Origin of the sequence: Rhodococcus sp. IEGM 1381 (genome assembly GCF_030056795.1) — a bacterium.
GTDB lineage: Bacteria > Actinomycetota > Actinomycetes > Mycobacteriales > Mycobacteriaceae > Rhodococcoides.
Map to the genome: position 1 here is coordinate 2,007,963 of NZ_JASHKQ010000001.1, position 56,431 is coordinate 2,064,393.

61 protein-coding genes and 1 tRNA gene (2 of these 62 only partly in view) are annotated in these 56,431 nt (G+C 63.9%); 40 read left to right on the forward strand and 22 right to left on the reverse strand.

Annotated features, from left to right (window positions below; all coding sequences use genetic code 11):
• The 5 genes from QM797_RS09475 to QM797_RS09495 all read left to right on the forward strand — a co-directional run.
• On the forward strand, positions 1-176 hold the 3' portion of the coding sequence (locus QM797_RS09475; RefSeq protein WP_283275094.1) for a type B 50S ribosomal protein L31. The gene continues 85 nt to the left of window position 1, outside the view; the window shows 176 of its 261 coding nt (coding positions 86-261); its start codon lies off the left edge, out of view; the stop codon is at positions 174-176.
• Positions 177-179: 3 nt separating this feature from the next.
• Positions 180-347: a 50S ribosomal protein L32 gene (rpmF, locus tag QM797_RS09480; RefSeq protein WP_283275095.1), complete on the forward strand. Its 168-nt coding sequence runs from the start codon at positions 180-182 to the stop codon at positions 345-347.
• 18 nt (positions 348-365) lie between these two features.
• Positions 366-1,430, forward strand: coding sequence for a VIT1/CCC1 transporter family protein (locus QM797_RS09485; protein ID WP_283275096.1), 1,065 nt, complete (start codon positions 366-368; stop codon positions 1,428-1,430).
• Between the two features lie 329 nt (positions 1,431-1,759).
• On the forward strand, positions 1,760-2,941 hold the full coding sequence (locus tag QM797_RS09490) for an RtcB family protein (protein ID WP_283275097.1): 1,182 nt from the start codon (positions 1,760-1,762) through the stop codon (positions 2,939-2,941).
• Positions 2,942-3,103: 162 nt separating this feature from the next.
• A complete protein-coding gene (locus tag QM797_RS09495) occupies positions 3,104-4,822 on the forward strand; it encodes a metallophosphoesterase (RefSeq protein ID WP_283275098.1) in 1,719 nt (572 codons plus the stop codon).
• A 64-nt stretch (positions 4,823-4,886) separates the two neighbouring features.
• Here the strand turns inward: QM797_RS09495 and corA are convergent, their stop codons facing one another.
• Together corA and QM797_RS09505 are read right to left on the reverse strand one after the other, a co-directional pair.
• A complete protein-coding gene (gene corA / locus QM797_RS09500) occupies positions 4,887-5,903 on the reverse strand; it encodes a magnesium/cobalt transporter CorA (protein ID WP_283275099.1) in 1,017 nt (338 codons plus the stop codon).
• 150 nt (positions 5,904-6,053) lie between these two features.
• A complete protein-coding gene (locus QM797_RS09505) occupies positions 6,054-6,335 on the reverse strand; it encodes a PASTA domain-containing protein (protein WP_283275100.1) in 282 nt (93 codons plus the stop codon).
• A gap of 114 nt (positions 6,336-6,449) precedes the next feature.
• Here QM797_RS09505 and QM797_RS09510 point away from each other — a divergent pair, with 114 nt between their 5' ends.
• From QM797_RS09510 to QM797_RS09545, 7 genes are all read left to right on the forward strand, one after another.
• Positions 6,450-7,064, forward strand: a complete 615-nt coding sequence (locus tag QM797_RS09510) for a trimeric intracellular cation channel family protein (protein ID WP_283275102.1) — start codon at positions 6,450-6,452, stop codon at positions 7,062-7,064.
• A gap of 55 nt (positions 7,065-7,119) precedes the next feature.
• Positions 7,120-7,806, forward strand: a complete 687-nt coding sequence (locus QM797_RS09515; RefSeq protein ID WP_283275103.1) for a response regulator transcription factor — start codon at positions 7,120-7,122, stop codon at positions 7,804-7,806.
• On the forward strand, positions 7,806-9,275 hold the full coding sequence (locus QM797_RS09520; RefSeq protein ID WP_283275104.1) for a HAMP domain-containing sensor histidine kinase: 1,470 nt from the start codon (positions 7,806-7,808) through the stop codon (positions 9,273-9,275). The genes QM797_RS09515 and QM797_RS09520 overlap by 1 nt, the downstream gene beginning before the upstream one ends.
• A 95-nt stretch (positions 9,276-9,370) precedes the next feature.
• On the forward strand, positions 9,371-10,930 hold the full coding sequence (locus tag QM797_RS09525; RefSeq protein WP_283275105.1) for a S1C family serine protease: 1,560 nt from the start codon (positions 9,371-9,373) through the stop codon (positions 10,928-10,930).
• Between the two features lie 89 nt (positions 10,931-11,019).
• Complete coding sequence (locus QM797_RS09530) at positions 11,020-11,517, forward strand: MogA/MoaB family molybdenum cofactor biosynthesis protein (protein WP_032377304.1); 498 nt, start codon at positions 11,020-11,022, stop codon at positions 11,515-11,517.
• A 772-nt stretch (positions 11,518-12,289) separates the two neighbouring features.
• Positions 12,290-13,063, forward strand: coding sequence for an MspA family porin (locus QM797_RS09540; protein WP_283275108.1), 774 nt, complete (start codon positions 12,290-12,292; stop codon positions 13,061-13,063).
• Between the two features lie 121 nt (positions 13,064-13,184).
• Entirely contained in the window at positions 13,185-13,634 is a 450-nt protein-coding gene (locus tag QM797_RS09545; RefSeq protein WP_283275109.1) for a hypothetical protein, read from the forward strand.
• Between the two features lie 137 nt (positions 13,635-13,771).
• Here the strand turns inward: QM797_RS09545 and QM797_RS09550 are convergent, their stop codons facing one another.
• From QM797_RS09550 to QM797_RS09570, 5 genes are all read right to left on the reverse strand, one after another.
• The gene (locus QM797_RS09550; RefSeq protein WP_283275110.1) at positions 13,772-14,269 is read right to left on the reverse strand and encodes a hypothetical protein; all 498 of its coding nucleotides are present in this window, start codon (positions 14,267-14,269) and stop codon (positions 13,772-13,774) included.
• A gap of 150 nt (positions 14,270-14,419) precedes the next feature.
• Complete coding sequence (mscL, locus tag QM797_RS09555) at positions 14,420-14,896, reverse strand: large conductance mechanosensitive channel protein MscL (protein ID WP_283275111.1); 477 nt, start codon at positions 14,894-14,896, stop codon at positions 14,420-14,422.
• 43 nt (positions 14,897-14,939) lie between these two features.
• Positions 14,940-15,602, reverse strand: a complete 663-nt coding sequence (locus QM797_RS09560) for an SAF domain-containing protein (RefSeq protein WP_283275113.1) — start codon at positions 15,600-15,602, stop codon at positions 14,940-14,942.
• Positions 15,603-15,690: 88 nt separating this feature from the next.
• The gene (locus tag QM797_RS09565; RefSeq protein ID WP_283275114.1) at positions 15,691-16,047 is read right to left on the reverse strand and encodes an FmdB family zinc ribbon protein; all 357 of its coding nucleotides are present in this window, start codon (positions 16,045-16,047) and stop codon (positions 15,691-15,693) included.
• A 144-nt stretch (positions 16,048-16,191) separates the two neighbouring features.
• Entirely contained in the window at positions 16,192-16,788 is a 597-nt protein-coding gene (locus tag QM797_RS09570) for a 5-formyltetrahydrofolate cyclo-ligase (protein ID WP_283275115.1), read from the reverse strand.
• A gap of 107 nt (positions 16,789-16,895) precedes the next feature.
• Here QM797_RS09570 and QM797_RS09575 point away from each other — a divergent pair, with 107 nt between their 5' ends.
• From QM797_RS09575 to QM797_RS09610, 8 genes are all read left to right on the forward strand, one after another.
• The gene (locus QM797_RS09575) at positions 16,896-17,849 is read left to right on the forward strand and encodes a UTP--glucose-1-phosphate uridylyltransferase (protein ID WP_283275116.1); all 954 of its coding nucleotides are present in this window, start codon (positions 16,896-16,898) and stop codon (positions 17,847-17,849) included.
• A gap of 33 nt (positions 17,850-17,882) precedes the next feature.
• Positions 17,883-19,142: a molybdotransferase-like divisome protein Glp gene (gene glp, locus QM797_RS09580; RefSeq protein WP_032377296.1), complete on the forward strand. Its 1,260-nt coding sequence runs from the start codon at positions 17,883-17,885 to the stop codon at positions 19,140-19,142.
• A 72-nt stretch (positions 19,143-19,214) separates the two neighbouring features.
• Positions 19,215-19,862 carry a GNAT family N-acetyltransferase gene (locus QM797_RS09585; RefSeq protein ID WP_283275117.1) on the forward strand — a complete coding sequence of 216 codons (648 nt, stop codon included), beginning with the start codon at positions 19,215-19,217 and terminating at the stop codon, positions 19,860-19,862.
• A 145-nt stretch (positions 19,863-20,007) separates the two neighbouring features.
• The gene (gene sepX / locus QM797_RS09590) at positions 20,008-20,877 is read left to right on the forward strand and encodes a divisome protein SepX/GlpR (protein ID WP_283275118.1); all 870 of its coding nucleotides are present in this window, start codon (positions 20,008-20,010) and stop codon (positions 20,875-20,877) included.
• Between the two features lie 55 nt (positions 20,878-20,932).
• Positions 20,933-21,005: transfer RNA gene (locus QM797_RS09595), tRNA-Ala, on the forward strand.
• A 130-nt stretch (positions 21,006-21,135) separates the two neighbouring features.
• On the forward strand, positions 21,136-22,521 hold the full coding sequence (locus QM797_RS09600; RefSeq protein WP_283275119.1) for a hypothetical protein: 1,386 nt from the start codon (positions 21,136-21,138) through the stop codon (positions 22,519-22,521).
• A complete protein-coding gene (locus QM797_RS09605) occupies positions 22,518-23,846 on the forward strand; it encodes an outer membrane protein assembly factor BamB family protein (RefSeq protein ID WP_283275120.1) in 1,329 nt (442 codons plus the stop codon). Before QM797_RS09600 ends, QM797_RS09605 begins: the two co-directional genes overlap by 4 nt.
• A 301-nt stretch (positions 23,847-24,147) precedes the next feature.
• Complete coding sequence (locus tag QM797_RS09610) at positions 24,148-25,029, forward strand: glycosyltransferase family 2 protein (RefSeq protein WP_283275126.1); 882 nt, start codon at positions 24,148-24,150, stop codon at positions 25,027-25,029.
• A 130-nt stretch (positions 25,030-25,159) separates the two neighbouring features.
• On the opposite strand, the gene QM797_RS09615 is transcribed toward QM797_RS09610, so the two are convergent.
• Entirely contained in the window at positions 25,160-26,050 is an 891-nt protein-coding gene (locus tag QM797_RS09615; RefSeq protein ID WP_283275128.1) for a LysR family transcriptional regulator, read from the reverse strand.
• 85 nt (positions 26,051-26,135) lie between these two features.
• On the opposite strand from QM797_RS09615, the gene QM797_RS09620 reads away from it, so the two are divergent.
• The 6 genes from QM797_RS09620 to QM797_RS09645 all read left to right on the forward strand — a co-directional run bounded on the left by QM797_RS09620 (position 26,136) and on the right by QM797_RS09645 (position 30,445).
• Positions 26,136-27,335, forward strand: coding sequence for an MFS transporter (locus QM797_RS09620; protein WP_283275130.1), 1,200 nt, complete (start codon positions 26,136-26,138; stop codon positions 27,333-27,335).
• A gap of 139 nt (positions 27,336-27,474) precedes the next feature.
• Complete coding sequence (locus QM797_RS09625) at positions 27,475-27,930, forward strand: GyrI-like domain-containing protein (RefSeq protein WP_283275132.1); 456 nt, start codon at positions 27,475-27,477, stop codon at positions 27,928-27,930.
• Positions 27,927-28,361, forward strand: a complete 435-nt coding sequence (locus QM797_RS09630) for an effector binding domain-containing protein (RefSeq protein WP_283275133.1) — start codon at positions 27,927-27,929, stop codon at positions 28,359-28,361. The genes QM797_RS09625 and QM797_RS09630 overlap by 4 nt, the downstream gene beginning before the upstream one ends.
• A 188-nt stretch (positions 28,362-28,549) precedes the next feature.
• On the forward strand, positions 28,550-29,224 hold the full coding sequence (locus QM797_RS09635; protein ID WP_283275135.1) for a ScbR family autoregulator-binding transcription factor: 675 nt from the start codon (positions 28,550-28,552) through the stop codon (positions 29,222-29,224).
• 100 nt (positions 29,225-29,324) lie between these two features.
• Positions 29,325-29,468, forward strand: coding sequence for a hypothetical protein (locus QM797_RS09640; RefSeq protein WP_283275136.1), 144 nt, complete (start codon positions 29,325-29,327; stop codon positions 29,466-29,468).
• 74 nt (positions 29,469-29,542) lie between these two features.
• Entirely contained in the window at positions 29,543-30,445 is a 903-nt protein-coding gene (locus tag QM797_RS09645; protein WP_283275137.1) for an SDR family oxidoreductase, read from the forward strand.
• Here the strand turns inward: QM797_RS09645 and soxR are convergent.
• Together soxR and arsC are read right to left on the reverse strand one after the other, a co-directional pair.
• Positions 30,361-30,861: a redox-sensitive transcriptional activator SoxR gene (gene soxR, locus QM797_RS09650; RefSeq protein WP_283275139.1), complete on the reverse strand. Its 501-nt coding sequence runs from the start codon at positions 30,859-30,861 to the stop codon at positions 30,361-30,363. The two genes, QM797_RS09645 and soxR, sit on opposite strands and share 85 nt — an antisense overlap.
• 86 nt (positions 30,862-30,947) lie before the next feature.
• The gene (gene arsC / locus QM797_RS09655; RefSeq protein ID WP_283275140.1) at positions 30,948-31,295 is read right to left on the reverse strand and encodes an arsenate reductase (glutaredoxin); all 348 of its coding nucleotides are present in this window, start codon (positions 31,293-31,295) and stop codon (positions 30,948-30,950) included.
• 65 nt (positions 31,296-31,360) lie between these two features.
• Here arsC and QM797_RS09660 point away from each other — a divergent pair, with 65 nt between their 5' ends.
• The 3 genes from QM797_RS09660 (at position 31,361) to QM797_RS09670 (ending at position 32,896) form a co-directional block, all read left to right on the forward strand.
• Positions 31,361-32,029, forward strand: a complete 669-nt coding sequence (locus QM797_RS09660) for an SDR family oxidoreductase (protein ID WP_283275141.1) — start codon at positions 31,361-31,363, stop codon at positions 32,027-32,029.
• A 10-nt stretch (positions 32,030-32,039) separates the two neighbouring features.
• Positions 32,040-32,408, forward strand: coding sequence for a GntR family transcriptional regulator (locus tag QM797_RS09665; RefSeq protein ID WP_283275142.1), 369 nt, complete (start codon positions 32,040-32,042; stop codon positions 32,406-32,408).
• 65 nt (positions 32,409-32,473) lie between these two features.
• Complete coding sequence (locus tag QM797_RS09670; RefSeq protein ID WP_283275143.1) at positions 32,474-32,896, forward strand: DoxX family protein; 423 nt, start codon at positions 32,474-32,476, stop codon at positions 32,894-32,896.
• Between the two features lie 4 nt (positions 32,897-32,900).
• Here QM797_RS09670 and QM797_RS09675 read toward each other — a convergent pair whose 3' ends face one another.
• Positions 32,901-34,412 (reverse strand): dolichyl-phosphate-mannose--protein mannosyltransferase, encoded by a 1,512-nt coding sequence (locus QM797_RS09675; protein ID WP_283275340.1) that lies wholly within the window; start codon positions 34,410-34,412, stop codon positions 32,901-32,903.
• A 107-nt stretch (positions 34,413-34,519) separates the two neighbouring features.
• On the opposite strand from QM797_RS09675, the gene rsmI reads away from it, so the two are divergent.
• A complete protein-coding gene (gene rsmI, locus QM797_RS09680) occupies positions 34,520-35,344 on the forward strand; it encodes a 16S rRNA (cytidine(1402)-2'-O)-methyltransferase (RefSeq protein ID WP_283275144.1) in 825 nt (274 codons plus the stop codon).
• 4 nt (positions 35,345-35,348) lie between these two features.
• Here rsmI and QM797_RS09685 read toward each other — a convergent pair whose 3' ends face one another.
• Both QM797_RS09685 and QM797_RS09690 read right to left on the reverse strand, forming a co-directional pair.
• Positions 35,349-35,777, reverse strand: a complete 429-nt coding sequence (locus QM797_RS09685; protein WP_283275145.1) for an SRPBCC family protein — start codon at positions 35,775-35,777, stop codon at positions 35,349-35,351.
• A 14-nt stretch (positions 35,778-35,791) separates the two neighbouring features.
• Positions 35,792-36,811: an alpha/beta hydrolase gene (locus QM797_RS09690; RefSeq protein WP_283275146.1), complete on the reverse strand. Its 1,020-nt coding sequence runs from the start codon at positions 36,809-36,811 to the stop codon at positions 35,792-35,794.
• Positions 36,812-36,982: 171 nt separating this feature from the next.
• Here QM797_RS09690 and QM797_RS09695 point away from each other — a divergent pair, with 171 nt between their 5' ends.
• Positions 36,983-38,362, forward strand: coding sequence for a WS/DGAT/MGAT family O-acyltransferase (locus QM797_RS09695; protein ID WP_283275147.1), 1,380 nt, complete (start codon positions 36,983-36,985; stop codon positions 38,360-38,362).
• A gap of 71 nt (positions 38,363-38,433) precedes the next feature.
• Here the strand turns inward: QM797_RS09695 and metG are convergent, their stop codons facing one another.
• Positions 38,434-39,978 (reverse strand): methionine--tRNA ligase, encoded by a 1,545-nt coding sequence (metG, locus tag QM797_RS09700; RefSeq protein WP_283275148.1) that lies wholly within the window; start codon positions 39,976-39,978, stop codon positions 38,434-38,436.
• A gap of 21 nt (positions 39,979-39,999) precedes the next feature.
• Here metG and QM797_RS09705 point away from each other — a divergent pair, with 21 nt between their 5' ends.
• The 3 genes from QM797_RS09705 to rsmA all read left to right on the forward strand — a co-directional run bounded on the left by QM797_RS09705 (position 40,000) and on the right by rsmA (position 42,984).
• Complete coding sequence (locus tag QM797_RS09705) at positions 40,000-40,827, forward strand: TatD family hydrolase (RefSeq protein ID WP_283275150.1); 828 nt, start codon at positions 40,000-40,002, stop codon at positions 40,825-40,827.
• Between the two features lie 101 nt (positions 40,828-40,928).
• Positions 40,929-42,056: a resuscitation-promoting factor gene (locus QM797_RS09710; RefSeq protein ID WP_283275152.1), complete on the forward strand. Its 1,128-nt coding sequence runs from the start codon at positions 40,929-40,931 to the stop codon at positions 42,054-42,056.
• A 52-nt stretch (positions 42,057-42,108) separates the two neighbouring features.
• Complete coding sequence (rsmA, locus tag QM797_RS09715) at positions 42,109-42,984, forward strand: 16S rRNA (adenine(1518)-N(6)/adenine(1519)-N(6))-dimethyltransferase RsmA (protein ID WP_283275154.1); 876 nt, start codon at positions 42,109-42,111, stop codon at positions 42,982-42,984.
• Between the two features lie 3 nt (positions 42,985-42,987).
• On the opposite strand, the gene QM797_RS09720 is transcribed toward rsmA, so the two are convergent.
• The 3 genes from QM797_RS09720 to QM797_RS09730 all read right to left on the reverse strand — a co-directional run bounded on the left by QM797_RS09720 (position 42,988) and on the right by QM797_RS09730 (position 45,410).
• A complete protein-coding gene (locus QM797_RS09720; RefSeq protein ID WP_283275155.1) occupies positions 42,988-43,491 on the reverse strand; it encodes a hypothetical protein in 504 nt (167 codons plus the stop codon).
• A 101-nt stretch (positions 43,492-43,592) separates the two neighbouring features.
• The gene (locus QM797_RS09725; protein WP_283275156.1) at positions 43,593-44,408 is read right to left on the reverse strand and encodes a DNA/RNA non-specific endonuclease; all 816 of its coding nucleotides are present in this window, start codon (positions 44,406-44,408) and stop codon (positions 43,593-43,595) included.
• Between the two features lie 12 nt (positions 44,409-44,420).
• Positions 44,421-45,410, reverse strand: coding sequence for a helix-turn-helix transcriptional regulator (locus QM797_RS09730; protein WP_283275157.1), 990 nt, complete (start codon positions 45,408-45,410; stop codon positions 44,421-44,423).
• 109 nt (positions 45,411-45,519) lie between these two features.
• Between QM797_RS09730 and QM797_RS09735 the strand changes: the two genes are divergently transcribed.
• From QM797_RS09735 to QM797_RS09750, 4 genes are all read left to right on the forward strand, one after another.
• Complete coding sequence (locus QM797_RS09735; RefSeq protein WP_283275159.1) at positions 45,520-46,455, forward strand: 4-(cytidine 5'-diphospho)-2-C-methyl-D-erythritol kinase; 936 nt, start codon at positions 45,520-45,522, stop codon at positions 46,453-46,455.
• Positions 46,455-48,251 carry an ABC-F family ATP-binding cassette domain-containing protein gene (locus QM797_RS09740; RefSeq protein WP_283275160.1) on the forward strand — a complete coding sequence of 599 codons (1,797 nt, stop codon included), beginning with the start codon at positions 46,455-46,457 and terminating at the stop codon, positions 48,249-48,251. The genes QM797_RS09735 and QM797_RS09740 overlap by 1 nt, the downstream gene beginning before the upstream one ends.
• A 109-nt stretch (positions 48,252-48,360) precedes the next feature.
• The gene (locus QM797_RS09745; RefSeq protein WP_283275161.1) at positions 48,361-49,044 is read left to right on the forward strand and encodes a DUF4166 domain-containing protein; all 684 of its coding nucleotides are present in this window, start codon (positions 48,361-48,363) and stop codon (positions 49,042-49,044) included.
• A 47-nt stretch (positions 49,045-49,091) separates the two neighbouring features.
• Positions 49,092-50,090: an enoyl-CoA hydratase/isomerase family protein gene (locus tag QM797_RS09750; protein ID WP_283275162.1), complete on the forward strand. Its 999-nt coding sequence runs from the start codon at positions 49,092-49,094 to the stop codon at positions 50,088-50,090.
• A 10-nt stretch (positions 50,091-50,100) separates the two neighbouring features.
• Here QM797_RS09750 and QM797_RS09755 read toward each other — a convergent pair whose 3' ends face one another.
• Positions 50,101-50,454 (reverse strand): hypothetical protein, encoded by a 354-nt coding sequence (locus QM797_RS09755; RefSeq protein ID WP_283275164.1) that lies wholly within the window; start codon positions 50,452-50,454, stop codon positions 50,101-50,103.
• A gap of 70 nt (positions 50,455-50,524) precedes the next feature.
• Here QM797_RS09755 and QM797_RS09760 point away from each other — a divergent pair, with 70 nt between their 5' ends.
• Positions 50,525-50,749 carry a hypothetical protein gene (locus QM797_RS09760; RefSeq protein WP_283275165.1) on the forward strand — a complete coding sequence of 75 codons (225 nt, stop codon included), beginning with the start codon at positions 50,525-50,527 and terminating at the stop codon, positions 50,747-50,749.
• A gap of 163 nt (positions 50,750-50,912) precedes the next feature.
• On the opposite strand, the gene pnuC is transcribed toward QM797_RS09760, so the two are convergent.
• Together pnuC and QM797_RS09770 are read right to left on the reverse strand one after the other, a co-directional pair.
• Positions 50,913-51,566 (reverse strand): nicotinamide riboside transporter PnuC, encoded by a 654-nt coding sequence (pnuC, locus tag QM797_RS09765; RefSeq protein ID WP_283275166.1) that lies wholly within the window; start codon positions 51,564-51,566, stop codon positions 50,913-50,915.
• Positions 51,567-51,573: 7 nt separating this feature from the next.
• Positions 51,574-53,208 (reverse strand): peptide chain release factor 3, encoded by a 1,635-nt coding sequence (locus QM797_RS09770; protein WP_283275341.1) that lies wholly within the window; start codon positions 53,206-53,208, stop codon positions 51,574-51,576.
• 218 nt (positions 53,209-53,426) lie between these two features.
• Here QM797_RS09770 and QM797_RS09775 point away from each other — a divergent pair, with 218 nt between their 5' ends.
• The gene (locus QM797_RS09775) at positions 53,427-55,061 is read left to right on the forward strand and encodes a fatty acyl-AMP ligase (protein WP_283275167.1); all 1,635 of its coding nucleotides are present in this window, start codon (positions 53,427-53,429) and stop codon (positions 55,059-55,061) included.
• Positions 55,062-55,160: 99 nt separating this feature from the next.
• Here the strand turns inward: QM797_RS09775 and pth are convergent, their stop codons facing one another.
• Complete coding sequence (gene pth, locus QM797_RS09780) at positions 55,161-55,748, reverse strand: aminoacyl-tRNA hydrolase (protein WP_283275168.1); 588 nt, start codon at positions 55,746-55,748, stop codon at positions 55,161-55,163.
• Positions 55,749-55,838: 90 nt separating this feature from the next.
• Positions 55,839-56,431, reverse strand: the 3' portion of a protein-coding gene (locus QM797_RS09785; RefSeq protein ID WP_283275169.1) for a 50S ribosomal protein L25/general stress protein Ctc. Its footprint extends 76 nt past the window's final position; only the last 593 of its 669 coding nucleotides appear in the window; the start codon falls outside the window, past its right edge; the stop codon is at positions 55,839-55,841.

Below are 56,431 nucleotides of genomic sequence, written 5' to 3' on the forward strand. Positions count from 1 at the left end.
TTACGTCGGTTCGCGAGACCGAGTGGGAAGACGGCAACACCTACCCGCTGGTCGTCGTCGACGTCTCGTCCGAATCGCACCCTTTCTGGACCGGAGCCGCGCGCGTGATGGACACCCAGGGACGCGTCGAGAAGTTCGAGAAGCGATACGGCCGTCGAAGCCGAAAGGACCTCTGAGCCATGGCTGTTCCGAAGAGGAAGATGTCACGCTCGAACACGCGGAGTCGTCGCGCCCAGTGGAAAGCCGTCGCGCCGGATCTGGTGACGGTGCGTTTCCAGGGCGCGGAGTTTCGGGTTCCCCGCAGACTGGTCAAAGCAGTGCAGTCCGGGGTGTACGACCCGAGCTGACCCCAGTACGTTTGTCCGATGAGTCAGATGGCACCGTCAGCGAAAGACGTGAAGCGATGGCGGCAATACCTCGCCGACGAGCGGGCCGAGGCCGCCGTCTATCGCGATCTGGCAGGCCGACGCACCGGCGAGGAGCGAGAAATATTGCTCGAGCTCGCCGATGCGGAAGGCCGCCACGAGCAGCACTGGCGAAATTTGCTGGGTGAACGGGTCGGCATGCCGCTGAAAGGCGACATCCGCACTCGAATCCTCGGTGTCCTGGCGCGTCGCTTCGGTTCGGTATTCGTACTCGCGTTGGCGCAGCGAGCCGAGACTCGCTCACCGTACGCCACGGACGCCGATGCAACAGAGGCGATGACCGCGGACGAGCAGATTCACGCCGAGGTCATCAGAGCGCTCGCCGCGCGTGGTCGCAATCGGCTGTCCGGCACGTTTCGGGCTGCAGTATTCGGTGCCAACGACGGGCTGGTGAGCAACCTGGCTCTGGTCCTTGGCATCAGCGGTTCCGGGGTGTCCAATCAGATCGTTCTGGTCACCGGGCTGGCCGGCCTGCTCGCCGGTGCGCTGTCGATGGGTGCGGGCGAATACGTCTCGGTGCGCTCGCAACGTGAACTGCTCGAGGCGTCGTCCCCGGACAGTGCGGCGCGCGATGCCGTGCAGCATCTGGACGTCGACGCCAACGAACTGGCGCTGGTGTACCGGGCCCGGGGAATGACACACGAGGAGGCCGACGCCAAAGCGTCGGAAGTGTTGCAGTCGTTGCCCACCGACGATGAGATGGCCCCCGACGTCGACGAGCACGAGTCCGTCGGAACCGGACTGGGCGCGGCCGGAGCCAGCTTCTGCTTCTTCGCCTCGGGTGCCGTCATCCCGGTGTTGCCGTACCTGTTCGGTCTCGAAGGCTATGTGGCCCTTGCCGTTGCGGCCGTCCTTGTTGGGCTGGCACTGATCTGCACCGGCCTGGTGGTGGGCCTCCTCAGCGGTGGCCCGCCCGTCAAACGTGCACTGCGACAGCTGGCCATCGGCTATGGCGCGGCGGGGGCGACGTATCTGCTGGGACTCGCATTCGGTGGGGGAGTCTAGGGACCGGCGTCTTGGGCAAGCTTGCGCACTGTTGGGCCCCATCGACGGGATCCCGCTCGCGCATGCCCATACCGTGCACTCCGTCCCGCGTCCCTTCCATCCTCGCCGTTCGACGTAAATCGCTCGCGTCGGACACGTTTCGCTCGATAGGGTCATCGCCATGCGTGCCACTTGTCTGCCCTGTGCGACTCTCGATACGAGAGCCGGACTGAGCATTGTGCTGCGCGCATATTCGCCCGAACTACGTGCTGCTCTCCGTTGCAAACAGGCACAGTTCGTGAAGCGACCCATCGAATAGCTCTCTCGTGGAGGGGGCAGAAAGGAACATCATGCCCCCGAACAAGGTGGGCTTACGGCTGCTCAATTGGGCGTCACAGGTCGAGGACAATACGCTCGAGCAGGCTCGCGAAACAGCATCGATGCCGTTCGTGCATCCGCACGTCGCTCTGATGCCCGACGCCCACAGCGGTATGGGAAGCGCCGTAGGAACAGTGATTCCTACGCTGGGCGCTGTTATTCCGGCCGCCGTCGGTGTCGATATCGGCTGCGGAATGATCGGCGTCCGAACGGAATTCACCTTCGGCGACCTCGACGGACGGAACCTGAAGGATCTTCGACTCGCAATCGAGGCCAGCATCCCCCTCTCGCCCGGCAACTACAACGTCGGTGTCGATCGTTGGGAGTTCACTGCGCCCAAGCTGGTCGAGCTCGAGGAGTTGGCGGCCAAGGACGGTGTCGAGCTGAACCACTCACCGCAGTGGCGTGAGCAACTCGGTTCGTTGGGCGGCGGAAATCACTACATCGAGTTGTGCCTCGACGAGACCGATCGGGTGTGGCTGTTTCTGCACAGTGGGTCGAGGGGTGTCGGCAACAAGATCGCCAAGAAGCACATCGCGATCGCACAGCGTCTGTGTGCGCAGTGGTGGATCCCGTTGCCCAACAAGGATCTGGCCTACCTGCCAGAGAGCTCCCATGAATTCGGACAGTACCTCCGAGAACTGAAGTGGGCTCAGCGCTTCGCGTACCTCAATCGGGCCGAGATGATGGACAGGTTCAGTGCGGTATTCGCCGAGTGGATGGGAACCGACGATCATCGCGAGGTCGAGCGGATCAATTGCCATCACAACTACACGGTGAAGGAAATTCATGCTCAGAAGGATGTGTGGCTTACGCGTAAGGGTGCGGTAGACGCACACGAGGGCGTCAAGGCGATCATCCCCGGGTCGATGGGAACTCGTTCCTACGTGGTCGTCGGTAAGGGCTCACGGGCCGGGCTGTGCTCGGCTCCTCACGGTGCCGGTCGGCAGTTCTCGAGGACCGAGGCCAGGAAGCGGTTCACCCACGAGGACCTGCAGGAGCGAATGAAGGGGATCGAGTTCCGGGACAGTGCAGACTTCATCGACGAGATTCCGGACGCCTACAAGTCCATCGATGTCGTGATGGAGGACGCCCGCGACCTGGTGAACATCGAGCACGAGCTGCGGCAGATCCTCAACGTCAAGGGGACCTGAGCATTTTCTCGTCGTGCCCGGGACTTCGTCGCGGTTACGAAGTTCCGGGCATGGCGGGATTGTCCGCGTTCGTCCCGTTGTGCATCGCTGTTCCCCGTCTGTTCACCTGAAGTGCTCCGTTCTGTTCAGCGCGCGAGGGGGCACTGCGGTCACCATCGATTCATGACGCTCAATCCCGCAGGCGAGACAGTCGCGACCGGAATCCCGGGCACGCTCGCCGAAAACATGACGATGGCCGAGCAGCACGACTGGCATCGGTCGTTCCTGCGGCGGCACCCGGTCAGTCGACGAAATTTCCTGGTGGGAGCGGCCGCGACGGCTGCCGCGGTAGGCGTCGGGAATTCGGTGTTCGCTCGCACTGCCTATGCGCAGGACGCCCCGCTGGCCGTGGCCGGACGGCACATGGGATTCGGAAACGACCCGGCGACGCAGCTGCGGTTCTCCGCTCAACTCTCGCGTAACCCGGGTCTCACCGGCGTCTTTCTCGACCACGGCCCCACACCGGCACTGGGCGCGACGACGTCCGCCGAGGTGCGCAACCTGATCAGCCAGGTGCCGCAGACCGACGGTGGGATTCTCTCGGCCGAGCAGTACTACGTGCACGTACCCGTCGACAATCTGACGCCCAAGCTGCCGCACTACTACCGCTGGCGCACCGCCGACGGCTTCGTCAGCGACATCCGGAGCGCGTCTCCGGCGCTGCCGACCGGTCGTATCGCTCCGTTCCGGTTCACAATGATGGGTGATCAGGGCGTCGACGAAACCCCATCGCAGCCGGCGGGTCTGGTGGCCGGAGACTACGACGACCTGTACTACAAGGCGGACAACGAACCATCGGTCAAGCACGCGCGCAACATCAATCGCGCGATCGAGGCCTCGCGTCCGGACTTCCATATCCTGGCCGGCGACATCGCGTACGCCGACCCATCCGGTGCCGGACTTCCTCCCCAGTTCGCGAAGCACGGACAGACACCGCCGAAGGGGTTCGACAAGTTCAACCCCTTCGTCTGGGACGGCTACTTTCAGGCGATCGAGGCGAGCGCGTCCACCGCTCCGTGGTTGTTTGCCACCGGCAATCACGACATGGAGGCGCTGTACAGCCCCGACGGCTACGGCGGCCACGCCGCGCGGCTCGATCAGCCGACCACCGGGCCCAAGGGATGTCCGTCGGCCTACTCGTTCGTCTACGGCAACACCGCCGTTCTCTCGCTCGACGCGAACGACGTGAGCTACGAGATCAAGGCCAACACCGGGTACAGCGGGGGAGCCCAGAACACCTGGGTGGAGCAGACTCTCGCGAAGTATCGGGCAGATCCGAACATCGACTTCATCGTCTGCTTCTTCCATCACTGCGCGTATTCGACGACGTCCACCCACGCGAGCGACGGTGGCGTGCGCGACGCCTGGGTTTCGCTGTTCGACAAATACGAGGTGGATGTGGTGCTCCAGGCTCACAATCACGTCTTCGAGCGCACCGATCCCATCCGTGGCAACCGCGCGACGCGGGTCGCTGGAGACAATGCGACCGTCAGTGGAAAGACCGACGGCACCGTGTATTACACCGTCGGCGGAGGCGGTCGTCCCAGGTACACGTTCCAGGACGGCGAAGGCGTCAGCTACCGAGGCAACGAGTTACCCGACACGGCAGTTCCGAACAGCTATGTATGGGCACCGGACGGCACCAAGTCGGCCGAGTCCATCACCTGGTCTCGGGTGCGATTCCTCAACTACTCGTTCGTCAGAGTCGATGTGGTGCCGGGTATTCCGGGCATCAAGGCCAGCACGATGACCATCGGTGCCATCGACGAATACGGCAACGAGTTCGATCGGCTGACGTTCGAGCGAGACATCCCGGTGGGTCCGATATTCGGCTCGTCCTAGGTCCCCATGTGCATGGAACTTCGACCCCTGCTACGAAGTTCCATGCACATGCGGCGAAGCCGCTCTACAACCACTTCTGGCGTTTGAACACCACATACAGTGCGCTGGAACAGATCACCATGGCAACCAGTGCGAGTGGGTAGCCGAACTGCCATTTCAACTCGGGCATGTCGTCGAAGTTCATGCCGTAGATGGCGGCGATGAGCGAGGGCGCGAAAAGTATTGCGCCCCATGATGAAATACGCTTGACCTGTTCGTTCTGTTCTAGGCTGACCTGGGTCATGTTGCGCATTTCTTCGTTCTGCTGCTGCGCCACCATGGTGGAGTGCACGGTCATCGCGTTCTGCAGATTGGACCGGAACGCCTCGATGCGGTCCGAGATACGGATCGCGTGGTCCAGCACGTCGCGAAGATTTCGCTGCAATTCGACGTCGACGTGATACTTGTCCGACCCACGCTTGAGCGATTCGATCATATCGACCAAAGGCTTGGCAGCACGATCGAATTCGGATACCTCACGCAACAGCGAATAGATTCGGCGCGACACGCTCGGATCGCCGGTGAACAGTTGATCCTCGATCTCGTCGATGTCGGTTTGCAAGCCCTTGATGACGGGAACGTATTCGTCGACGACTTGGTCGAGGATGCCGTACAGGATCGCTTCGGGCCCCAGTCCGAGCAGTTCGGGAGATTCCTCGAGCCGGTGCCGCACCTTGCCGAGTTCGGGCGATTCGGCGTGGCGAATGGTGACCACGAAATCTGCGCCGAGAAAAATGTGCAATTCGCCGAATTCGACCTTTTCGGTCTCGTCGATGTATCTGGCGGGGCGTAGTACGACGAAGAGCTGCTCGGCATAGCGTTCGAGCTTCGGCCGTTGATGGGCCGCAATGGCGTCCTCGACGGCCAGTCGATGCAGCCCGAATTCGGTTGCTACAGCGTTGATTTCGCTGAGCTCGGGTCGGTAGAGGCCAATCCATGCCATTCCGTGGCGATCTCGCATGCACTCGAAAGTGATATCGAGGCTTTCGGGATTCGCGGTTCGCTTCCCCTCGACGTAGACGGCGTTGTCGACGATCGGCACTTCGGGTCACCTCGGTTCGAGAAACAGATGTGCCGGACGGCACCAGATCGAGACTATCGCCTGAAACAACGTGGCGGCGCAGCAGCAAGTGCATGTCACGCACGTGCCCTGGAGCAGCGGCTGCTCGACGTCGATCCTGTTGCGGTCGAGCTAGCCGTTGCCGACGATCACCAGAATGGACGCGTTTTCGCTGACCTTGGTTCCGGCCTGGAAATTCGTTCCGATCACGGTGGCGTCGGTGCGGTCGTAGTCGGTGGTGACGTCGGTGAAACCGGCGTCCGAGAGCGCCTGCAGGGCGTCCGATTCCGAGCTGCCCGCGACAGCAGGAATCGTGGCCCGATCCGGCGCGGCCTGGGCGATGGCGCTGCCACCGAGCGAGAGGGCACCGGCTACGGCGATCGTGGCGATGGTCTTCTTGAATCCGATACGCATGATGTTCTCCTCGGTGAGGCGGAATCGCTGATGACACGACCCTGCTCGCCGATGCTGAGTCGAGCCTCGGATGTTGCTGTGAACCTGCTGTCAGTCCCGTGACATGCTGATCCGATGCTTCTCGACCTCCTCGGCTACATCGGTATCGCAGTCTTCGCGGCGTCGGGTGCTCTGGTCGGAGTGCACCGCCGGTTGGATCTGTTCGGGGTCTGCGTCGTCGGCATCACGACGGGCATCGGCGGTGGGATCATTCGTGATCTGCTTCTCGGAATCCACCCTCCGACGTCGTTGGACACGTGGCCGAACATCACCGTCGGCTTCTGTGCGTCGCTGGCCGTCTTCGGTGCTCATCGACAGATGGGCAAGGTGCGACGCGGCGTTCTCGTGCTCGACGCGTTCGGGATGGGACTGTTCGCGTCGACCGGTGCGACGATCGCGTTGGCGTCCGGCGGGAGCGCCCTGTCAGGAGCTCTCATCGGCACCACGACGGCGGTGGCCGGCGGCGTGATCCGAGACGTGCTGGTCAACGAAGTACCCCTTTTGCTACATCGAGACCTGTATGCCCTGCCGGCGTTGCTCGGCGCGTCGACCGTCGTGTTGGCCGATGTTCTGGCACTGCCGGAGAACGTGGGACTCGTGGTGGGAACAGTGCTCGCGACGGGGTTGCGTCTGCTTGCGCTGTGGCGGAAGTGGAACCTTCCGCTCGCACGGAACCTTCCCGTGCCCTAGGTGGAGTAGGTACCCCTCTCAGACAGATCTCAGTCGACCAGGACAAACTGTACGAATGCGGATATTGGTGGTCGACGACGATCGAGCGGTGCGTGAGTCGTTGCGCAGGTCGCTGACGTTCAACGGTTACACCGTGGACCTGGCGGTCGACGGGCTCGACGCGCTCGAGCAGGTAGCGGCGGGGCGGCCGGATGCGTTGGTACTCGACGTGATGATGCCTCGGCTCGACGGCCTCGAAGTGTGCAGGCGTTTGCGCAGCGTGGGCGACGACCTGCCGATTCTCGTGCTGACGGCTCGGGATTCTGTGTCCGAGCGCGTCGCCGGTCTCGATGCGGGTGCCGACGATTACCTGCCGAAGCCGTTCGCGCTCGAAGAACTACTGGCCCGGCTGCGGGCATTGCTACGGCGCACCGCGATGGAGGCGGGCATCGACTCGGAGACCATGACGTTCGCGGACCTGTCGATGGACCCGGTCACCCGGGAGGTCTCGCGTGCCGAACGCTCCATCAGCCTCACCCGAACCGAATTCTCGTTGCTCGAGATGCTGATGGCCAATCCGCGTCGAGTCCTCACCAGAAGTCGAATCCTCGAAGAAGTCTGGGGCTACGACTTCCCGACGTCGGGCAACGCGCTCGAGGTGTATGTCGGGTACCTGCGACGCAAGACCGAGGCGGAGGGGGAGTCGCGGCTGATCCACACCGTTCGCGGTGTCGGGTACGTCCTACGCGAAACGCCCCCGTGATGGTCGCTCCGTTCGGACGTAAGACGGCCGACGTCGGCGGAAGCTCGCCTACCGCGACGAGACCTCCTGCAGCGATGCGGCCGCCGACTCCGCTGACTCGGTCGGTGTCGTTGCGCTGGCGGGTGACGCTGCTGGCCGCCTCGGTCGTCGCAATCGCGGTGGCGGTCATGGCCATTGCCGCGTACACCGTTGTCTCACGAGCACTGTACGGCGATGTGGACACGCAATTGCGTTCTCGTGCATCAGCATTGGCAGAGTCGACCCTTGTTTCCTATGATCCACGGTTCGTCGCCGGTGCCACGTTGTACAGCACCGACGTGAGCGTGGCGTTGATCTATCCGGACATGTCGAGCTACAACCCACCCGGGCCCAAGGTCCCGATCGGCGACGCCGAACTCGCCGTGGTGCGCGGAGATCAGGAATCGTCGCTGCGGACGCTCGATGATCAGCGAGTGTTGGCCATCCGCACCAAGGACGGCAGCACACTCGTAGTCGCACAGCGGCTGTTGCCCACCGGAGAAGTACTCGATCGACTGGCGTGGGTCCTGTTGATCGTCGGTGGCTTCGGAGTGGTGTTGGCTGCCGGAGCAGGCATGGCTGTGGGCCGCACCGGTTTACGGCCGATTGCTCGATTGACAGCCGCGGCCGAACGAGTGGCGCGTACCGATGATCTGACGCCGATCCCGGTGACCGGTGACGACGAATTGGCTCGGCTGACAGAGAGTTTCAACACCATGCTCCGTGCACTCGCCGAATCTCGGGGCAGGCAGAGCAGATTGGTCGCCGACGCAGGCCACGAACTTCGGACCCCGTTGACATCGCTTCGGACCAACATGGAGTTGCTCATCGCGGCCGGTCGCCCCGGTGCGCCATCAATTCCGGACGACGACATGGCCGAATTGCGAACCGACGTGGTGGCGCAGATTCAAGAACTGTCAACGCTGGTAGGAGATCTGGTCGATCTGGCGCGTGAGGACGCACCGGAGACAGTGTTCGAGCGTGTCGACCTGGCCGATGCCGTCGAACGGAGCCTCGAACGAGCACGCCGACGCCGCAACGAAATCGACTTCGACGCAACGCTGATGCCGTGGTTCGTCTACGGCGACCAGGCGGGACTGTCGCGGGCAGTGCTGAACGTGCTCGACAACGCGGCGAAATGGAGTCCGAGCGGCGGCGAGGTGCGAATCGCCATGCGGCAGATCGGTGATGGTCTACTCGAGTTGACGGTGGACGACGCGGGCCCGGGTATCCCCGAGGAAGATCGGGAGCTGGTGTTCGAGCGCTTCTACCGCTCCACGGCGTCGCGTTCGATGCCCGGAAGTGGCCTGGGTCTTGCCATCGTGCGACAGGTGGTCGTCAAGCACGGCGGCACCATCGGGGTCGAGGTATCCGAACGCGGCGGTGCGCTCATTCGGATCGTGCTGCCGGGCGAGAGTGCCACGGATCCCCGCACACTCTCGGCAAACTGATAGCCGGATCTCAGCGCGCTCTCAGTACCGCCCTGCACAGTGAGTAGCAAGAAGGCGGGCGGACCTCTGGGTCCCTACTGAAGGAAGCAGCAACGATGAGTGACGACCGTAACGAATCCGAACAGCCCGGACAGGGTGCCGGGTCCGAGCAGTATCCGGCAAACCGGGCTTCGGGCGGCGACGAGCAGAACTACTCGGCCCAGCAGCATCCGACTCAGCAGAATCCGGCTCAGCAGGATTCCACTCAGCAGCACCCGACGCAGCAGTTCCCGTCCCAGCAGACTCAACCCCACAACGCAGGGTCGCAACCGCCACAGCAGGGTTACCCGCAGCAGTACGCCGGCTACGGGCAGGGGGCCTACCAGCCCGGCTACGGGCCGTACGGCCAGCAAGGTCATCCCCAGGCGTCCACGCAGGCCCACGCTCAGCCGCAGCACGTTGCACCGCAGTCGAATTCGGCGCAGGGTGCTGTGAGGACCCGGCCCGGTCGCTCGGCGCTGGTGGCCGGAGCCATCGCGCTCGTTCTGGTCGGCGGAGGAATCGGCGGCGCGGTCGGCGCGATCGCGACCAACAACGCGAACAATAACGGTGGCGCAGTCAGCAATTCGTTGAACTCGACTGTCACAGCCGCGCAACCGGCCGCGAACTTCCCCGATGGCTCCGTTCAGGCCGTCGCGAACAAGGTTCTCCCGAGCGTGGTGCAGATTCAGGTCAAGGGTTCGCAGGAAGAGGGTGAGGGCTCGGGCGTCATCCTCAGCAGCGACGGCTTGATCCTCACCAACAACCACGTTGCGACGGGCGCAGGAGCCAACGGCAAACTCACCGTTGCCTTCTCGGACGGCTCGGTGGCCGACGCCACGATCGTCGGTGCCGATTCGGTGTCGGACATGGCCGTCATCAAGGCCGAGGGCAAAACCAATCTGACGCCTATCGAACTCGGTTCGTCGTCGAATCTCGAAGTAGGACAGCAGGTTGTCGCGATCGGTTCACCGCTCGGCTTGGCGGGCACCGTCACCACCGGCATCGTGTCGTCACTCAACCGACCGGTGTCGACCTCCGGTGAGTCCGGCAATCAGAACTCGGTCATCGACGCCATCCAGACCGACGCTGCGATCAACCCGGGCAACTCCGGCGGTGCGCTAGTCAACACCGACGGCCAGCTGATCGGTATCAACACCGCAATCGCCACACTCGGCGGTAGCGAGGGATCCGGTGCGCAGAGCGGCTCGATCGGGCTCGGGTTCGCAATACCGGTGGATCAGGCCAAGCGCATCGCCGACGAGTTGACCACCACCGGCAAGGCGACCCAGGCCATGATCGGGGTCCAGGTGCCGTCGCAGGACGACGCCAACGGTGCCACCGTCGTCGAGGCCACCGAGGGTGGCCCGGCGGCATCGGCAGGAATTCCCAAGGGTGCCGTGATCACCAAGCTCGACGACCGCATCATCTCGAGCGGCGACGCATTGATCGCGGCGGTTCGCTCGCACGCTCCGGGAGACTCGGTCACCGTCACCTACACCGATGGTGGCAGTGAGAAGACGGCGACGGTGACGCTCGGAACCGCAGAGCCTGCCGCGGCTCAGCAGCAGCCTCAGACGCAGCAGCAGGAACAGCAATTGCCCTTCCAGGTTCCCTCCTTCCCGGGCGGTCGCTGATGTTGCGGGAAGCGGGCAGACACGGGACGGTTGCAACGATTTATGCACAGCGTGAGCCGGGTGGAGGCCTTACTACTACGGTGAGCGGTATGGAACTCGACGCACCACTGGCAGGGCGCGCGTTGGTCGTCATCGTGGACGACCGGACTGCGCACAGCACCGAGAAGGATTCGACGGGACCTCTCGTCACCGAACTGTTGACCGAGGCAGGTTTTCTCGTCGACGGCGTTGTTGCAGTGACTGCCGACGAAGTAGACGTGCGAAACGCGCTCAATACAGCGGTGATCGGCGGTGTCGATCTGGTGGTATCCATCGGCGGCACCGGCGTCTCGCCGCGAGATGTGACGCCCGATGTCACCGCTGAGGTACTCGATCGCGAGATCCCGGGCATCAGCGAGGCGCTGCGTTCGTCGGGTCTGGCAGCCGGCTCACTGGATGCGGGCCTGTCCAGAGGTTTGGTCGGCGTGTCCGGTAGCACCCTGGTGGTCAACCTGGCGTCCTCACGTGCTGCCATCCGCGACGGCATGGCCACACTGACGCCATTGGCGAGCCAGGTCATCGCCGAGCTGTCAGGGCTGGACGCGTAGCGACACCGATGAACGAGCCGAACGACGATCGATCGGCCGAAGACCAAGCGAGCCGGGCCCGAGCAGAACGGGCCCGGCTCGCTCGCATCTTCGGCGAAGTACTCCCCGATACGACTGGGGACGAGCGAAACGACGGCCCGGATGCGGACTCGAGCGGTTCGCAGTCGGACGAATGGTTGAAGCAGCAGCGACCACCTCATTACTTTTGATGTGATCCACGACACATTTTCTTGGCTGGAATGACAGGTCTGTTAGTTACTCGTTTACCTAGCGTTAGCGAGTTACTCGGTAGTAGCTCCGGACGAAAAGTTCTGAAACGGACGTTGCGGACGCCGCGCTGACCGGACTGTTCCGATGATCCGGACATGGTTGCGTCGGAGTATTCCCACATCAGGGTCGGTTTATTCGAATGAGGCCGATGTAACAGTTCGACGCCTCCGAGAGATGCTGTGACTCGGGTTATCGCTAACACGGCTGTGAAAGTTGTTCACGCCGCCGAAACACATCACGGGTCGGCAACGTTTGGGCGCCGATCCTAGGGATTGTCACGGTCAGGCATCTCCTCTAATGTTCCCCTCAGCTTCCGACAGCAGGGCGTGGGACCAACAGGTGCCGCGCCCTTAATCTCGGAACAGTTGGATCGAGGATGTGGCCTTCACGGCTCCATCTGGCTCGGGCTCGTACGCATCGTTGCGTGCGATCTAGTTCGAGGGTGAAAGCCACAAGCTTCCCCGTGCGACACCGCGCTGGGACTGAACATGATGAGGAATAAATGACGGAGATCCAGAAGTCGCGGCGCAGCCGGGGACTCAAGTCCATGAGCGTCGCAGTTGCTGCCAGCGCTTCGGTAGTCGGCCTGGTACTCGGTACCGGAACCGCTTCCGCCGCTGTCGACAGCTCGAACTCGATCGTCGACGCTGACGGCAACACCGTGACGGTGACGCTGTCCGACACCTTCATCAATGGTGTTGCTCCGCTCGACGGCAGCCCCATCACTCGTGAGTGGTTCGCTAACGGCCGCGCGTCCTGGGACGTTCAGGGTCCGTCGGCAGACGACTTCGAGGGCACCATCAAGATCGGTTACCAGATCGGCTACCCGCTGAGCCTCGACGGCGGCATCGACGTCGAGTGGGCTTCGCCTACCGCCAGCCTGGGCATCTCCAGCGGCAACGAGTCGAGCATCCCGGCTGAGTTCCCGCTCGACGGCACCGCGCCTTCGGTCGGACCCATCGGCACCGAAGCCACCTCGAGCAGCGGCCTGGACATCGGCGTCGACCTGATTCCTCAGGCCACCGGCTTCATCAACCTCGGAACCGGCCCCGGCGTCGTTCAGTCCGAGAGCGCGATCGCGGTCGTCGGCGAAGAAGCCGACCTGACCTCCTCCGAGGGTGACGCAGCCGGCACCACCGGTTCCATCCAGATCGCCAACCTGCACGGCACGGCCACCAAGATCCTCGGCAATGTCACCATCCGTCCGTACGTTTCGCTCACCAGCGCAACGGGCGACGTCGCAGTCACCTACGGCGCACCGGTTCGCCTCAACTGATTTCGATCGGTTGTAGCTCGGTGAAGTAACTTCATACAGTTCAGGCCCGCATGGATCTCTCCGTGCGGGCCTGAACTATGTTCGGCTAGAGCATGGTTCGACTTCAAGGAAGGTTCACGTAGTGACGTACCCGAAATCCCGGTTCACCGCCTTGGTAGCTGGAGCGGCCGCTGCCGTCGCGATTGTGACCGGCTGCAGCAGCAGCGACGAGACCGCTTCTACCGGCGAGAACACCGATGTCTGCACCACCTTCGCCGCCGATCACAACGCGTTCGTTGCACTCGTCGCAGCAGGGCCGGGGACAGCAGAGAACATCGACAAGTGGACGTCCGACAAGCAAGCCGCCGTCGACAAGCTGACTGCGCTGTCCGGCACCGCGTCCGGCGACGTCGCAACCTCGCTGACGACATTCGCGGATGCACTGCCCGCGGACACTCTGGAACTCTCGACCACGGACAGCGAGTCCGGTAAGGCCTTCGTCGACAACGCCGCGGCCGTGGCCTCTGCATGTGAAGCAGACGCAACCACAATCACCCTCGACGAACTCCCGCGGTCTACCTTCACCAACTGAGTACTCCCGGGTTGCGCTCCATCGCATCCCCTGAACGGATGAATGCGCCATTCACGCTGTTAGGCAGCGTAAATGGCGCATTCAGTCGTTACGAGGAATCGATTCGTTTTGTGTCGACTTAAACGGCAACCGTGTTTCTACAGATTCTTGCCTTTGGCGGCCACCAGTATGGATGCGGCCAGGAGTGTTAGTCCTCCGATCAGGACCAGCCACAAACCCCATCCGACCGAGGGGCCAATCTGTGCGCCCATGAAGTTTCCCTTGGTATTCCCAACGTTCGCCACGTCGTAGAGCGCAATGATGCTGACAACCAAGGCAAGTAAGGGGGTGATGTAGCGGTCCCCAAGCAAGGCCCTCCCCTCGCGAACTATGACAACGACCGACAAGAGGGCTGCGAGTCCTCCTAACGCGACCGTGATTGCACCGTCGCCCTCGGTCCCGTTCTGGCTGAAGGCAAAAATGGTCACCCACGGTCCGAGGCTTCCGATAACGATGGCGATGCTGGCAGCTAGGCATGTGATTGTCCATGGCTTGACTGTTGCCGCGTACTTTGCCTTTTGTGTTGACACGGGAAGCCCTTCGTAAAGATCGACATCCCTGGCGACGTCGAAGTAAACGGATCTTAAAATCCCCACGACTGTTCGCGTCGAGTTTGCGCCACCTGATCATTCAAACGGATGACCCTGCTGCATGCCCGAAAGAATGAATGTGCCAGTCACGCAATCTCATTGCGTGAATGGCGCATTCATTCGTATCGGTGGCCCGCAGCTGCGGGCAAATTGAAGTCAGTCCTTGGAGTGCTTGCCCAAGTCCGGCGTGGCGTCGATTGCCTCGCCGCTACCTCCGGTGGTGTCGGCCGCAGTCGACAGTTTCTGTCCTGCTGCGCTTCCCCCTGCAAGGATGTCGCGAATCTGCACCAGCACGTCGACGTCGCTCAGTTCTTTTTCGGCCTTGCTGACGTAGCGCTTCTTCGCGGTGTTCACCGGCAGGATCAGTACGAAGTAGACCACTGCCGCGATGATGATGAAGTTGATGATCGCCGTGACGACGGCTCCGAGATTGATGAACGTCGCATCGTTGTCCGACAGGATTTTGATGCCCCATCCCAGTTCGTTGCTGCCGCCGACGGCCGCGACGAGGGGGTTGATGATGTTGGTGGTGAAAGCGGTGACGATGGCGGTGAATGCCGCACCGACGACCACTGCAACTGCGAGGTCCACGACGTTGCCGCGGAGTAGAAAATCCTTGAAGCCTTTGAGCATGAGCCCTTCTCCCAACCTTCGGTGTGTTCTGTCTCGAGAAACGTTAGTGCAGGGTCACCGTCAGAGCGCTGACCAACGACGCGGCGGCCACCGTCGTCGCATCGTCGGTCGGTAACGCAAGCAGCACCACGCGATCTCGTTGTCTGCTGCCCCCGGCGTCGGCGGACACGAGTACGACCACCGCGCCCGACGCCAGCACTCGGGCCGCGGGAACGGCGTTCGGGTCTTCTTGTACCTCGACGGTCAACACGTCGACCTGATCGCCCTCACGCAGCAGGTCGCTCACTCCCGCGTCCGCGAGATGCACCGGTACGACGCGCGCCTCGGTCCCCAGTGCCGTCGTGGCGGTCCGAGATCCGAGTAGGCGTACGTCGGTGAGCAATTCGCCCGCTCGTACCGGCCCGGTGAGCGTCTGGCCGTCCACTGCGCCCGTATCGAGCAGTGCGCCCTCGGGGACAGTGGCGGAGTCCCAGTCGCTGATGACCACATCGGCCGGCGTGAGTACCGTCCCGGGCGTCAGATCGCGGCCTGCGGTGATCACTTCGACTCGGTCGTCGCCGGCAGCCTCGTCTACGAACAAGACCGCTGCAAGTGCCACCAATGCGCCTGCCGCCACTCGCCGGAACTTCGGGGAGCCGACCCACGCCGGCCGCAGGGTGATGCGATCGAGCAGAGTCGAGTCGAGTCGGTTCTTGCGAGCGGTCATGCTGGAACGCTATCGCCGACGAGGACGCTTCGAACGCCGAAAAGGCCGGGCTGTGGATAACGGCCCGGCCTGTGGATGAAGCGGAAAGCTACTGGCTTGCAGCAGCTTTCGTGGTGGACGACGAAGACGAGGAGCTCGACGACGACGAATCGGAAGATTTCTTCTCGGCGGGCTTGGAGTCGGACTTGGACTCGGACTTCGAGTCCGACTTCGCGGCGGCAGCATCGGACTTCTTCTCGCCAGCGCCCTCGCTCGACGTGCCCGAGCCACCTCGACTGTCGGTGCGGTAGAAGCCGCTGCCCTTGAAGACGATGCCGACGGAATTGAACAGCTTTCGAAGCTTGCCGGAGCACGCCGGGCACACCGTCAACGTGTCGTCGGTGAAGGACTGGACGATGTCGAATCGGTTGTCGCACTCGGTGCAGGCGTATGAGTATGTGGGCATCGTGTTTCCTCCGCGCTGGTCACCGAGGAGATTGGCTGCTCTGCGAGCCGAGGCCGAACACCGCCGGTGTCTTATCTGTTCTTCGAAACTGGGGAGAGCATTAGCACTCTACAGTCAGGAGTGCCAACCAATCGAATCGGAATGTTATTCCGTACCCAAGCGTACGAGTCCACCCCCGGGGGTCAACGCGTGCGTCACCTTTCGGTCGTGTGGCTCGTCCGGTAGTCGGTCCACCAGTTCGCTGTCGCGCACCACCGCGACCAGCATCGCGGCGGGTCCGCACAGGTCGAGTGTTCGGTCGTAGAACCCCGCGCCGCGTCCCAGTCTGACGCCACGCCGATCGACGGCCAGCGCCGGAATCAGCACCAGCGAACAAGCCGCCACGGCATCGGGATCGAGGATCGGTCCGGACGGCTCGCGCAGGCCGAAGGGGGCAGCCACCAACGATTCGCTCCCGGAGTACACCACCCAGCGCAACGGTCCCGGCTCGTGCGCACTCGGAAGCAGGACGGTGGAGCCGGCCGCGGCCATCGCGTCGAGCATCTGAAAAGAACCCGGCTCCCGGCCGACCGGCACGTACGCGGCCACCGACGGGTGTTCGGCCGCCAACTCGGCCACGACATGGCAGAGTGCGGAGGACTCCACCGCGCGCTGCGCATCGTCGAGCAGTCGGCGTTCGGCGAGGACATGTGCCCGCCAATGATCCTTGGGCGTGTTCTCCGAGAATTCGGGAACGTTCACAACGGTTCACTCACCCTTCCTGTGCAGTCGTTCAACGATATGCACTCGGGGGTAAAACGCAGCACACGGCGAGCAGATCACCAGAAACCATGGATAGGGTGAGCACCATGACAGAAGCCGTTACCGCGACGACCGCCGCCACGCCTGTGCATTTCCGCACGGCCATCGTTCCTGCCGCAGGCATGGGCACCCGGTTCCTGCCGGCCACGAAAACCGTTCCGAAGGAACTGCTTCCGGTCGTCGACACACCCGGTATCGAACTCGTCGCCGGAGAAGCGGCAGATTCCGGTGCGCAGCGGTTGGTCATCGTCACCTCACCCGGCAAGGACGGTGTCGTCGCCCACTTCGTCGAGGACCTCGTTCTGGAAAAGAAGCTCGAAGCGAGCGGCAAGCTCGAAATGCTCGAAAAGGTGCGCGTCGCCCCCAAACTCCTCGACGTGCAGTCGGTCATTCAGCACGAACCCCTCGGGCTCGGGCATGCTGTCGCCTGTGCCGAAGAAGCCCTCGACGACGACGAGGATTCGGTCGCAGTGCTGCTTCCCGACGATCTGGTGATGCCGCGGGGCGTGCTCGACGTCATGGCTCGTGTGCGCGCCAAGCGCGGCGGCTCGGTGCTGTGCGCCATCGAGGTTCCCGACGACAAGGTCTCCTCCTACGGCGTCTTCTCCGTCGAGATCGTGCCCGACGCGGTCAACCCGAACGTTCTCAAGGTCACCGGAATGGTCGAGAAGCCCAAGCAGGAGGACGCCCCGTCCAATCTGGTTGCCGCAGGCCGTTACCTGCTCGATCGCGCGATCTTCGACGCGCTGCGTCGAATAAAGCCCGGCGCGGGTGGAGAGCTACAACTCACCGATGCCATTGCGCTGCTGATCGAAGAAGGCCACCCCGTCCACGTCGTGGTGCACCGCGGATCGAGACACGACCTCGGAAATCCCGGGGGATACCTGCGCGCTGCGGTTGACTTTGCTTTGCAACGTGACGACTACGGTCCGGCGCTGCGCGAATGGCTGAACGAGCGCTTGAGCGACAGCTGGGCACCGGAACTGACAACGTACGAATAGCATCGCGGGTCGATGTATTAGAGGAAGGGCCAGATGCGCTCGGTCGAAGATCAGCAGACCAGAGTGACCGCCGCAGCGGTGGCTCCACGGCCTGTTCGGGTCGCCATCTCGGAAGCACAGGGCCTGCTGTGTGCCGAAGAAGTGGTCACCGAGCGTCCCCTTCCCGGTTTCGATCAGGCGGCGATCGACGGCTACGCAGTGCGCAGCGTGGACGTGGCAGCGGCCGGTACGGATCTGCGTAACGAGGAAGACGAGCGCATCGACCTGACGCTGCCCGTCGTCGGCGAGGTCTCGGCCGGATCGCGTCAACCCATCCGTCTGCAACCACGGCAAGCAGTGCGCGTCGATACCGGCGCGCCACTGCCGACCCTGGCCGATGCGGTGCTGCCGCTGGATCGCACCGACAGCGGTCGTGCCCGCGTCAAAGTGTTCCGGCCGGTGCGCTCGGGTGACTACGTCCGCAAGATCGGCGACGACGTCCAACCCGGCGACGTGGCTGTTCGTGCAGGCACGATCATCGGCGCAGCTCAGGTCGGACTGCTCGCAGCGGTCGGCCGCGACAAGGTGCTGGTACACCCGCGTCCCCGGCTGTCGGTGATCTCCGTGGGCGGCGAACTGGTCGACACCGATCGGACCCCAGGGCCCGGACAGGTGTACGACGTCAACTCCTACGCACTCGCCGCCGCAGCGCGTGACGCCGGAGCCGACGTCAACCGCGTCGGGATCGTCAGTACCGATCCCAAGCGTCTGCGCGAGGTGGTCGAGGGCCAATTGATCCGATCCGAGATCGTCGTCATCGCCGGGGCAGTGGGCGGCGGTGCGTCGGACGGGGTGCGGGAGGCGCTCGGTGAGCTCGGCGACATGGAGGTCGAGCGAGTCGCCATGCACCCCGGGTCGGTCCAGGGGTTCGGCCAACTCGGACGTGACGAAGTACCCACCTTCTTGCTGCCGGCGAACCCCGTCAGTGCGCTGGTGGTGTTCGAGGTGATGGTGCGTCCGTTGATTCGCATCGCACTCGGGCGACGACAGCCGATGCGTCGGACCGTGACGGCGCGGACCGTAGCTCCGATCACCTCGATCGAGGACCGCAAGGGATTTCTTCGCGGCCAACTCATGCGCGACGAGGGCACGGGCGAGTATCTGGTTCAGGCACTCGGGGGCGCGCCGGGATCGTCGTCGCACCTTCTCGCGACACTCGCCGAGGCGAATTGCCTGGTCGTCATCGATCCCGAGGTCACCGAAATCCGCACCGGCGAAGAAGTGAAGGTCTCTTTCCTCGCTCAGAGAGGCTGACGCCAGTGGCGTGGCCAGGTGCTGCCTGGGGCGCTTAGGCGCACCACTGCGCGTAGCGCATACGATCGACGGATGCCGCGAACGTGGTCGAGCCACCCAGGTTGGCCGGCGAAATTGGGTCCTGTGAGAGTGGCCGGCGGAACCGTCACGCTACGGCCCGTACGGGTGCGAGACGCGGCAGCCTGGAGCCGGATTCGCACCGAAGACCGCGCCCACCTCGAGCCCTGGGAGCCCAGTGGCGAGGGCAGCTGGAATTCACGGCACCACATCTCGTCCTGGCCCACCCTGTGTTCGGGTCTCAAGTCCGAGGCCCGCAAAGGGCACATGTTGCCCATGGTCATCGAGGTCGACGGCGAATTCTGTGGTCAGATCACCACCGGAAACATCGTGCGCGGCGCGTTGCGGTCCGCGTGGATCGGCTACTGGGTGTCCAAGGAGGTCAACGGTAAGGGCGTCGCTACGGCGGCACTCGCGCTCGGACTCGACCACTGCTTCGGCCCCGTCGGACTGCATCGCGTGGAAGCAACTGTGCGACCGGAAAATCTCGCCAGTCAGGCAGTGTTGCGCAATGTCGGGTTCCGCGAAGAAGGTTTGCTCTACAAGTACCTGGACGTCGACGGTGAATGGCGCGATCACAAGCTCGTGGCCATCACCTCCGGTGAAGTACAGGGAACCGTCGTCGATCGGTTGGTCCGTTCGGGACGGGCCGCATGGGCCTGATCTGCCCCGAAGAGATGGCACTCCTGTTGTCAAAGTGACAGGAGTGTAATTCGGGTCGGCGCGTCTGCGTGGTTCTTGCACCTCCTCCCCATAGCCTGATGTCGTCACGACTGTCGCCGTTGCCCAAGGGAGGAGAACATCGCCGATGCCGAACTCGATCATCTGGATCGGTCTCGTGGCCGTCTGGCTCTTCGTTCTTCTTCCCATGCTGATGACCAAGCGTCCCCAGATCATGCAGACCACGGATGCGGCGCTCGCCACGCGCGTGCTGCATCGGGGTGGCACCAAGCGAAAGCAGCGCGGCCCAGCGACCGGCCACCGCAGCGATCCTGACTGGCGACCGGAGGACGACCTCCGAGTCTCCGCGCCGGCCCGTGAAATCTTCGGCCCGACCCTGGCGTCCGTTCGTTCAGACTCACCCGATCTACCCGGTACCGCGGAGGACCCGATGGACACTCACGCAGCAGAGAACGACCTCGAACGCGACGCACCGGATCAGGAACCAGCGCGCGAGAGATCAGCCGCGCACGAGCCCGGCGTCGTCGACGACGACTTTGTGCCTCGCCGACGCGGCCGCGGTGGTTTCGATCCCGAGGCAGACGCGATCGCCCGCGCTGCGCGGTATGCCTTTCGGCAGCGCGCAGTGCTGGGTCTGGTTTTCGCCGCGATCACCACAGCGGCATTGGCGTTCATCATTTCTCCGACGATCTGGTGGCTGTGCGGTCTGTCCGCCGCCGTCCTCGTCGGTTACTTGTACTACCTGCGTCGGCAGGTGCAGATCGAGGAAGAGGTGCGCCGGCGTCGGCTCACCCGAATGGGCCGGTCCCGGCTCGGGGTGGAATCGGAGACCGACGAAGAGCTCGAGCTCGTCCCGCAGCGCCTGCGTCGACCCGGCGCGGTTGTGCTCGAGATCGACGACGAGGATCCCGAGTTCGAGCATCTCGACCACTACGACGAGCCGTTCCAGGCCAGCCGTGACGAGGATCGGAAGTTGCGCCGGGCGCAGGGCGCGTAGCGGCCGTCAGACACGGCTTTGCTAGAGTTACCCAGTCGGTCTCGATGACGGCAAAGGGGCTGTGGCGCAGTTGGTAGCGCGTCTCGTTCGCATCGAGAAGGTCAGGGGTTCGATTCCCCTCAGCTCCACACCGCATTCGATTACAGGCCCGATCGACACTGTCGATCGGGCCTGTTTTTATGCGCAGGTCGATGTCGGAGAGTGCGCTTCCGCTGATAACGCGAGTCTGGTTCGCATCGGCAACTGTATGTTTGTCCGGTGCTCAGTCGCCTCGGTCCTCGTCGCGCCGGACTGTTGGCAGACGCGCTGACGATCGTCTCGATCGTTGCTGTCGGAGTGTGTGTCGCGGCAGTCCTGGAACGCGGTGACGTGCAACAACCCGACACGCGAATCGGTTCGGCAACGACGCCGGAGGTGACCGCAGTCGACGCGCCGGAGCCGACCTCCGAGCCGGTGGACACCACTTTCCGCAGTCCCGAGCTCGCATTTCCCACCACCATCCCGGGTTGCGACAACGTCGAACGCCCCGTCCCCGAATCCGGCACGTGGGGACGATTCGTCACCAGTGCAGACAGTTACGACAACCCGCAGTACCCGTGGTACTCGGGGCCCCGGTCGGTGATGATGACCGAAGCACTCGGCGATGCCCTGCCGGACGGCGTCGACGTCGCATTCGGAAGTACCCGCGAATCGCTCGTCTTTCAGCCGATTCCGCAGACTTCGAGTGAACCGGGAGACCCGCCGCCGCCGGGGTTCGCATCGGCTTCGGCCGAGATGTGGCGTGGTGAGACGCTGGGCCTGCTCGCCGTCGATGTCTCCGCGGCGGGCACAGATGTTCCTCCCTGCGTCGCCGGCGCCCTCCAGGAGCGCACGACCGCGAGGGACGGCACGATAGTGGGCACAAACGAGTCCTGGTACGAGTACGGCGACGACCGGACAAACTTCCGGTCGGTCGTGGCCTACGCCCCGGACGGCTCGCGGATCAGTGCGACAGCATCGGACAGCGAAGGATTTCAGTCGACGAATGTCGGTGAGCGGGACGTCGTGCTCACCATCGACGAATTGAAGACCATCGTGTCGCTGCCGCAGCTCAGGATCGCCGCTGCGATTCCGTCCGGTACCCCCGAACCGGCCGAGGCCTGCGACAACTCGTTCGCGTTCTCCTCGGGTGGCGCGAAAATCGATGCCGCGTCGGCGAAATCGTTGAACACCGCCCTGGAGCGCATCGACACGGGACTGCGCTTCGATCGTGGTCTGAACACGTTGATGCTGGCGGCCTTCGATACCGGTGTCGTGTGCACGCACGTCGACGTGCTCGACACCGGTGCAGACCTGTCCATCTCCATTCGCGGGGGCCAAGAACTGCCGACGATCCCAGACGTGTACGACCCCGCCTATGCCAGCAGGCCTCTGTCGACGGAGACGCTCGACGGCGGAGCAGTGCTCCAGATCGACGAATCGCCGTATTCGTATTCGCCTGCACCGGAATCGGGTTCGAGCGGTGGGATGCGCCGATCGGTTACGGTCACCTACCCGTCGGGTACGCAGGTGCAGGTGCGTTCACACGCCGAGAACCCGGACGAACCGCTCGATGCCGATACTCTGCGCGTCATCGCCACGGCCGAAGGGCTCGATGCCCTGTGAATGTCTATCGACGGCTGGCGATCAGCGCGGTCGCGGCACTCGTCAGCGTCGGTGCAGCTGTGGTGTCGGTCGGTACCACTGCGCAGCAGAGCGAACCTCTCGAACGGTCTACGCCGACGTCGCCAGGTGCGGTGTGGACTCTCGATGCCTCCGATGTGCTGGGTAACGAGTTCGCTACCTTTCAGGACCCGGTGGGCGGGCGGTTCGGTGAGAAGGTCGGCGGCGTCATCGAGGCAGGCGATGTTCTGGTGACCGAGGTCGGTGTGACGAACCAGGAAACCCGGGAATTCGACAAGTCCGAGTTGGTCGGGCTCGACGCTTCGACCGGGGAGGTGCAGTGGACGACGTCGGCGGAGGGTATCTCGAATTGCTCCACATCACTGCTCGGTGCACTGATGTTGTGTAGCAGCGGAAGCGACGTCGTTGCGGTGAACACGGCCGACGGTACGGTCTCCCGGCACGCAACCGGGTGGGAGATCTTCAGCGTGGCGACGGACGGCACCGACATCTACGTGATGGAAGGCGCGATCGACGGCTACACCACGAGAATTCACCGTGGGACGCTCGACGACCCGGATTCGCGGTGGTCTCTGTCGGTGGAAGATGCGTACGTGGGAATGTCGCTGCCCGGCGACATGATCGAATTCGTGGGTGGGCTGGGCGTCACCAATTTTCTCTCGTCCACCGTCGTGTTCGATCCGGCGGCCGGAGCCGTCATCTCGAATTTCGGTGTGCCGGACTGCGTCCGTGCGCGTTCGGTTCGCGGGAGCGATGTCCGTTTCGTCCTGGGACGGCATTGCAGTGACCTGTTCGAGTATCGAACCGACGTGGTCGATATGCGCGGCCGTGTACTCGGAACCGTCGACGCCGAGGTCTATCAACGAATCACGATCGACGCACCGGCGCAGCAGGACGACCCAGTTCTGTTGAACGGCAATGCGTTCGACCCCTCGACGGGCCGGATGATCTGGTCCTGCGCCCAAGACGAGTACGGCTGCCTGTACACAGGCGACGTCGCGATTGTCGGGAACGTCGTGTTGGCGGGTGGAGCCGCCGCGCTCGATCTCCACTCGGGCGAGCCGGCGTGGCCGTCGACCGTCGAGCCGCTCCCGGTCACTCCGGAGGTGTTGCACGACGATGCCGTCTGGTTGTCCGATTTCGAGGAGATCGTTGCGGTCGATCCGAGCACGGGATCACGCCGGGAACCGGTGTCGGTGGAAGGGCTACTCGGAAACACAGAGGGACTGTCGGACGAGGTCGAACTGTTCGGTATCCGCGACGGAGTTGTCGTGCTCAACGAAGCACGGTTGAACGTGATCCGCTGACGTGCGCTACGAGTAGGTGCCCAGGCGGTCGTCTACGGCGGTCGATGGTTCAGGGGCGAGTCGGCTCACTGCGGATAAACCGGATAAGTACCCGTTTCATCGTTAATCGCGAGATCCGAAGTACGTTCGAGGATATTTGACCGTGATTCACATTGTTTATCATGCATAAATCGACGATTATCTTCCCGCAATAGTGAGGTAGCATCAGATTCGTCCGCGGCTCGCATTTCGGGACACATGAATTCTGCAAGCGAATCGAGCCACACGATTGCCGAAAACAATTCGTCAGGGGTTGGCACGGGTGAACACTCTTTCGATCGTTGTTCCTGCATTCAACGAGTCCGCCCACTTGGGTGAATGCTTGGATGCACTGCTCGAGCAGCAAGAACACATTCACGAAATCATCGTCGTCGACAACAACTCCACCGATGACACTGCTGCGATCGTGCTCGATCGCCGACGTCGATTCCCGATGGTGACACTCGTGGCCGAGTTCGAGCGGGGAGTTGTACACGCACGAAACGCCGGTTTCGATCACGCGAGCGGATCGATCATCGGACGCATCGACGCCGACACACACGTCGGCGCAGGCTGGGCGAAATCGGTTCTGGACTTCTTCGATCGACGGCTGGACTACGCTGCGGTGACCGGGCCGATCTACCTTTACGACTCGCCTTGGGCCGCTCCCTACCGGGCCTTCGTCAAGTACACGACCAAGCGGAAAACCGATGAGCTGCGGGTATCTGCAGCATCCGGCAACAACTTCGCCATTCGCCGCTCCGCCTGGGAGGCGGCCCGCGACCGAGTGAGTGTGCGAACCGACCTGCACGAAGACATCGATCTTTCCCTGTGCCTCTACCGCGTCGGGCTGCGCATCGCGCAGATCAAGTCCATGTGTGTCGAGGTATCGGGGCGTCGACTGCTCACACCGCCACTCGAATACCGCCACTATGTACTGAGCTCCTACCGGACCTGGGCGTTCCACAACCTGGCGGGCAAGTCGCTGCGTCGATTGTTGGTCGCGGATATGGTTCTGCACACTGTTCATTGGCCGCTGACACGCATGTTGTCCACATGTGATTCGCGCATTCTGCCGGTATCGCATTCCGACACAAGCGTTACACCCGATCGACATCTGTCTGCTATTCGCGAAGATCGATTTGCGGCTGCCTCCGGAAAGTGAATTCTCGGTAGCTCGACGATGAATGGCAGCAGTGTAATAAGTAGTCGGATTCCTCGGATATCGAATCATCTCCGGAGCGATATCCACAAAGTCCGTTTCGTCCGAGAATCACAGAGATGAATGGTCGGTCTCAGGCGTGAACGAGGTCGAGACCACACCAATTCTCGTGGCCCAGATAGTCGAGCAATGCAGACTCGGCGGGACCGGACGGCGAGCGGACGCTTGCGCGAACGGCATGCGACACCGGGGGATCGAGTGGGCGCGCAAGGTGTCCGTAGCCCGGCGGGAGGGCTGAGGCCGGTATCAGTGTGACACCCAGACCCTCCGAAGCCAGCTTGACCGCAGTGGCCAGTTGGGACGCGCGCGCGACGGTCGATACCGACAACGACTGCGAGCGAAGTGCGAGCGTGATGACGTCGTCGCGAGCACTGCCCCGTCGAAGTCGAACCCACGGCTCGAACGCCAGTTCTTTCAGCGTCAATACCTTCTCGGTCAACAGCGGGTGACCCTCGCACAGTACGACGACATAGGATTCGTCGCCGATGACCGTGGCATTCGGATCGTAGTGGCCGTAGTCGCTGGACAGCACCAGGTCTGCCTCGCCGGTGCGCACCAAGCGGTCGATGGCCTGGGGGTCCGACTCCTCGTACAGGGTCACCTCGAGGCTGGGATACCGTCGCCGCAACTCTCCTATGGCTCGTGGGAGTTGGCACATCCCCAGTCCGGTCTCGACGACGACGACGAGCTCGCCGGCAACTGTTCCGGAGCAGGCCGTCGCGGCAGCGCGAGCGCGGCGAGCGGCGGAGACCGCGATCGATGCCTCCTTGACGAAAGCGCGTCCGGCGACGGTGAGGCTCAGTCCGCGAGAATTCCTGACGAACAGTTCCACGCCGAGTTCCTTCTCCAGCGACCTGATCTGCTGCGAGATCGACGGCTGAGCGACGCGGAGCTTTTCGGCCGCCGCGGTCACCGACCCCTCCTCGGCTACGGCGAGTGCATATTCGTATTGGCGGATACTCATGCGCCGGCTCCTATAGGGATTGTCTATACACTGCACTGCAAATTCGTCTTTGATCCTATACCGATTCGGTTCTAGCGTCGTCGGCATGACGTCCACCGATTCTGTTCACATGCAGCAGCGATCTCTGCTGTCGCCCCCTGTCCTGTTGCTCGCCGCCGTCGCATTCGTGATCGGAACAGCGGAGTTCGTGGCCATCGGACTCGTTCCTCAGCTGGCCCGGGATCTGGAGACCACCGTCGGTGCCGCCGGGCTCACCGTCACTCTGTATGCGCTCTCCGTCGGAATTCTCGCCATCCCACTGGGCCTCTCACTGGCTCATCGTCACCCGCGCGCACTGCTGACCGCGCTGCTGGTCGTCTTCGCGGCGGCGAACCTGGTTGCCGCCGCAGCGCCCGGACTTCCGGTGCTTCTGATCGGGCGCATCGCGTCCGCGGCGACGCAGGGAGTCGCGCTCGGCGTGGCCGTCAGCACCGTCACCACCTTCGTCTCCCCGGAGGCGCGAGGAAAGGCCGTGTCTCTGGTCTTCGGGGGTCTGATGAGCGCGATGTTCCTCGGGGCACCGATCGGCACGTATCTCGGCGGGGTCGCCGGGTGGCGTGCAGTGTTCGTGGCGCTGGCGGCGCTCGGAGCGGTGCTGGCAGTGGGTCTGTGGACCGTTCTGCCGCGTCGAATCGAGGGGACGGGAGTACGTGGGGGCATCCACCAGCTGCGGGTGGTCGCCGTGCCCGGCGTGCTCGGCTTGCTGGGAGTGGCCGTCGGAATTCTGCTCGTGTCCAACTTCTTCTTCCCCTACCTCGGGGTCTACCTCGAGCAGTCGGCCGGAATGGGTTCCGGCGGCATTTCGGTGGGGCTGGGGGTATTCGGCGTAGCGGGATTGCTGGGCAATGCCATCGGGGGCTACCTGGGCGGACGCGCCGATACGTTCTGGGTGACCGTGCTCGCCGTGATTGCGATGTCGGCGGTGGCCGCGCTTGCGCTGTCCGGTGGGGCCGCGGCGGTGGTGTTTCCCGCGCTGGCGGTGTGGGGTGCCGCGCAGATGGCCGCGCTTCCGATCGTGACCACCGCGGTCGTGGCGCTGGGCGGCGGGTTCGCGGCGACGCTCAACGTCGCGCTGGTGAACCTCGCCATCGCTGCAGGCGGATTCGTCGGTGGCACCTTCGCAGCCTCCGCGATCGATCTGCTGCCATGGCTGAGCGTCGGCGGCTTCGTGCTGGTCGTCGCGGCACTGGCGGCTCGACACCTGAGAGCGACCGGAGCATCCGCTGTACGTGCAGAAGTTGGTTAGCAATCAAAAGGGGCTGACGGTATGGTTGATCCATCGACGATCCACTTGCCCGTCGGGCCGGTAGATTGACGGGCGATATCCTCGAACGGACCGGTTCCGAGCACAGGATCTGCCCCTGCAACGTCTCTTGGGAGTGTGAATGTCGTTCGAGATCGTCGACCTCCCCGAGACGTGGGTTGCCGGTCTACCAGTTCGCAGCCCCAAACGGGCACTCGGCAGGCTCGACGACCCCGCTTTGGATCAGGCCTGGTCTGCGGTGCTCAATCAGGACACATCGGGTCCGTTGGCTTCGATCTATACCGACTTCGCCCCCGGTATCGGCTCTTACAACACACAAATAGTCGGTTATCTGTGTTCCTCTCTCAGCCAAGTTGCGCGTGGACATCTCGTCGCGAAAGTTCCTGCCGCGAAATATGCACGATTTTCTGCAGTGGGGTATTTCCCCGAGGTTCTCACTCGACTGTGGACTCAGATCGATCATGCGGAGGAGCAGGGTGAGATAGTGCGGTCGTTCACCGGCGATTACGAGTGTTATCCGCATGCATACAAAATCGATCTCTATCTGGCGATCACTATGCCCGGTGGTTCGTCGTGAGCTTCAGGGTGACAGCGCGCAGTGCGGAACTGTTCAGCGGATTGGTTGCGCCGAGAGTGGAAGCCGGTGCCGAATCCAGTGGTAGCGAATGGATGCGATTCTTGCGAGATCGCGTGCGCGAGAAGCACATCGGTGCGAATCAAGTGTCCACTGTGTATGTGCCGGATCCGCACGGCACGGTCAATGCAGTCGTCGCCGTTTCGGTGGATTCTCCCGCCGACGTCGACGCGGGGGATGTATTCGTTTCAATACCGACCGGTGTGTTTGCAGTATTCATGCCGAGTGGTTCTTTGGCGGACCCTATCGAGGACGTGTGGGCTCAGGTCGACGACTGTGTGGCGTCCGGGGCAATTTTTCGGGCGTACAAAGAGGAAGTGGAAGTCGTTACAAAATCCGGAGAAGTGGAACTTTTCATTTCAATTGTTTTGTAAACGGAACCTTCTTCACGCAATTGTCACTTTCGAATCACAAAGTCAGCATCGAACCGGTTACTATTACCGAGCGCAGTCGGCCCGATGGGGCGTCGTCAATTCGGCCCTCACGCCGTCGGTCGACGGGCAGGCAGCGTGGACAGGGCGTCGATGTCATCGCAAGGTCGACAGAGCAGGGGTGCAGCAACATGGTGAGACAACTCAGAGCAGAAGCAACGCGCGCAGCCGCACTACGCGCCGCGGCAGATCTCTTTCTCGAGGTGGGGCACGCAAATGCCACGCTCAGTCAGGTTTCTGCGCAATCCGGCGTGACCAAGGGAGCGTTGTACTTCCACTTCGCGTCCAAGGAAGAGCTGGCCCGCGCGATCGTCGACGAAGGCCACGAGCGGGTGTCCACCGCGTGTGCAGGCCTGGTCGACAGTCGCAGCCCGGCGCTCGAATCCGTCATCGGCATCTCGTATTCCGTGCTCGAGCTCGCGGCCTCGGATCCTTTGGTTCGAGTCATGTACCGGTTGCAGATGGAGATCGACGGTTCCGACACCGCGCGTGGCAGTGTGTTCGGCACTTGGGGAAACATCTTCGAGCATCTCTTCGAGCGGGCGATCGAGCACGGCGACGTTGCCGATCATCTGGACGCGGGCAACGCGGCACTCCTGGTGTGCGAAATGCTCGCCGGAGTCCTGATGGTGTCCGAGGCGCAGTCGCGTCTCGAAGACGCGCCCTCACGGATGGAAAAGGTATGGAACACCGTGCTTCCATCGCTCGTGCCCGCCGACAAGCTCGCCTACTTCCGTGAATTCGCAGCACGGAGTCTGTCCAGTTTCGTGCGCGAGAACATCACTTCTGCATCCGTCACCGTCTGAGAAGTTTCGTACCGAGAGATTCGTGATCGGGTAGTGCTTGCCGGGCTTCTGCACACCGGGCACACTGTGTGACATGGAACACACTGCCCAGAATACGAGAATGTCGGACAACGAATTGCGGAAAGCGATCGGCACCTTGCAACAGCGCGCGGACGACGCGCGCAAACGCGGTGCGGACGACGACGCTGCGCGTATCGAGCACACCATTGCCGACTACCGAGACGAGATGTCGCAAAGATTGTGACAACCCTGTCGGTCGTCACCGCGTAGGGTCGAAACCGAACTGCACGTGGCAACCGGTGGGGGATACAGGCTTCGATGGCTACTTACGATCTGCGCGGCAAAAAGACGTTGATCACGGGCGCGGGCAGCGGAATCGGTCGGGCGACGGCCATCGCTGCGGCAGGGGTGGGAGCGGAGCTCTTCCTCACCGATATCAACGGCCCAGGATTGGCCGAGACGGTGGACATGGTCGGCCGCGCGGGCGGTACCGTCAGCCATTCGTTGCCGTTCGATGTGTCCGATTTCGATGCGGTCACCGCGTTCGCGGACGACATCCATGCCGAGTTCGGCAGCCTCGACGTGGTGATGAACGTTGCCGGCATCTCGGCGTGGGGAACCGTCGAGAACCTGGAGCACCGGCACTGGAAGTCGATGGTCGACGTCAATCTCATGGGGCCGATTCACATCATCGAGAAGTTTCTGCCGCCGATGGTCGAGGCCGGACGCGGCGGTCATCTGGTCAACGTCTCGTCCGCGGCCGGTTTGATTCCTCTCCCGTGGCACGCTGCGTACAGCGCAAGCAAGTACGGCCTGCGCGGAGTGTCCGAGGTGCTCAAGTACGACCTCAAGCGCCATGGAATCGGTGTCAGCCTGGTGGTGCCGGGCGGCGTCAAAACCGGTCTGGTGGACACACTTCAGATTGCCGGCGTCGATCGGGACGATCCGCGTGTGCAGAAGTTGCAGCATAGGTTCGAGAAGCGCGCCGTCGAACCGTCCGTGGTCGCCGATGCCATTCTCGCCGGAATCGCCAAACGCAAGTACCTCGTGTACTCCTCCAACGACATCAGGTTCGGCTACTGGATGGCCCGCAAATTCTCGCCGCCCTACGAATTCGTCCTGCAGCGCGCCAACGATCAATTCTCGAAATTGTTGGTGCCGCGTCGCGTGGAGGGGTCGTCGAAATCGACATCCAGCGTGCGTGCACCCGGGCCCGAATGAGACAGCTCGTCGTGCGGATTGGCCAGAGCGCAGCCGGCAAGAGATAGACATCCGCAGCCGATACACCCGGTGAGGTTGTCTCGCAGTCTGGTCAATTGTTCTATCCGAGAATCGAGTTCGCGATGCCACCGCGTCGAGAGGCGGGCCCAGTCCTCACGCGTCGGCGTCCGCTCGTCCGGAAGCTCGCTGAGTGCCTGCCGAATCTCGGCCAGCGGAATTCCGACCTTCTGTGAGATACGGATGAATGCGACGCGCCGCAAAGTCTCGCGGTGGAATCTGCGCTGATTGCCCGTGGTTCGGCGGCTGGTGATCAGCCCCTGTTTCTCGTAGAAGTGGAGCGCAGACACGGCAACTCCACTGCGCTCGGAGAGTTGGCCTGGAGTCAGCTCACGAACGTTCCACTCGGGCATCGGCACGACCTCGACATTACTTCAGGTGTTGCCTGCCTGGGGCGCGAGCTGTCCACCGAGGCCATGAGGATCGAAGGCGCGGGGTGGGGGCGTCAGAGAACGGTGTGCACCTTGTCGGCGGGTCGCGCCAGCACGGTTCCCTTCTCCGTCACCACAATCGGGCGTTCGATCAGAATCGGGTGCTCGATCATCGCGGCGATCAACGCATCGTCGTCCGCGGATCCGAGGCCCAGTTCCTTGTAGATGCTCTCGCGGGTACGAACGGCCTGCCGGGGTTCGAGACCGGCGTCGGCGAGCAGGGTGCGTAGCTCGTGCTCGGTGGGCGGTGACTCGAGGTATCGGATCACTCGCGGGGTGACGCCCGCTTCCTCGATCAATTTCAACGCGGTGCGAGAGGTATTGCACCGCGGATTGTGATAGATGGTCGCGGTAGCGGTCATGTTTGCAATCTTGCCACGCGGGTAGCCCGCCGACAGATTCACGCCAGGAACGGGAGTTGTTTTTCATGACCGACAAGCGGATTGTCATTGCAGGTGGGCACGGTCAGATCGCCCAGCATCTGACGCAGGTGTTGACGGCGCACGGAGATCGCGCGGTGTCGTTGATTCGCAACGGCGACCACGTCGATGCCGTCACAGCACTCGGCGCGCTGCCGCAGGTGATCGATCTAGAGTCTGCGTCCGTCGACGAGTTGGCGGCAGTACTCGACGGTGCCGACGGAGTGGTGTTCGCGGCCGGTGCCGGACCCAACAGCGGTCCGGAGCGTAAGGACACCGTCGACCGCGCGGGTGCGGTCCTGCTGGCCGACGCGGCCGAGAAGGCCGGTGTTCGCCGGTACGTGCTGATCAGCTCGTTCGGTGCGGGAGAGCCGGTGGCAGAGGACTTGGATGATGGCTGGAAGGCCTACATCAACGCCAAAACAGCTGCCGAAGAGAATGTTTCGGCGAGATCGGGCCTCGACTGGACCATTCTGCGTCCGGGCAAACTGACGGACGAGGACCCCACGCACTCGGTATCGCTCACCGAGCCGCCCCTCGAATTGGGTGAGGTGACGCGCGCCGATGTGGCCGCCGTGATCGCGCAGCTGCTCGATACCGGCGGAGCAGTGCACAAGACTCTGATGTTGACGTCCGGTTCGACGTCCATCGTCGACGCAGTCGACGCGCTCGGTTAAGGCACGGACTGTGCGCGTTCATATCGATTCGTCGAATACGACACCGGTGTTCGAGCAGTTGAGGATGCAAATTCTCGGGCTGGTGCGGTCGGGAGATCTCATTGCCGGTACCAAGATTCCGACGGTTCGCGGTCTCGCCGAGGAGCTGAAGATCGCACCGAACACGGTAGCGAAGACGTACCGAGAGCTCGAACAGCAGGGCGTCATCGAGACGCGCGGACGGTCGGGTTCGTTCGTCGCTTCGGGCGGCGATCCCTCGCGCGATATCGCGGCCCGAGCGGCGACGGAATTCGTCAAAACGGTCCGGTCCATCGGTTTGGAAGACGACCAGGCTCGATCGTTCCTGGAAGCCGCGCTCAAGGGTGCAAACGACCGCTAAGTTGACGCTTCAACATACTTCTGACATGGTGGTTCGGCCCATGTAGTCGTGTCAGAAGGATGCTCATGAACTCCACCCTCGTCCGCGACGCCGTCGCCCTCGTAGCCCGCATCGGTCTGGGAGTCGTCTTCATCGCTCACGGCTGGCAGAAGCTGAACACCTACGGCCTCGACGGTGCCGCGGCCAGTTTCGAGATGATGAACATTCCGCTCCCCACGGCGTCCGCGTACTTCGCCACGTTCGTGGAACTCATCGGCGGAGGCGCGCTCGTGTTGGGAATCTTCACCCCTATCGCCGGCCTGCTGCTGTTCCTCGACATGCTCGGGGCTGCAATCTTCGTCCACTTCGAGCACGGTGTGTTCGCAACGGACAACGGCTACGAACTCGTCGTCGCCCTCGGTGTCGGCGCGCTGCTGTTGGCCTCGTTCGGTGCAGGCCGCATCAGCATCGACGGACTCACCAAAGGCAAGACAGCACTGCTCGCCTAGTCGATCAACGCCAACTCGGCAGCCACAGCTGTTGCTGCCACATCTGCGGCGAGATGGGCATCGCGGTGAGGATCGGCCACAGCCAGACGAAATTCGCGATCACCACGGCGAGGTACAGGGCGACCAGTAGTAGCCCGGTACCTCGCCGTTCCGCTGACGCCGTCGCCTTGCCGATGATGTCGCCCAGCACCAACGCGAAGCCCATCACCATGAACGGGGCGAGCGCCACCGCGTAGAAGTAGTACATCTGCCGGTCCAGCGTGGTGAACCAGGGCAGCAGCGCTGCGGAGTAGCCGACCAGCACTGCGGCATAACGCCAGTCGCGCCTGACGGCCACCGACCAGATCGTCCAGGCCAGCATCGGCAACGCCAGCCACCACATCGCGGGTGTGCCGATCAGCATGATCGCCTTCACGCACGAGGACGCCGAGCAGCCGGATACGTTCTCACCGTCGGCGAAGTAGTAGAGCATCGGACGCAGGCCCATCGGCCACGTCCACGGCTTCGACTCCCACGGATGCCGATTGCCGGCCGAATTGGTTAGGCCCTCATGGAATTTCAGCACGCTACCGCTGTAGAACCAGAGGGAGCGCAGCGCACCGGGGACGAACGAGAACGGACCTCCGGCACCGATGCCGCTGCCGACCTCGTGGCGGTAGACGCCGGTCTCGGAGGTGAGCCATGCCCACCACGTCATCAGATACACCGCAATGGGGACGATCACCAGCGCATACAGCGCGGGCCCGATGTCTCGCAGTGCCGCACCCCGCCATGGACGCTCGACGCCGTACGAGCGGCGGGCGGCCAGATCGAATGCCACACTCAGCAATCCGAAGAACGCAATGAAGTACAGACCGGACCACTTGGTGCCGCAGGCGAGCCCCAGCATGATTCCGGCTCCGAATCGCCACCATCGCACACCCATTCGCGGACCGAGCGCACTCGCGTCCATGCGGCCCTCGTCGCGCACTCGCGACAGCCGTTGTCGCATGTCGTCGCGGTCGACGATCAGGCAACCCAGTGCCGCGGTGACGAACAGCGCGAGAAAGATGTCCAGCATGCCGATCCGACTGCTGACGAAGGTCACTCCGTCGACGATCAGCAGAATGCCAGCGATGGCACCGACCAGCGTCGATCGTGCGAGGCGTCGCACGATCCGAATCACCAACAGCACCAACAGGGTTCCGGCCACGGCCGACGAGAAACGCCAACCCCACCCGTTGTAACCGAACAGCGCTTCCCCGACGGCGATCAGCTGCTTGCCGACCGGTGGATGCACCACCAGGCCGTACGCCGGATTGTCCTCGAGCCCGCCGCCGGTGAGTACCTGGTAGCCCTGCGGGGCATAGTGCTTTTCGTCGAAGACCGGGGTTCCCGCGTCGGTGGGGTAGCGCAGCATCGTGAATCGCGTGATCGCGCAGACGACGGTGATGACGAGGGTGACGATCCAGCCGCGTCTGGCATCGGTGTCGTGGAACCAGTCGCGCGCGGCAACCGTGGGCCCGGGACTGACCATCGACCGGTCGCCGGAGCGCTCAGAGGTCAGCAAGGTCACGTACCGATCGTAGGCGTTGATCCGCGGTGCGTGACAGGCCACTGCGCTGCATGCGGGACACTGGAGGCATGCTCATCCTTGCCGCCACCCCGATGGGCGACGTCGGTGATGCCTCGCAGCGCCTGCGTGATGCCCTCGGCAGTGCCGATGTCGTCGCCGCCGAGGACACCCGGCGCACCAAACAACTCGCGTCCTCGCTCGGCGTGGTGATCGCAGGACGGGTGGTCAGTTTCTACGACCAGGTCGAGACGGCTCGCCTGCCGGCGCTGGTCGAGGCCGTGGCCGAGGGCAAGATGGTTCTGCTGGTGACCGACGCCGGGATGCCGTCGGTGAGCGATCCCGGCTACCGCCTCGTGGCCGCGTGCGTCGATGCGGATCTGCCGGTGACCTGTCTGCCCGGTCCGTCGGCCGTCACGACTGCGCTCGCGTTGTCCGGTCTGCCGGTCGAACGGTTCTGCTTCGACGGGTTCGCGCCGCGTAAGCAGGGCCAGCGGCGCACCTACTTCCAGTCGGTGCTCGCCGAACCGCGGGCCATCGTCTTCTTCGAGGCCCCGCATCGCCTCGTCGCGTGTCTCGAAGACGCCGTGCACGTACTCGGTCCCGATCGCCGCGCCGCGGTGTGCCGAGAGCTCACCAAGACCTACGAGGAGGTCCGACGCGGCGGCCTGGGGGAGTTGCTCGACTGGGCGAGGGGCGGGGTGCGCGGCGAGATCACCGTCGTACTCGAAGGAGCGGTCGCCGTCGCCGAGGAGCCCGAGGATCTCGTGGCCGACGTGGAAACGCTGGTGGCGTCGGGCATGCGGTTGAAAGACGCCTGCGCCCAGGTGGCGGTCGACGGCGTCTCCAAGCGTGAGGTCTACGAGGCCGTTCTCGCTGCGCGGAAAGAGCAGTAGCGGGTCAGCCCACCACTTGCTGACGCAGACCCTCGGTGGCTGCCTCGAGGATCGTCTTGGTTCCCTTCTTCACCAGGAAGCCTGGTAGCGGAATCTTCGGATCGACCGTCAGCTCGAACTCGACATGGGTGCCGTTGTCCTTGGGCGTCAACGTGTACCGGCCGTCCTGGGCCTTCTGCTGAGTGCTTTCCACCAAGGTCCACGACACTTCGTTCTCGCTCCAGGTGTACTCGACCAACTGCTCGTCGTTGACGCCGATGATCGAGACGTTCATCTTGACGTGTTTCGGCCGACCGTCGTCGAAGCGATCGACCACCTCGCACTTCTTGTGCACCGGAGACCATGAGGGGATGCCTTCGACGTCCGCGAGGACGTCGAGAATTGTCGCTGCGTCGGCGTCGATATCGATGGACTTGTTCACTGTGACTGCCATGGGGAGAAGGTATCTCAGCTTTCTGTACGGGGGCTGACGTTCCGAGCGAACTCGCCGATGGCGTGTAGCGCGCGTCGGGCTTCGGGGACGAAATCGGCTGCCTGGAACACGTGGACCTGGTCCTCGTACACCTGAAGTTCGCAGTCGACTCCGGCGACCGCGAGGCGCTGAGCCATGAGTTCGGAGTCGGCATAGACCATTTCGGTCGAACCGACCTGAATCAACACCGGCGGCAGGCCGGTGAGATCTCCGTCGACGGGCGAGACCCGCGGGCCCTGTTGGCCCTCGACGACGATGCGCGCGTCGACGCGATCGGCCAGTGCGGTCAGTGCGGGAACTGCGTTGGACGGAAAGACCGAACACTTCGACGCGTTCTCGTGGTCGAGTTTGCGGGAGGGGTCCATATCGGTCAGGGGAGACATGGTGAAGAGTCCGGCGGGTGCGGGCAAGCCGACGGTGCGTAGCGCCAGGGTGACCATGAACGCGAGATACCCACCGGCCGAGTCGCCGCCGAGGATGATCTGCTCTGGGCGGTAGCCGGAATCGAGAAGGAAACGGTACGCGTCGACGCCGTCCTCGACAGCGTGGCTGATCGGATTGCGCGGCATCATGCGGTAGTCGACCGAGAGAACCGAGCCGTCGACGTGCTTGGAGACCCGTGAGGTCATCCGGCGGTGGGTGCGCAGGCCGCAGCAGACGAAGGCGCCGCCGTGCAGATAGAGGACCACGCGATCGGTGCCGGTGCCCTCGGCGCGGATCCACTCGGCCTCGCATTCGGCGAGCATGACGCGACTGCGTGTGGTGCCGCTGATCTGCGGGACGAGCAGTCCGGCGTAATCGACCAGCCCCATCGGCCACGGAAGCGAGGGAGCCTGCGCCCACACGGTCAGAAACGGGCGGACGGTGAACTGCAGGTACTTGGACAGGATCCGCGACTGCAGGCTCGCGCCACGGATGTCGCGTCGGCGTGCGGTGGCCGCCGGGTCGGTCGATTTCACTACGGTGAGCGCCGGATTCATAACCGTCGCCTCCATCCCCGTTGTCGTTGCGCGGCGCGTGTGCGCCGTGCGTTGGAACCCCGCTCTATTTGGAACCCCTGGTAACGGACAATAGCGGGTAGCTTTTCGTGACCCGACGTAAGGTCGTGTTCTGAGTCACATTCGGTGCCGTACCGTGACCGAAAACAAATGGAAAAGGGACAGCTCATGGCACTCATGCCCATCACCGAATCGATGTTTCTGATCGCCGAGTCACGGGAGCACCCGATGCACGTGGGCGGGCTGGAGTTGTTCGTCCCGCCGGGCGATCCACACGAGTTCGCCGAGGAAGTGCACCGCAAGTTCACCACCGGTGAGGTGCACGAGCTCTTCCGAAAGCGCCCAGCGCGGCCCGTACAGATCATGGGCAATCTGGCCTGGGCCTTCGACCCGGATGTCGACTTCGAGTACCACGTTCGCCGCACGGTCCTTCCGGCACCCGGACGAATTCGCGAGCTGTTCCAGTTCCTGTCCCTCAACCACAGTGCACCGCTGGATCGCTATCGGCCGATGTGGGAGCTGCATATCATCGAGGGCTTGGCCGACGGTCGAGTTGCGTTGTACACCAAGGTGCATCACTCGTTGGTCGACGGTGTGAGCGCGTTGAAGCTGATGCAGCGGACTCTCAGTACCGACCCGGACGATCGGAGCGGCGTCGCCACGTGGGACCCGTCGTTGTTCCGTAAGCGCAAGAAGCAGGTCGTCACCGAGCAGCCGGGGCGGTTGGCGCAGCTGGGTAGCGGGCTCTCGGCGGGACGCAAGATCGTCGGTGATTTGGTCGACTTCGCCCCCGCAACAGCTCGAATCGGGTTGCGTGCGTTGAAGAAAGAAGGGGCACAGCTGCCGCTGCAAGCGCCGCGGACGATGTTCAACGTGCCGATCGGTGGAGCCCGCCGCTTCGCCGCCGAGAGTTGGTCGATCGAGCGCATTCGCACGGTCGGCACAGCGCTCGACGCCACGCTCAACGACATGGTGCTCGCGATGTGCGCCGGAGCTCTGCGCGCATATCTCATCGATCAGAACGCGTTGCCCGAGGAGCCTTTGATCGCGATGGTCCCGGTGTCGCTGCGCAAGGAGGGGGACGGCAAGGACGCCGGAAACTCGGTGACGACCATCCTGTGCAATCTGGCCACCGACGAATCGGATCCGATCGTGAGGCTGGAGCGGATCAAGGATTCGACCGTCAAGGGCAAGCAGATGATGAGCGAGCTCAACACCCTCGAAGCGCTCGCCGTCGGCGCAATCATCATGGCCCCGTTGCTGTTCGGTCCGGTGCCGGGATTCGTCGATTACACCCCGCCGCCGTTCAACGTCATCATCTCCAACGTGCCCGGGTCCAAGGAAGAGCTGTACTGGAACGGCGCGAAACTGGACGGCATGTACCCGGCGTCGATCGTGGCCGACGGGCTGGCGCTCAACATCACCGTCGCCAGCAACGGTGACTCGTTGAACTTCGGACTCATCGGGTGTCGACGCAGTGTGCCGCACCTGCAGCGCATGCTGACGCACCTGGAGAACACGTTGGAGGAGTTGGAGAAGACCTTGTGAGAGCGGCTTCGCCGCATGTGAGTGGAAGTTCGTAGTGGGGGTCGAAGTTCCGCTCACATGCGCGCAGCGCTCTACTCGTACTTGGGGAACACCGGCGTCGGGGTCGGTAGTGCCGAGCCGGGTACCGAACGTGTTGCCACATTGGCAAATTCGCGGTTCGCTGCACCGAGCAGGTCGAGGATGCGCGACGCGGAATCGGGCATGACGGGCTGGGCCAGGATGCTCACGATGCGCAGCACCTCGATCGTCACGTACAGCACGGTGGCCATGCGATCGGGGTCGGTCTTGCGTAGCACCCAGGGCTGCTGCAGTGAGAAGTAGCGGTTGGTCTCACCGAGTACCGACCAGATCGCCTCGAGCGCGGAATGTATTGCCTGCACGTCGAACTCGCGTCGGCAGATCTCCAGCAGCGCGTCCGCGCGGGCCAGCATCGCCTCGTCCTCGGCGGTGAACTCACCCGGGGTCGGGAGCGCGCCGTCGAGGTTCTTGGCGACCATCGTCAGCGATCGCTGCGCGAGGTTGCCGAGTTCGTTGGACAGATCGGCATTGACGCGGGCCACGATGGCCTCGTGGCTGTAGCTACCGTCCTGACCGAACGAGACCTCGCGCAGGAAGAAGAAGCGCACCGGATCGAGGCCGTAGTTCTCCACCAACGACTGCGGATCCAGCACGTTGCCGAGAGACTTGGACATCTTCTCGCCCTTGACGTTCAGGAACCCGTGCACGAACACCCGCTTGGGTAGCTCGATACCCGCAGACATCAGGAACGCAGGCCAGTAGACGGTGTGGAAGCGCGTGATGTCCTTGCCGATGATGTGCAGATCGGCCGGCCAGAACTTCCGGTACGCCTCGGATTCCGTCTCGGGATAGCCGGCACCGGTGAGGTAGTTGGTCAACGCGTCGACCCAGACGTACATCACGTGCGCGGGATCGCCGGGAACAGGTACACCCCAGTCGAACGTGGTTCGGGAGATCGACAGGTCCCGTAGACCGCCCTTGACGAAATTCACGATCTCGTTTCGGCGCGTGTTGGGCGCAATGAAGTCCGGCGACGCGTCGTACAGCGCGAGGAGCTTGTCCTGGTAGTTCGAGAGCCGGAAGAAGTACGACGGTTCCTCGGTCCACTCGACGGGAGTGTTGGTCTCCGTCGCGACGCGGGAGCCGTCCTCGGCGAGGGTGGTTTCGGCCTCGGTGTAGAACGCCTCGTCGCGTACCGAGTACCAGCCGGAGAACGCGTCGAGATAGATGTCTCCGTTCGCTTCCATCCGTCGCCACAGTTCCTGGCTCGCGGCGTGGTGGTCGGCGTCGGTGGTGCGGATGAAGCGTCCATACGAGATCTTCAGCAGATCCTGCGCAGTCTGGAACGCGTCGGAGTTGCGTGCTGCCAAGTCGCGGACGTCGATGCCCTCGGTCTGGGCGGTCTGCTGCATCTTGAGCCCGTGCTCGTCGGTTCCCGTCAGGAATCGCACGTCGTAACCGTCGAGGCGCTTGAAGCGCGCGATGGCGTCGGTGGCGATGTACTCGTAGGCGTGCCCGATGTGGGGAGCGCCGTTGGGGTACGCGATCGCCGTGGTGACGTAGAAGGGTGGCCGTGAGGCATCAGCTGGCGCAGTCATGGTGCGCCTACTCTAACGATCGTGAGTAGAGAACGTCCCGCACCACCGTTGCCCGAGCCCGTCGGCACCCTCGTCGACGCGCACACCCACCTCGATGCGTGCGGTGCGACCGACGCGGCGAGTGTGGCCGCGATCGTGGACAAGGCCGAGTCCGTCGGCGTCACCCGCGTGGTCACGATCGCCGACGATCTCGATGCTGCCCGCTTCGCCGTCGACGCAGCGTCCTGGGATCCGCGGGTGTGGGCCGCGGTGGCCATTCACCCCACCCGCGCGAACGTGCTCGACGACGACGCCAAGGCCGAGATCGAGCGATTGGCATCGGATCCCCGCGTGGTTGCCGTCGGTGAGACAGGGCTGGACTACTACTGGCCCGGCAAGCTCGACGGGTGCGCGACGGTGGCCGAGCAACACGAGGGGTTTCGCTGGCACATCGACCTGGCGAAGCGGCTGGGCAAACCGTTGATGATCCACAACCGTGAGGCAGACGAGGACCTGCTGGCTGTTCTGAGATCGGAGGGTGCTCCCGAGACGGTGATCTTCCACTGCTTCTCCGGAGGACCGGAGACCGCACGGGCCTGCGTCGACGCCGGGTACGTTCTCAGTTTTTCCGGAACCGTGAGTTTCAAGAACGCGCATGCCCTGCGTGAGGCCGCGGTGCTGGTGCCCGACGAGCTGGTGCTGGTGGAAACGGATGCTCCGTTCCTCACTCCACATCCGTTCCGTGGTGCCCCGAACGAGCCGTACTGTCTGCCGTACACGGCCCGGGCCTTGGCCGAGATTCGCGGCCAGCATCCGGCAGAGCTGGCGGCGCACGCCACCGCCAATGCCGAGCGGGTGTACGGCCTGTAGCAGCTGAAGTTGCGGCGTGGGTACTAATTCGTTACCGTACCGTGACCGAACTCGGCGTTTTGCGTACCGAGTCACGCTCGCAACCGCCAGGAATACGAAACTTGTCGACTATCAGACGTCTCAACTCGGCCCATTCGACCACGCTCTACCTGGTCATCGCGGCCCTGTTGATGACGCTCGTCGCCGGTGGCGTGATGGCCGTGAGCCGTCACAAGACCGTGACCATCGACGTCGACGGCGACATGATTTCGCTGAGCACGATGAAAACCGACGTCAACAGCGCCTTGGTCGACGCCGGCTACGCGCCGTCGGACAAGGATCTGGTTGTTCCCGCTCCCGATTCCGGCCTGAGCGACGGCGACACCGTGGTGCTGCGCCGCGCTCGTGAGATCACGCTGAACGTGGACGGCAAGCCCGAGGACATCTGGACCACCGCGCTGACCGTCGACGAGGCACTGCAGCAGACCGGACTGGCCGAGGACGTGCACGTATCCGCCTCGCGCTCCGAACGCTTGCCCCTCGACGGCACCGAGCTCGAAGTAGTGCTGCCCAAGAACGTCGCGCTCGTCGACGGCGGAGCGCCCGCAACTCCGGTGACCCTGGCCGCACCGACCGTGCGTGAATTCCTCGAAGCAGCGGGCAAGCCGCTGGAAGAGGCCGATACCGTCACCCCGGATCCGGACGCCACCGTCACCGACGGCGCGGAGATCGTCGTGACGCGCGATCGGACAGTCACCAAGACCGAGACCACCGACGTCGATGCTCCCGAGCAGCGCATCGAGGATCCGACGATGAACATGAGCAAGACCGTCGTCGAGAACCCCGGCGCTCCCGGTGTCTCCGACATCACCTGGAAGATCAACATGGTCAACGGTGTCGAGGTCGGCCGCGACAAGGTCGACGAAGTGGTCACGGTGCCCGCGCAGCCCAAGACCGTTCGCGTCGGAGCCAAGCCCGGCACCGAGGTGCCGCCGGTACAGGACGGGGCGATCTGGGACGCGCTTGCCCAGTGCGAGGCAACCGGCAACTGGGCAATCAACACCGGCAACGGTTTCTACGGCGGCGTGCAGTTCGACCAGAACACCTGGGAACGCCAGGGCGGCCTCAAGTACGCTCCGCGCGCCGATCTCGCTACCCGCGAGGAGCAGATCGCCATCGCATCGGTGACGCAGAAGTCCCAGGGTTGGGGCGCATGGCCGGCATGCACCTCGCGCTTGGGTTATCGCTGACTGCCTCGGGTCGTTCCGCGGGCTCCACTCCTGCCCACGTAGAGTTTCCGCCGTGTCCGAACATGTGAGGGGAGCTGCGGCTCTGCTCGGCCCCGCCGAGGTGCGCTCCCTGGCCGCCGAGCTCGATGTGCGTCCCACCAAGCAGCTCGGCCAGAACTTCGTACACGACGCCAACACCGTCCGACGCATCGTCGCCTCGGCCGGCGTCGGCCCACAGGACACGGTTCTCGAGGTCGGTCCCGGCCTCGGATCGCTGACACTCGCGCTGCTCGATGTCGCCGAGGCCGTCATCGCCGTCGAGATCGACCCCAAGCTCGCCACCCGTCTGCCGATCACGGTGGCCGACCGGGCCCCGACCCTGGCCGACCGACTGACGGTCATCGAGGCCGACGCCCTTCGTATCCGAGCCGCGGACATCGCCGGGGAGCCGACTGCCTTGGTGGCCAATCTTCCCTACAACGTCGCGGTTCCCGTGCTGATCCATCTGTTTTCGGAACTGCCGAGTCTTCGGGTGGCCGTGGTGATGGTCCAGGCCGAGGTGGCCGATCGACTGGCCGCGGTGCCGGGAAGCAAGATCTACGGCATCCCCAGCGTCAAGGCCAGATTCTTCGGCGATGTCAAAAGGGCAGGCGCAGTTGGTCGTTCGGTGTTCTGGCCGGTACCCAAAGTCGAGTCGGGCCTGGTGCGCATCGATCGGTACGCCGAGCCACCGTGGCCGACGGACGCAGCGCATCGCAAGGCTGTCTTCTCCGTGATCGATGCCGCATTCGCGCAGCGGCGCAAGACTTTACGAGCAGCCCTGGCGGGGTGGGCCGGTTCCCCGGTCGCCGCCGAACGGCGACTCCGCGCGGCCGGAATCGACCCGACGGCTCGCGGCGAGACCATCGACGCCGCAGCCTTCGTCCGTCTGGCCGCTACCGAAGCCTGACCGTCAGAACGGGTTCAGGGTCACTTCGAGTGCGCCGGACGACGTGACGCGTTGCGCATTGAGCTGCTGGATCAATGCGCCCGAGGTGAGCGTGATCGTGTATTCGACCCACCCGAGACCGGTATCGATGAACGCCTCACCCCAGGGGTAGTTGGCCGTTCGATCCTGGTGGACAACACCCGACGCTCCTGTCGTCGTGTTGCGCCACTGCACCTCGGTGTGTGATGCGAACGAGAGGAACCGCCACGTCTGGCTGTAGATCGGGTCGGTCGTCCTCGGCATCGCGTTGATCGCCAGGAAGGCGCGATACGGCCCGCCGTAGTCCGATCTCAGGCCGCTGTAACCGTTGACGTCGAGCGAATACGGCGCTTCCCAGGGATATGCGCTCGGGATCGATACGGTCGCGAGATGTGAGTGCGGTGCAGCCGCCGCCGTGCCACCCGAGACGAACAGCGCTGCCACCGCCATCGCAAGCGCCACCATTGCCGTCGTGCATCGTCTTCGCATGTCGAACCCCTGTTCGTCGACGCTTCGTCAGATGCTGAGCAATGCTATTGGCAGTCCGCGCCGTTGCGCGTCACGATTCCGTATCGAACCAAGTGGTTTGTTCATAGGTGGATGTCGGACAGGCGTGTCAGCTCGGTCCACTTCGACGCCTCGGCACGGGCCGCGGCCACCGGTGCGTAACGATCGGCATCGATCAGTCGGTCCAGTGCCAGACCCGTCGCCGACGCGATGTCGGCCACCGGAACCTGGTACGTCCGGTACGGGCCGAGGGGCGGGGGATCGGTCTCGAGTCGCAGCGGTTTGTCGAGGATCGGGTCGAGAGACGGCGACTGGTCCAGAACGTAGCCTGTGCACGCAGGACTCGAATCCTGCGACCACACAGCAATTTTGAAGAACTGTCGCGGAATGGCGATGCCTCGGTAGATCGGATCGTCGTCGGCGAAGACGCAGCCGCTGAACACCGAAAGCCGTTGGCCGTATTGCTCTGCGTACCCCAGAACGTAATCCTCGAGCCCCAGCCAGAGTGTTTTGGATTGGTTCAGCGTGGCCGTCTGCGGAGCGCACACCGTGTAGTGGAAGGTGTCCTGGTTGGCGCGTGTGGCCACAGACAGCTCACCCCACACCGGGTCTCGCCGGCGAACCAGGTGTCCGCGATCGAGGTCGTTGTTCGCGTACAGCTCGTTACCGGCCTGCTGTGACGCCGGCAGTCGGTCGTCCAATCGCCAATCGTCGCCCCGCTCGACATCCTTCAAGCTCGCGCCGTCGATGTTGACGCCGGTGACCGCGGCGAGGCGTCGGTCGGGGTCGATGGACACCGAGAAGTGCGTGTACGGAAGTACCACCACGCCCGCGCGATCGGGCAACGGAACGTCGATGTCGGACAGAAACTTCGGGTCGAAGCCGAGTGGTGACGTCATCGGTCCATTGACTCACGCGTCGGTTACCGGAGAGTGAACCGCCGCCAGGTACCGGTCGGTCAGTCTCGCGTGCCGCTCTGCCACGACTCGGCATTCCTCGCGTAGTTCCGGTGGATCGAGCACGGTGAAATCGGTGTCGAACGCCGCCAGCCACCGCGCGATCGACGGCAGCGAATCGCCCGACAGCATCACCGCACAGGTGTGCTCGTCGATGGATTCGATTGCGCCCCATTGTTCGTCGATCATCGGAGCGATGGTCTCGATCGGTGCATGCAGCGCGATCCTCGCCTGCACCGCAGTGATCGCGCGATCGATTCCCTTCGAGACGAACGCGGCCGCCCCGCCGGCGGGCAACTCTCGCGGGGTGAACCGAGGTCCCGTCGGAATCTTCGGAATCAGGCGATCCACTCGATACGATCGCCAATCCTCGCGCAGCACATCCCATCCCAGCAGATACCAGCGCGCCCCCGCCCGCACCAGGCTGTACGGCTCCACCTCACGTCTGGACTCGGAACCGTCGTGCTTGCGGTAGTCGAATCGCAGCCGCTCGTGCCCGTGACACACCGCCGCCACCGTCGACAGCACCGAGGCGTCCACCGCAGAACTCGGCGTCTGTTCCACCACATCGATTCGCAGCGCATCGAGCCGATGCTGGATGCGCGACGGCATCACCTGCCGAAGCTTCGTCAGTGCCCGTAGCGACGCCTCGCCGATGCCTGCCACCGACCCTCCGGCGGCGGATTGCAACCCGAACGCCACCGCCAGTGCCTCGTCGTCGTCGAGCAGCAGCGGCGGCATCTCGGCACCGGCGCCGAGCTGATAGCCGCCGCCGACCCCCGGCGTCGCATTGACCGGGTAACCGATATCGCGCAGCTTGTCCACATCGCGTCGTAGCGTCCGCGGGGTGACATCGAGCCGCTCCGCCAGCTCCGCACCCGCCCAGTCGCGACGGGTCTGGAGTAGGGACAGCAATCGCAGCAGCCGAGCCGAGGTTTCCTTCATGACGGAGCTTTCATGCCAACACATTGCCACGCAATGCGGACATATTCGGTCCGCATGCAAAACCCTGGTGGTGAACTCGACCGCTGTTTCTCCACTATTGTGGTTACTCGTGCTGTCTGTCGTTCCCACCCCCGTTGTCGTTCGGGCCCCGTCGAAGGTGAATTTGCATCTTTCGGTCGGTGACCTGCGACCCGATGGCTTTCACGAGTTGACGACGGTGTTCCAGGCGCTCTCGCTGTCCGACGAGCTGTCGGTGATTCCGGCCACGTCGCTCTCGGTTCGGGTGCGCGGCGACGACGCGAAGGTGGTTCCCACCGATTCACGGAATCTGGTGTGGAAGGCCGCGGTGTTGCTGGGGCGTCGAGTCGGCCGGGAGCCGTCGGTGGAGATCACTATCGACAAGGGCATTCCGGTGGCCGGAGGCATGGCAGGTGGAAGTGCCGATGCTGCCGCGACGCTGGTGGCGCTCAACGCGATGTGGCATCTGGATCTCTCTCGCGACGAGCTCGACGAGGTTGCGGCCGAACTCGGTAGCGACGTGCCGTTCTCGTTGCACGGCGGCACCGCGGTGGGAACAGGACGCGGTGAGAAGTTGCTTCCGGTGCTCTCGCGCAACAGTTTTCATTGGGTGCTGGCCTTGGCCAAGGGCGGTCTGCAAACGCCCGCGGTGTACAACGAGCTCGACGAGTTGCGGGCCAAGGGCAATCCGCCTCGTCTCGGTGGCACCGAGGACCTGATGCATGCGCTCACGTCCGGCGATGCGCGGGCACTGGCTCCGTTGCTCGGCAACGATCTGCAGGCCGCTGCGGTGTCGCTGATGCCACAGCTGCGTCGCACCCTTCGAGCGGGGGTCACGGCCGGGGCGTTGGCCGGCATCGTCTCGGGCTCGGGCCCCACGTGTGCGTTTCTGTGTGCCGACGCCGACGCGGCGGTGTCGGTGAGCGCTGAACTGTCCGGTGCCGGCGTGTGCCGCACCGTCCGTGTTGCGAGTGGGCCGGTTCCCGGCGCTCGTGTTGTCACTAATGAATCGATTGGTTTTTCCTGATGGTCAATCTCGTCAATCTCGAAAACGTCAGCAAGTCCTTCGGCGTCAAACCGCTGCTCGACGGCGTCTCCCTCGGTGTGCAGGAGGGCGAGCGCATCGGCATGGTGGGCCTCAACGGCGGTGGCAAGACCACCACGCTCGAGGTTCTGGCCGGTCTCGAACCGCCCGATTCCGGACGCGTCAGCCGAGTCAACGGCCTGCGGATGGCCGTCGTCACCCAGCGCGGTGTGCTCCCGCCCGGGTCGACCGTCGGCCAGGTGGTGCTCGACCCACTCGGAATGGCCGAGCACGAATGGGCCGGCGATTCTCGGGTGCGCAACATCCTGACGGGCATCGGCATCGCCGATCTCGGACCGGTGGGCAGCTCGGGGCTCGACGCGTCGATCGACAACCTGTCCGGCGGCGAGCGGCGTCGCGTCGCGCTGGCTGCTGCACTCGTACAGGACCTGGACTTGCTCGTGCTCGACGAGCCCACCAACCACCTGGACGTCGAAGGAGTGCAATGGCTCGCTGCGCACCTGGTTTCGCGTCGCAGCGCACTCGTCGTGGTCACTCACGATCGGTGGTTCCTCGATACCGTCGCCAATCAGACGTGGGAGGTCGTGGGCGGTGGTATCGAAACCTACGAGGGTGGCTACAACGATTGGGTCTTCGCGCGCGCCGAACGGTCCCGGCAGGCCGACGCATCCGAGGAGCGGCGTCGAAACCTCGCCCGCAAGGAACTTGCGTGGCTGCGCCGCGGCGCTCCTGCTCGAACGTCCAAGCCCAAGTACCGCATCGAGGCCGCCGAGGCATTGATCGCCGATGTACCGCCGCCTCGTGACTCCGTAGCACTGTCCTCCTTCGCTCAGCGTCGGCTGGGCAAGGTTGTCATCGAACTCGAGGACGCGCGCCTGGAAACCCCCGACGGCCGTGAGTTGGTCAAGGACTTCACGTGGCGTCTGGCGCCCGGCGAGCGCGTCGGTCTGGTCGGCGTCAACGGTTCGGGTAAGACGACGATGCTCCGCACGCTCGCCGGTGAACTGCAGCCCGCCGCGGGCAAGCGCATTCAGGGCCAGACCGTCAAGATCGGTTGGCTGAAGCAGGAATTGGACGACCTGCCCAAGAAACTGCGTGTGCTCGACGCGGTCAAGGAAGTGGCCGAGCGGATCACGTTGGGCGACAAGGAGATTTCTGCTGGGCAGCTCGCGGAGAGGCTGGGCTTCACCCCAGCCCGCCAGCGCACCCCGGTCGGAGATCTCTCCGGTGGCGAACGTCGTCGGCTGCAGTTGACGCGAGTCCTGATGGCCGAGCCGAACGTGCTGCTGCTCGACGAGCCCACCAACGACCTGGACATCGACACCCTGCAGCAGCTCGAGGACATCCTGGACGGTTGGGCGGGCACGCTCGTCGTCATCAGTCACGACCGGTACCTGATCGAGCGCATCTGTGACTCGACGTGGGCACTGTTCGGCGACGGCAAGCTCACCAACCTGCCCGGCGGCATCGAGGAGTACCTGCGCAGGCGGGCCGTCCTCGCCGCCGACGCGACGCCGGACTCGTTGACCACCGGCGTGGCACCGCGCAAGGCAACCCGTGACGCGGCCTCGGAGCGCGCAGCCCGCAAGGAACTCAGCAAGCTCGAGAAGCTCGTCCTTCGGCTCTCCAAGCGTGAGGTCGAGCTGCATGCCGAACTCGTCGACGCGTCCACCGAGCAGAGCACGCTCGTCGCTCTCGACACCGAGCTCAAGCAGGTCGTTGCGGACAAGGACGTTGCCGAGGAACGGTGGATGGAACTGGCCGCCGAGTTGGAGTAGAGCCTGCGGCATGTGAGTGGCTGAGTAATGGGTCGTTCCGCAGGCTCCACTCCTGGCCCGTCGCCCGCTACGAAGTTTCGCTCACGTGCGCGCTGCGCATACTGGAGACATGGCATCGGTGGTCGCGGAAGTACTCGGTTCGGATTTCTCCCGTCTGCATCCCAAGGTTCAATGGCGCTTCGGGTTGCAGTCCTCGGACCATCTGGCCCAATTCGGGGTGGGCGTGATGGAGGAGATGACACACTCTCGGCTGGTACCGCCGCCGTTGCTGTGGGCCGGCCGCAAGCGTGGACTCTTTCCCGCCGGTGTGGGCAAGGACGTGCCGTTCAGCATCGCCAACTATGCGTATGTCGACGAACTGGGCCGCGAGACATTGTCATTCGTGCGTCGTTTCGCCTTTGTCGGCCACCCGCAAGGGATGAACTCGGTGATGGTGTCCTCGGCGGAATCCGACGCGTATGCCCTGGACTATCTGGGGTTCTCCTCGGACATGGTGGTGCACACCAGGTGTGAGGTCGACGACGAGGGCGGGCTGATACTCGAGAGCGAAGTGCCGAGATTCCTGCTCGGCCCGCTGGCACCGAAGTTGCCGAAGGTGGCGTCGGCGCTGACGATCGGTCGGGAGTGGTGGGACGCAGCCGAGGAGCGGCATCGCATCGAGATCAAGGTTCAGAGTCCGGTGCTCGGCCAGCTGTTTCTGTATCGCGGATGGTTCACCGCGGAGGAGAGGCCGTGTCGACCTGCCGACATCCCCGGTGATGCGCGTCCGCGATCGGTGGAGTCTCGCGAATAGCGCGCTACTGTTACGCGTCGAACGATGCGCGTGAGAAGGAGTCAACAGTGGCCGTTGTCGAAGCCGAGGTGTCCGGCGGGGTCGGACATATCGTCCTGAATCGGCCGGAGGCTCTGAACTCGTTGAACGGTGCCATGATCGACGGCATCCGAAACGCTCTCGATGCGTGGCGAGACGACGACGCGGTCGCGTCGGTTCTGGTGACGAGTGGATCGCCGCGGGCGTTCTGCGCAGGCGGAGACATCAAGGCGATTCGGCAGTCGGTCGTCGACGGCGACCACGACGCGGGTCCGCAGTACTTCGCCGCGGAATACGATCTCGACGAACTGATCGCGAACTATCCCAAGCCGTACGTCGCCGTCATCGAGGCAGCAGCCTTCGGTGGAGGTCTGGGCATCTCGATTCACGGCAGCATTCGCATCGTCACCGAGAACGCGGTACTGGCCATGCCGGAGACGGCGATCGGCTTCGTGCCGGACGTTGGGTCGAGTTATTTTCTGTCGCGACTGCCCGGTCGTGTCGGGCGTTACCTGGCGCTCACGGGTACGCGCATCACCGGACCGGACGCACTCGCACTCGGATTGGCCACGCACTTCTGCCCGAGCGAGGTAGTGAACGAGCTGAAAGCCGACATCCTCGCCGGCACCGATATCGACGAAGCGCTGGAGCGTCACACCACGGCACCGTCGTCGACAGAGCTGTCGTTCGACGCGGAGGCGGTGGCAGCGGTGTTCGAGAAGGAGTCTCTCGTCGACATCATCGACGCGCTCGAGTGCGATACATCGTGGTCGCGCACGACCAAAACTCAGCTGGCGACGCTGTCCCCGACGTCCCTGATGGCCACCGACGCGCTGATTGCGCGCGGAGCAGACAGCACGTTGCGGGAATGCCTGGACCGCGAGTTGCGAATGGCGACCTGGATCATCACCGAGCCGGACTTCGCCGAGGGGGTACGCGCGGTATTGGTCGACAAGGACCGTGCACCGCAGTGGAAGCCTCTGGTACTCGAAATGGTGCGACCAGAGGCCTTCCAGCAGCTGTTGTGACCGTCTGGGGTCAGCGGTAACCCTTGGCCGGGTTCTGCAGGTCCAGCACGATGGTCTGGCCGTTGGAACGCACGTGGATCTCGGGGTTCTGCAGGCCACCCGAGACGAGGTATTCACCGAGAAGCTGAAGCAGCTCGTCGGGGCCGACGGAGGTGTCGGGGGTGCGGATGTCACCGGTGCGGCTGCCGAGCTCGTTCTGGGTCAGCCGGCCTGCGATGCGTACCGAGGCGACACCCATGGCAGTACGACGATCGGGTGCCTGGCCACGGCCGAGCGTCGGCGTGGAGCCGGCGGCCGATCCGTGCGACGTGGAGCGGCCGTTGGTGGGCAGGCCGTGTTCTGAGATCTGATCGCTTGTAGTCACTTCAACCTCGTTCGATTCCGTGGCGGGCTTCTCTGGACGACGTCGATCCGCGCGGGGGTTCGCTGAATCCGTGGCGGACGACGTTGCTGGTGCAGGCGTTGTTGCAGACGCCTTCTCGGTGGGCGTGGCCGCTACGGCCGATTTCTCGGTGGTTGCGGCCTCGACCGCCTTCTCGGCGGGCGCTGCCGCCGAAGAATCGGTGCGGGCACTTTTGGGCGAAGCGGAGTCGGACTTCGGCGGCGTCGCCAAACGATGCGCGGGAGCGCCACCGACCTTGATCCCGGCCAATGGGTAGTTCGATCCCTGTGTCATGTCGTCTTCCACTTCATCGTGTTCCCAGGTGGCTCGGTGTCGAGATGTCACGATCGGATACCGATCAGGACGAGTCACCCGGCGTCGAGCGCGCTGAAACGTACTCTAAGTTTGTTCGGACACGCTGAGGGTAGCATCACGATTGTTTAAGACGCCATTTTTTGACCGATGTATTTGTTCTGAATCCTTAACCACACGGCAAATCCCCAGGCGACGAACGCGGCGTACACCACGTAGAGAGCTGCGGACGGGTAAAAACCGGCGACGATGAGCAGTGGTACCCCCACTACGTCCACGGCGATCCAGATCAGCCAGAACTCGGTGAGGCCGCGCGCCATTCCGAAGGTGGCGAGCATCGATCCGGTGAAGATCCACGCGTCGGCCCATTTGCCGAACGAGCCCAGATAGCCGAACAGCTGCGCGAACACCACCGTGCCGACGACCGCGACCACGAGCATGGCCGTCCGTTCTCGCGCCGTACCCCACCGCGGGAGCACAGCGGCCCCCGATCGCTTGGAATCTCGCATCCAGCGCACCAGCCCGTAGACACTCACGGCGATGAACATCAGCTGGCGTCCGGCCTGGCCGTAGAGATCGAGTGCCTGCGGTGTGTGGAACACCCCGCCCAGAAATACGGTGAACAGCAACGCATTTCCGATGATGCCCACCGGCCACGCCCACACGACGCGTCGCATACCGCCGATGGCCGAGAGCAGCCCGAATCCGTTGCCGACCACCTCACGCCACAGCACGGGGTGGCCGAACACGCTGAATTCGGCGTCGAGCAGATCGATCAGCACAGGGGGGCTACTGATCGCCCGCGGCGACGAGCGGCTCGAGGGTCAGCTCGGGCATTTCCTTCTGGATGTACTGCAGGCGCCATTTGTCGCTGACCAGCGCCAGTAGGGCTCCGTCGGTCCGGGTGAAGATTTCGACTCCGCGCTGGCGACCCAGTTCGACGGCCGACGCCGCGTCGGTCCGCCGGGCCAAGGAGTACCCGAGCGGTTCCATCCGAGCGTCGACGCCGAACTCGGTCTTCATTCGTGCGGTGACCACCTCGAACTGCATCGGACCGACCGCGGCGAGCACCGGGGACGCGTCGCCGCGAATGTCGTTGCGCAACACCTGAACCACACCCTCGGAGTCGAGCTGCTCCACGGCGCGGCGGAACTTCTTGTACTTGTCTGCGCTGTCGACGCGTAGTGCCGAGAAGTGCTCGGGCGCGAACGACGGGATCGGCGGGAACTCGACCTTCTTGTCGGAGTACAGGGTGTGGCCTGGAGCCAGCGCGGTCGCGTTGACGAGGCCGACGATGTCTCCGGGGTATGCGTTCTCGACCGTCGTGCGGTCGCGGCCGAACACCGTCAGGGCGTACTTGGTGGTGAACGGCTTCTTGGTCTGGGCGTGCGTGACGACCATTCCGCGTTCGAAAACACCGGACACGACGCGCATGAACGCGAGGCGGTCGCGGTGGGCGGTGTCCATGCCGGCCTGCACCTTGAACACCACGGCGCTGAACGGATCGGTCACCTCGCGCACACCGCCGGACGCGTCCTCACGGGATCCCGGCGGGGGAGCAAGTGCCACCAGGGTGTCGAGAATCTGCCGGACACCGAAGTTGAGCATGGCCGAGCCGAAGATCACCGGCGACGTCTGGCCGGCCAGGAACATCTCCTGATCGTGCTCCTGACCGCTCGAGATCAGTAGATCGCTCTCCTCGACGGCGGTCTCCCAGTCGACGCCCTCGCGTTCGGCGGCCGCCGCGGCCGACATGAATTCCTCGGGAGCGATGGTCGCCCCGCCCGCGGTGCGGGTGAAGCGGATGTAGCTGCCGTCCTGCACGTCGAGCAGCCCGCGGAAATCGCCCGCAATGCCGACGGGCCAGTACAGCGGCGTCGGGGTGAGGCCGATCCTCGACTCGATCTCGTCGAGCAGCTCCAGCGGCGACTGGCCCGGGCGGTCCCACTTGTTGATCACCGTGATCACCGGGATGCCGAACTGACGACACACCTGGAACAGCTTGAGCGTTTGCGGCTCCAGTCCCTTGGCGGCGTCGATGAGCATCACGGCCGCGTCGACGGCGGTCAGCACGCGGTAGGTGTCCTCGGAGAAGTCGGCGTGGCCCGGAGTGTCGACGAGGTTGATGACGTTGGTGATCTCGGCATCGGGTGAAGTGTGGTAATTGAACTGCAGCGCAGTCGAACTCACCGAGATGCCGCGCGCCTTCTCCATCTCCATCCAGTCCGAGACGGTGGAGCGGCGGCCGGCTTTGCCGTGGATGGCTCCGGCCTCGGAGATGACGCGGGCATGCAGTGCGAGTGCCTCGGTGAGCGTCGATTTACCGGCGTCGGGGTGAGAGATCACCGCGAATGTTCGACGCCTCGCGACCTCGGTCTCGAGCTCTTTCGCCGGGCTTCGAGAGGGCCCGGATTCGTCCAGCACTGCCGGTCCGGACCCTTCGAGCGCTGCGTCGACGTCGGGGGTACTGGACGGGGTACTCACGAAAACCTCATTCTCGTAGAAGGCGGCACCGACACGGTGACCGGGCAGAAATCCTGCGTTCGAATTCTCAGGATACGCGGCCTGTTGTGCCTCGCGGGCGGGGCGGGACTGCCTACTGTGTTCGGTGGGGCGGGATTCACCTCACGAGGAGACGTGCGTTGAGCAAGTTCACCGAAGAGATGTTCGAGACCGCGAGCACCAGCAAGCACGGTCTGGTCACCGGCGAGCCCGACGAGGCGCTTCGGCAGTCCTGGGGTGAGATCCACGAGCAGGCGCGGCGAATGGCCGGGGCCCTGGCCGACGCAGGCGTCGAACACGGTGACGCGATCGGGATCCTGGCCGGTCAGCCGGTGGACATCGCGCCTGCGTGCCAGGCGACGTGGATGCGCGGGGCATCGGTGACGATGCTGCATCAGCCGACTCCGCGGACCGACCTCGCCGTGTGGGGCGAGGACACCGAGACCGTCGTGCGGATGATCGAGGCCAAGGCCGTCGTTCTCGGGGCCCCGTTCGATATCGCCGCCGCGGTGCTCGAGGAGCGCGGCATCACCGTGTTGAAGATCGAGGACATGAAGACCGGCCGCGATATCGACCCGGTGCCGACGGCGGAGGCCGATATCGCGTTGCAGCAGCTCACGTCCGGTTCGACCGGTTCACCGAAAGCCGTACGGATCACGCACGAGAACTTCTACGTCAATGCGTACGCGATGATCGACCGCATAGAGTTCGATGTCGAGTCCGACGTGATGGTCAGTTGGCTGCCGCTGTTCCACGACATGGGGATGGTGGGCTTTCTTTCGGTGCCGATGCAAGTCGGTGCCGAGGTCGTCAGCATCACTCCGCTGGACTTTCTGCGTTCACCGCTGCTATGGGCCAAGCTCATCCACAAGTACCGCGGAACCGTCACGGCAGCACCGAATTTCGCGTATTCACTGCTTGCGCGTCGGTTGCGGCAGGCCGAGGACGATCTGGACCTCGACCTGTCCACTCTGCGTTACGCCTGGAACGGGGCCGAGCCTGTCGATCCGGACACGATGATCGCGTTGGCAGAGGCCGGCGCCCGGTACAAGCTCAACCCCTTGGCGCTCGCTCCGGTGTACGGAATGGCGGAAACCACTCTGGCGGTGTCGATTCCGGACCCCGCTCGAGGTCAGGTGATCGATGTGGTCGACGCGGACCTGCTCGAGACTCTGGGTCGAGCCGTTCCGTCCACCCGTGGCAACACTCGATCTCTCGCCACACTCGGCAAGTTCGTGCCAGGCCTCGAGGGCCGCGTCGTCGACAAGGAGGGGCAGGTGCTGACCGCCCGCGGTGTCGGCATCATCGAAGTGCGGGGCAAGGCCGTCACACCCGGATACATCACCGTCGAGGGGCCGGTCTCGCCGCTCGACGCCGACGGCTGGCTCGATACGGGCGACGTCGGCTACATCACCGAGGAAGAACTTGTGGTCGTATGCGGACGCATCAAGGACGTCATCATCATGGGCGGTCGCAACATCTATCCCACCGACATCGAACGGGCAGCACAAACCGTCGCAGGTGTGCGACCGGGCAATGCCGTCGCCATCCGGCTCGATGCAGGCGACAAGCGTGAAAGTTTCGCTGTAGCAGTGGAAACCAACGACATCGACAATTCCGACGAGGTCAAGCGCATCGAACGTGAGGTGGTCCACGCCGTGCACTCGGAGGTCGGCGTGCGGCCGCGAACCGTTGCGGTGTTGGGGCCGGGCAGCATTCCCAAGACATCGAGCGGCAAACTGCGACGGGCCAATTCGGCGTCACTGCTCAACTGAGGCGTCGGGGGAACCTCACACCCTTTCTGTCGGGTGCGCGCGTGCGCTCGGAGGCGAGAACCGGCGCTCGGTTCGTAATGGGGGCGCGCGGTTCCCTGTTCAGCGCGGGTGCACCCTGTTCTGCGCCGCTTCGAGTCCGGCCGAGAGCAGGAGTTCGGCGGCGTCCGCGGCTTCTTCGACGACGACGCCGAGATCCTTGCGTTCGGCGGCCGAGAACGGCTTGAGGACGAACGACGCGGGATCCATTCGTCCGGGCGGGCGTCCGACGCCGACGCGAACCCGCAGATAGTCCTTGGTGCTCAGATGCTGCGAGATCGAGCGCAGCCCGTTGTGCCCACCTTCGCCGCCGCCGAGTTTGAGTCGGAGAGCGCCGAAGTCGATGTCCAACTCGTCGTGCACCACCGCGATGTTCGCTGCGTCGATGGAGAAGAACCGGGCCAGCGCCGCCACCGGCTGGCCCGAGAGATTCATGAACGTGCGCGGCTTGGCGACGACCACCGAGCGTCGACCCAGACGAGCCTGCACTATGTCGGAATTGGACTTCTTGTGCGAGGAGAACGCCCCGCCGATGCGTCCGGCCAGGGCGTCGGCAACCATGAAACCGACGTTGTGGCGGGTCTTTTCGTACTGCGGGCCGGGATTGCCGAGGCCTACGATCAGGGCCGGCGCTTCGGGGTCATCACTCACGGTCGTCATTGTCTCATCACGCCTTCGAAACGAACGACGCGCTGCTCCCGGTGTGGGAGCAGCGCGTCGTACGCGGTCGGTGGAGCGAGATCAGCTGTCGCTGTCCTTGCTCTCGTCCTCGTCCTCGGACTCTGCTTCTTCCTGAGTCTCGGCCTCTCCCTCTTCGGAGATCGGCTCGGTGCCTTCGCCGTCGGCCTCGAGCTCTTCCTCGGACGGTGCCTCGGTGACGTTGACGAGCAGCTGCTCGGGGTCGGACATCAGGGTGACGCCGTCAGGCAGCTCGACGTCGCGCGCGTAGTACTGGGTGTCGATCTGGTTGTCCTCGACGGAGATGACGAAGTTCTCCGGGATTTCCAGCGCGTCGGCCTCGATCTCGATGTACGTGGAGTCGGTGACGACCAGGGTGCCCGGCGCGGCGTCGCCTTCGACGATGATGTTGACCTCGACGGTGACGCGCTCGCCCTTCTTCAGGACGAGGAGGTCGGCGTGCTCGATGCTGCGACGGATCGGGTGCACGACGATCGACTTGGTGAGCGCGAGCTGCGACTTGCCGTCGATGTCGAGGGTCAGCACGGCGTTGGTGCCGTCGTTACGCAGCACGGCTGCGAACGCGCGAGCGTCCAGCGCGAGGTGCTGGGGATCGGTGGCGTGTCCGTACAGCACGGCGGGAACGAGGCCGTCAC

Coding starts and splice junctions, on each gene's coding strand:
- rpmF (WP_283275095.1), top strand. CDS start 180: ATGGCTGTTCCGAAGAGGAAGATGTCACGCTCGAACACGCGGAGTCGT.
- QM797_RS09485 (WP_283275096.1), top strand. CDS start 366: ATGAGTCAGATGGCACCGTCAGCGAAAGACGTGAAGCGATGGCGGCAA.
- QM797_RS09490 (WP_283275097.1), top strand. CDS start 1,760: ATGCCCCCGAACAAGGTGGGCTTACGGCTGCTCAATTGGGCGTCACAG.
- QM797_RS09495 (WP_283275098.1), top strand. CDS start 3,104: ATGACGCTCAATCCCGCAGGCGAGACAGTCGCGACCGGAATCCCGGGC.
- QM797_RS09505 (WP_283275100.1), bottom strand. CDS start 6,335: ATGCGTATCGGATTCAAGAAGACCATCGCCACGATCGCCGTAGCCGGT.
- QM797_RS09510 (WP_283275102.1), top strand. CDS start 6,450: ATGCTTCTCGACCTCCTCGGCTACATCGGTATCGCAGTCTTCGCGGCG.
- QM797_RS09515 (WP_283275103.1), top strand. CDS start 7,120: ATGCGGATATTGGTGGTCGACGACGATCGAGCGGTGCGTGAGTCGTTG.
- QM797_RS09520 (WP_283275104.1), top strand. CDS start 7,806: ATGGTCGCTCCGTTCGGACGTAAGACGGCCGACGTCGGCGGAAGCTCG.
- QM797_RS09525 (WP_283275105.1), top strand. CDS start 9,371: ATGAGTGACGACCGTAACGAATCCGAACAGCCCGGACAGGGTGCCGGG.
- QM797_RS09530 (WP_032377304.1), top strand. CDS start 11,020: ATGGAACTCGACGCACCACTGGCAGGGCGCGCGTTGGTCGTCATCGTG.
- QM797_RS09540 (WP_283275108.1), top strand. CDS start 12,290: ATGACGGAGATCCAGAAGTCGCGGCGCAGCCGGGGACTCAAGTCCATG.
- mscL (WP_283275111.1), bottom strand. CDS start 14,896: ATGCTCAAAGGCTTCAAGGATTTTCTACTCCGCGGCAACGTCGTGGAC.
- QM797_RS09560 (WP_283275113.1), bottom strand. CDS start 15,602: ATGACCGCTCGCAAGAACCGACTCGACTCGACTCTGCTCGATCGCATC.
- QM797_RS09565 (WP_283275114.1), bottom strand. CDS start 16,047: ATGCCCACATACTCATACGCCTGCACCGAGTGCGACAACCGATTCGAC.
- QM797_RS09575 (WP_283275116.1), top strand. CDS start 16,896: ATGACAGAAGCCGTTACCGCGACGACCGCCGCCACGCCTGTGCATTTC.
- glp (WP_032377296.1), top strand. CDS start 17,883: ATGCGCTCGGTCGAAGATCAGCAGACCAGAGTGACCGCCGCAGCGGTG.
- QM797_RS09585 (WP_283275117.1), top strand. CDS start 19,215: ATGCCGCGAACGTGGTCGAGCCACCCAGGTTGGCCGGCGAAATTGGGT.
- sepX (WP_283275118.1), top strand. CDS start 20,008: ATGCCGAACTCGATCATCTGGATCGGTCTCGTGGCCGTCTGGCTCTTC.
- QM797_RS09615 (WP_283275128.1), bottom strand. CDS start 26,050: ATGAGTATCCGCCAATACGAATATGCACTCGCCGTAGCCGAGGAGGGG.
- QM797_RS09620 (WP_283275130.1), top strand. CDS start 26,136: ATGACGTCCACCGATTCTGTTCACATGCAGCAGCGATCTCTGCTGTCG.
- QM797_RS09625 (WP_283275132.1), top strand. CDS start 27,475: ATGTCGTTCGAGATCGTCGACCTCCCCGAGACGTGGGTTGCCGGTCTA.
- QM797_RS09635 (WP_283275135.1), top strand. CDS start 28,550: ATGGTGAGACAACTCAGAGCAGAAGCAACGCGCGCAGCCGCACTACGC.
- QM797_RS09640 (WP_283275136.1), top strand. CDS start 29,325: ATGTCGGACAACGAATTGCGGAAAGCGATCGGCACCTTGCAACAGCGC.
- QM797_RS09645 (WP_283275137.1), top strand. CDS start 29,543: ATGGCTACTTACGATCTGCGCGGCAAAAAGACGTTGATCACGGGCGCG.
- arsC (WP_283275140.1), bottom strand. CDS start 31,295: ATGACCGCTACCGCGACCATCTATCACAATCCGCGGTGCAATACCTCT.
- QM797_RS09660 (WP_283275141.1), top strand. CDS start 31,361: ATGACCGACAAGCGGATTGTCATTGCAGGTGGGCACGGTCAGATCGCC.
- QM797_RS09670 (WP_283275143.1), top strand. CDS start 32,474: ATGAACTCCACCCTCGTCCGCGACGCCGTCGCCCTCGTAGCCCGCATC.
- QM797_RS09675 (WP_283275340.1), bottom strand. CDS start 34,412: ATGGTCAGTCCCGGGCCCACGGTTGCCGCGCGCGACTGGTTCCACGAC.
- rsmI (WP_283275144.1), top strand. CDS start 34,520: ATGCTCATCCTTGCCGCCACCCCGATGGGCGACGTCGGTGATGCCTCG.
- QM797_RS09685 (WP_283275145.1), bottom strand. CDS start 35,777: ATGGCAGTCACAGTGAACAAGTCCATCGATATCGACGCCGACGCAGCG.
- QM797_RS09690 (WP_283275146.1), bottom strand. CDS start 36,811: ATGGAGGCGACGGTTATGAATCCGGCGCTCACCGTAGTGAAATCGACC.
- QM797_RS09695 (WP_283275147.1), top strand. CDS start 36,983: ATGGCACTCATGCCCATCACCGAATCGATGTTTCTGATCGCCGAGTCA.
- metG (WP_283275148.1), bottom strand. CDS start 39,978: ATGACTGCGCCAGCTGATGCCTCACGGCCACCCTTCTACGTCACCACG.
- QM797_RS09720 (WP_283275155.1), bottom strand. CDS start 43,491: ATGCGAAGACGATGCACGACGGCAATGGTGGCGCTTGCGATGGCGGTG.
- QM797_RS09725 (WP_283275156.1), bottom strand. CDS start 44,408: ATGACGTCACCACTCGGCTTCGACCCGAAGTTTCTGTCCGACATCGAC.
- QM797_RS09730 (WP_283275157.1), bottom strand. CDS start 45,410: ATGAAGGAAACCTCGGCTCGGCTGCTGCGATTGCTGTCCCTACTCCAG.
- QM797_RS09740 (WP_283275160.1), top strand. CDS start 46,455: ATGGTCAATCTCGTCAATCTCGAAAACGTCAGCAAGTCCTTCGGCGTC.
- QM797_RS09745 (WP_283275161.1), top strand. CDS start 48,361: ATGGCATCGGTGGTCGCGGAAGTACTCGGTTCGGATTTCTCCCGTCTG.